Consider the following 57671-nt stretch of genomic DNA (forward strand, 5'->3'; position numbering starts at 1 on the left):
GCGGACGGTCAGCGACACCCGACTCGCGCAAAACCTGCCGGGCAAAGCGCAACTCGGCGATGGCGTCCTCGGCATAGGTACCCAAACCCACCCCGTTGCCAAAATCCTCGGTGGCGTAGGTATTGAAGTCGCAGTAGCCACACCGTACCGAGCAAAAGGGCACGTGTACGTAGAGAGAAAAATCGCGCTCAACGCCGTGGACGGCAGAATCAGCGGGGATTCTGCCGTCCAAAGGGGCCGGAGCGCCCAGGGGCTGGGCTGGCATTACTTCTTGCCCTTGTCCTTACCTTCTTCACCGGAAGACAGGGCTGCGATGAAGGCTTCCTGGGGAACCTCAACACGGCCCACCATCTTCATACGCTTCTTACCTTCCTTCTGCTTCTCCAGCAGCTTACGCTTACGCGAAATATCGCCACCGTAGCACTTAGAGAGAACGTCCTTACGCATAGCGCGAATATTCTCACGGGCAATAATGCGAGAGCCAATAGCAGCCTGAATCGGCACCTCGAACTGCTGACGAGGAATCAGTTCACGCAGCTTGCCGGTCATCATCACGCCGTAAGAGTAGGCCTTATCGCGGTGGGTAATAGCTGAGAAAGCGTCAACCTTCTCACCCTGCAGCAGAATATCGACCTTGACCAGATCGGCTTCTTCCTCACCGTCAAACTTCCAGTCCAGAGAAGCATAACCGCGGGTCTTGGACTTGAGCTGGTCGAAGAAGTCAAAGACAATTTCGGCCAGGGGCAGGCGGTAGCGCAGTTCCACGCGATCCTGGGAAAGGTAGTCCATGCCGCCCATGGTGCCGCGGCGGGACTGGCACAGCTCCATAATCGCGCCCACAAACTCGTTCGGGGCAATGATGGTGCAAGCTACCATCGGTTCGCGAATGGTAGCGACCTTACCCTCGGGGAACTCGGAGGGGTTAGTCACGCGCTGGGCGGTGCCGTCCTCAGCCACCACATCGTAGATAACGTTGGGGGCAGTAGAAATCAGGTCGAGGTTGAACTCGCGTTCCAGACGCTCACGCACAATTTCAAGGTGAAGCAGGCCCAGGAAGCCACAACGGAAACCAAAGCCTAGAGCCGCAGAGGTCTCAGGCTCGTAAATCAGGGCGGCGTCGTTGAGCTGCAGCTTATCGAGGGCGTCACGCAGGGCCGGGTAGTCAGAGCCGTCAATCGGGAAGAGACCAGAGAAAACCATGGGCTTGGGGTCTTCGTAGCCACCCAGCTCTTCTGCGGCAGGCTTGTGGGCACCGGTAACGGTATCACCCACGCGGGACAGGCGGACGTCCTTCACACCGGTAATCAGGTAGCCCACCTCGCCCACGCCCAGGCCGTCGGTCGGCTTGGGCTCGGGAGAAATCACACCGATTTCCAGCAGGTCGTGCTCGGCGCCGGTAGACATCATCTTAATCTTCTGGCGGGGTTCCAGTTTGCCGTCCACCACACGAACATAGGTGACCACACCGCGGTAGGAGTCGTAGACAGAGTCAAAAATCATGGCGCGAGCGGGGGCATCAGCCTGACCCTCGGGCGCGGGCAGTAGCTCAACAATGCGATCCAGCAGCTCGGGCACACCCTCACCGGTCTTACCCGAAACCCGCAGCACATCCTCAGGCTCAACACCAATCAGGTTAGCCAGTTCCTCGGCATACTTATCGGGCTGGGCAGCCGGAAGGTCAATCTTATTGAGCACCGGAATAATGGTCAGGTCATTTTCCATAGCCAGGTAGAGGTTAGCCAGAGTCTGAGCCTCAATACCCTGGGCGGCATCCACCAGCAGTAGCGCACCCTCACAGGCAGCTAGCGAACGAGAGACCTCATAGGTAAAGTCCACGTGACCGGGAGTGTCAATCATGTTCAGGGCATAGTTGACGCCGTCCACCTCCCAGGGCATACGAACAGCCTGGGACTTAATAGTGATACCGCGCTCACGCTCGATATCCATGCGGTCAAGGTACTGGGCCTTCATCTCGCGCGGAGTAACCACGCCGGTGGCCTGCAGCATGCGGTCAGCCAGGGTGGACTTACCGTGGTCAATATGCGCAATGATGCAGAAGTTACGGATAACGGAAGGGTCAGTGGCCGCCGGTTTGGGCGGGTTGGTCGCCAAGGGTGACACGTGGGTTGGGTCCTTTCACGACTCTCAGAAAGCTCATGGGAGCCTACCGGGTCTCTGACGGTAGAAATCAGTTAACCAGTTTCTCACATTTAGCCGGTGCGTGTCTGCTCGCGCGCCGATGAGCAGCGATTATTGTAGTGACCATGAAGATCAACATGCGAACCATCCAGCAGGCACTGAACATCGGCCAGCGCATCTACCGGGAATGGAACAAATACCAGAACCAGAAGAATAAGCAGCAGGGCACCGGTACCCGCCCCTCTGATGGCAGGAGCCAGGCAGGCACGCGCACCCGGCAGCATCCGGACGCCGGCAACGGCAATTTTGGTACTTTCGGCTCCGGCAGTAACCAGCAGGCCCCTGCCGGTCAGTCCACCGGAAGCTGGGAACAGGGCGGCTACCCCGGCGACTACTTCGGCTCGGTAGCCTTTGACTACTCCCCCGCTCTCGACGGCGACGCCGACCCCGGCGAGGTCGTCTGGGCCTGGGTCCCCTTCGAAGAGGACTACAGCCAGGGCAAGGACCGCCCTGTCCTGGTCATCGGACGTTCCGGTTCCTACCTTCTGGGACTGATGCTCACCAGCAAGGACCATTCCAACTCCCGCACCGCCGACCCCAACTACCTGGACATTGGTACAGGCGTATGGGACAAGGAAGGGCGCGACTCCGAAGTCAAACTCAACCGTGTCATCCAGCTCAACCCGAACGGTATCCGCCGTGAAGGAGCCATCATGGACCGGGCAACCTTCGACTTCATCGCCGAGGCCTACCGCCGTCGCTAAGAAACTTGCTCACAAGGGGTTACACAGGCTCGCGCTCGCTGCCGACCCTCTCGCTGGTTCGCTTCGCTCACAAGCGATTCACGCCAGCCCCGAAGCCAGCAGCTTCGCTGCGAGCCTGCTCCACCCAACCTGGCAGGGTCTAAGAAAAATTGTTGCTTATATCTCTGCCCTAAGCTGGGGCGGAGCTGATAAAGTTAACCCTTGTGTGTCCGATGGTCATCGGGCACTGCTGACTGGTTGCCATAGGCATCCCCACGCCGCTCAGTCGATGACCGGTCAGCGCAGCCCTCACCGACCAATTAGACAAAAACAGAAAGTTTTTAATCGTGGCTAACATCAAGTCCCAGAAGAAGCGCATCCTCACCAACGAGAAGGCTCGTCTGCGCAACAACGCAATCAAGTCAGATCTCAAGACCTCCATCCGTAAGGTCAACGAGGCAGTTGAAGCTCAGAACGTTGAAGCAGCAACTGAAGCTCTTCGTGTTGCGAACCGCAAGCTGGACAAGGCTGTTTCTAAGGGTGTTCTGCACAAGAAGAACGCAGCTAACAAGAAGTCCGGTCTGACCGTTCTCGTCAACAAGCTTTCCTAAGTTCTATATTCCGGCCCCTCTAGCCGGCGTCTAAGAGCGAAGTGACACAAGGCCCCGCTCCCTTTCCTGGGAGCGGGGCCTTGTGCTTTCTTGCCCTGTCGCTAGTGGTTGCGGGAGGCCTGGGAAATAGCCAGAACGGCTTTTTCTAGGGGGTAGAAAGAGTCAAGATTCTCGCCCTTGAGCTGGGCATCGGTATCGGCCAGCAGGGCCAGGACGCGGGCCAGGTCGGCAGGCGCATACCTGCGGGAATCCCGCTGGGCAGCTTCTACCTGCCAGGGAGCCATCTTAAGGTCACCCGCCAGCTGGTTGGAGTTACCGCGCACCCCGTGCACTTTGGCAATGTTACGCATGCGGGCAGCCAGAGCACCCAGGATAGGGATAGGGTCGCTCCCGGTATCGATTGCCTGGCGGAGCAGTTTAATGGCTTCCCTGCTGTTGCCCGCTACCGCAGCATCGCCCACCTTAAAGGCGGTGACCTCGGTGCGGCCGCCAAAGTAACGGTCGATGGTGTCTACAGTGATGGTACCCGGCTCATCTGCAATGAGCTGGCGGGCAGCCGAGGCTAGTTCTGAGATATCACTGGTTGCTGCCGTGAGGGCTGCCGCTGCGGGCGGGTCAATAGAGCGCTGGGCTGAGCGGAACTCGTAAATGACGAAGTCCAGCCGGTCGCGTTCATTTTTAAGGGCTTTACACTCAACCACCGGGTAGGACTTGTTGGCCTTGATGGTATCAATGAGCTTTTTGCCCCTGTTACCTCCTGCGTGGTGCAGTACCACCAGGGTGGAGTCGTGGGGTGCAGCGGCATAGGCAAGGGCGTCCTGCAGGAAGGCGTCGCTCATGGATGCGACCTGGGTGACCTCAATGATTTTGGGTTCGTCGAAAAGTGAGGGGCTGGCAAGGACGTCTAGCTGCCCGGCCCGGTAATCTTTGGCCGAAAGGCTGGTGAGTTCGTAGCTGCCGTGGGCCTCTTCAAAGAGCTGGCGGAGCCGCTGGGTGGCCCGGGAAGCAAAGTATTCTTCGGGGCCGTAGAGCAAAACGAGTGGAGCAAGCGGAACCGATCGCCAGCCGTTATCTGGCCCAGCTGAGCGGGTGCGGGGTGTGCGTGCCATGTATCCTCCTTGGGTGCCTTTCTATCTTGTCAGATAAAGCGCTTTTGTGCAGGTTTAGCCGGAGGCGGTCACCTCAATCCCCCGGTCACTGGTGGTCAGCGCCAGATGCCCCGAAAGGTCTGTGCGGGCAGCGGGGATAGAACGTTGGTTCAGGAAGCTGAGAATACTCTCATGCGGGTGCCCATAACTGTTGCCTGCTCCCACAGGGATGAGCGCTAGGGAGGGGCTGGCTGCGATGATCAGGTCGGTGCCGCTGCCCGCCGAGCCGTGGTGGGCTATTTTAAGGACGTCGGCAGGCACCTGCCCTGCCGATTCGGCAAGAAGCCGGTGGGCGGCGTCCGCTTCAAGATCCCCCGTGGTGAGCACGGTCAGCGGCCTCTGGCCGGTCTCCCTGGCAGGCAGAGACCAGTGGATGACGAGGGAGGAATTGTTGATCCAGCTAGAGGAGCCGGTCGCACCGGGAATTCGCTGGGCCTGCTCCGGGGGCCAGAGCACCCGGCCCAGGGGCTGACCGGCTGCCTCGTGCTGCCCTGCGGTAACGGACTCTGCTGGGAAGGCCGAGCCCGCAGAAAGCCGATAGGCAGCTGTTCCTTGCGTAACCGGGGTCTGCTCCCCCTGCCTGCTGTAATGGGGTGACGTCACCAACGTCGGCTGGGCGAAGTCACTTTGAACCCGTTGTAGCGCCCCATCATGGTCGCTATGGGCATGGGTTATGAGCACAGCTTCCAGCTGGTCTACCCCGGCCCAGTCGAGGCAGGACTTGAGGGCCGAGTAATCGTCGCCGGTATCAAGAAGGTAGGCCGATCGCTGGCCGGTACGGATGAGGTGGGCGTCCCCTTGGCCTACATCGCAGGTGAGCCACTGCCAGTTATCAGGGGCCCGGTGTGCAACCGGCCAACGGTCGTGCAGCAGGAAAACCGCTAGACCTATCACGAGCACTAGGAGGGCAAGATCTACGAGGCTTTTGTTTCTCCTGCGGTTCACGGCCTGCTCCCTAGCAGTCGAGGCAAGCGGGCCGGGGGCAGGGAGTTGAGAGACCTGTCCGCTGAGAGAACCAGCCAGCTGCTACCCACAACGATCAGCAGGGTCAACCCTAGAGTGAGCGGTGAAAGCGCAAGAGGTATCTGACTTGCAGGTAGCTTGTAGCACCAGGCAGCAACCGCTAGCAGCCCCTGGGTAAGAAAGCCACCGAGATTCATGAGGGCATCGAGCAGGGGTTGGGCTAGCCCCAGGGCGTAGCCGATGAGGGCAAGTAACCCCAGCACGGTAATGGACGCTACCAAAGGGGCTGCCAGAAGGTTAGCTAGGACCGTATAGGGGTAGATGGACTCAGAAAGTATCAGGATAACCGGCGCGCACCAGAGGCTAGCGGCACAGGGTAGGGCTACCAGATCAGCAAGCAGAAGGGGCAGCGCTCTACTGAGGAGACGCGAGATAGCCGGTGCCAGTATCAGGAGGGAAGCTGTAGCCACGACCGAGAGAATAAAGCCGTAGTGGGTGGCAAGGGGTGGTGCTGCCAGAAGAAGAGCCATTACGCAGGTTGAGAGGAAAGCCAGACGGTAGGCTCCGTGGCCAAGAATCAGACCTAGAGCTCCCAGCAGCCCCATTACCCAGGCTCTGAGTACAGAACCGTCAAGCCCTACCAGCACGACGTAGGCCGATGACGCGGCCACTCCGACTGCTATGAGGGCAGGGCGCCGGGGCCACAACGGGTAGAGCAGACGGTAGGCGACGACAAAAATCAGGGTAATGTTAGCCCCCGAAACAGCTGTCAGGTGTGTTAGACCGGCCACCCGCAAAGATGAAAGAGCCGGTGCAGGCAGCGAAGAATCATCGCCGTAGGCCATACCCAGGAGCAGGCCAGCCCGTTCGGCGCCCAGATGGTCCACTGCCCTATCGCGCAACCCGCTCTTAAGTTCGAAGAGAGGGGCTACAGAAGCCGGGTGCTCCAGCAGGCTCACAGCTCCCTGCAAACGGTAGTAGGTTCCGCTGACCTTCAACTCCCCCACCGCGCTGACAGTGCTCCCCGGAATAAAAAGTTTATCTGTATAGACGCTGAGCGGTACCCGCTGGCTCCAGGTCCTTGAAGCCTGCCTTATCTCCACGGTTTCTACCTGCAACCTATACCCACCCGTCGGAGCAGGCCGGGCCTCAGTTACTTCAGCCGTCACTCGTATTCCCTGCCCGTTCAGAGTCTGCATCAGCTCCCACTGTTGAGGGTAGCCCCGGGCCTGAAGGGCAACAGTCTGTAAGGCAGCGAGCAGGCAGGTTAGCGCCAGGGTATGCGACACAAACACCGGTACCTGGGTCAGTGGACCTTTCACCTTCGCAATACTTTTCCGAACTAAAATCTGGGCGCTGCACCAGGAGCCCAGAGCAAGACAAGCGAGCAGGGCCCCAGCCCAGAGCGCACACCGGGCCCCGGCAAGAATCCACAGAGCAGTAAAACACCAGAGCCCCACAGCAGGTACCACAAGACGGGCATCGGTCAGACGCGGTTGCACCCGCCGATGTTCGGCCCGTTCAGCCTGTGCCTGCTGCCAGCTCCGCCCAGCAGCCAGTACCCTTTTCATACCGTCACCAGCGGGCGGAGAGCTTCAAGAGTGGCTGGACCAATGCCCGAAACCTGGTCCAGCTCATCCACCGAGCTGAAACCCCCGTACTGCTCCCGCCAGCTAATAATCGATGCAGCCAGCACCGGGCCGACCTTCGGCAGGGTCTGAAGCTCTTCGGTGCTTGCCGTATTGATATTCACTAGCCCGGCAGCGTCCGTACCCCGCTCTGTACCGGGAAACGTGCCAGCCGACCCCTGAGCGGCCTCGACGCCACCCGCCGAACTAGGTGGTGCCTCGCCCTTCACCGGAATATAGACCTGGCTCCCGTCACTAGCAGGGGCTGCCAGATTAATCGCCGATGTATCAGCATCGTCCCTGAGCCCACCGGCAGCTGTGACCGCATCGTTCACCCGGCTACCAGAATCCAGCTCGTAGACTCCCGGAGTCTGCACCGCGCCGGCAACATGAACCACCACAGGCGCACCTCCCCCGTTGGTATTCGCTGAGATAGCGGCCGCCCCGGTGCTCAGCCCCTGACCAGCCTCATCACCTGGCACCGGGCTACCCCCATCAGCAGGTACCACAGCACCCCCAGAAGGAGCCACAGGAACCGCCGACACAGACGAGCCGCCACCAGAAAACACCACAGGCCACAGAGCAACAAGACCCAGGACAAGAGCAAGAATCACCAAAGCACCCGTAGGCACCCGCCATCGGGTCACCGAAGCCTGCGGACCAAGACCGGGAGCCTCCGAACCGGAAGACGCCAAAGCACGCTCAAGAAGCGCCCGATGGCGGGGACTCCGTGTGGCGCTCGCAGGAGCAGGGCCGTGGCGCCTGCTGCGCAAGAGATAATCGGTCTGACTCGGCTGACCTGTATCGACATCGGCAGGTTCAACCGAAACAGACGGTAGGGTATCAGCGGGGTACCTAGAGTTCTGAGACATGGCCCCAGGCTAAAATCTTCCGATCGTCTAGGCCAAGGCCGATGGCACCTGTGGATAAAGCCCCTCCCACCGACCTGCGGAAATTAGCCCCAGAAACCTCGCAGGTGGTGCAGGCGAGTCACAAGATGACGCGACCCAGGCCCCTATCCACAGGGGCTCTGCACCATCTTGAACATAACTCTAGAAAATAACGGCTGCCAGGGCCCCTAAGCCCGCATGGGCAGAGAGCACTGGGGGCAGGGGCGTCAGCACGGCCCCAGAGGCGATAGACCCCAGGGTCTGCTGAAACTCCCGCGCCTGCTCCTCATTACCGCTGTAATGGATGGCAACCACCTGCCCCTGGCGTCTGAGCAGGTTGGCTGCTTCCCTATCCTTCAGCGGTACATCCAGGGGTAATTCACCGGCTCGCTCGGCGCTGGCCTGTTCGGTCAAAGCTGCAAGCCGTTCAATCGCCTTAGCTGTAGTGCGGGGGCGCTCAACGTAGTGCAGTTTGCCATCAAGCACGGTAGCCACAGGCCGAATCTGAAACATCTGGCCCACCATAGCTAAAGCGGGGCTGACGCGTCCGCCCCGTTTAAGAGCGTCCAGGGTAGGGATAAAGAAAAAGAGCTCAGTAGAAGCACAGAGCTCCTCGGCTACAGCGGTGGCCTGCTCTAAGTCCTGCTCGCGGGCAAGGAGGCGGTGCAGACGGAGCACCGGCTCGCCCAGCCCCATCGCTAGATTGAGCGAGTCAACCACCACCACCGGTACATCGACCAGCTGCGCCGCTAAACGGGCCGAGTCGCAGGTACCCGACAGTTCCCCCGATAAATGAACCGAGATAATCGCAGAGTAGCCCTGGGCTGCTAGCTGCTCGTAGGCGTCCACCAGGGCACCCGGCGCAACGCCAGAGGTCAGCACCTGCTCCCCCTGGACATGGGCTAAAGCGATAGCGGCATCTATCTGATCGGCCGGTAGGTCATTCAAAGCGCGGTCGCCCACGGTGACCGGTAGCTCAACCAGGCTAAACCCGCCTTCGGCCTTGAGCTCTTCAAGGGTAGCGGCGGGCAGGGCAGCAGATGAATCGGTGACCAGGGCTATAGAACGCACCTCACTACTCTACCGCCTAGCCAAGCCCTTGGAGTGACTCAGTCCATAGCAATCACTCAAAAGATAGAAAAATCGGGTGCCCCTCTCTACGGAAGGAGCACCCGATCATCTCTATCTAGGTCTCACTAGATCACAATGTTGACCAGCTTGGGGGCACGCACAATAACCTTGCGCACCTCAGCGTCGCCCAGGGCTCGCTGAACGGCCTCTGACCCCAGAGCCAGGGCTTCAAGATCGGCCTCAGAAATATCCTTAGCGACCTCCAGGCGATCCTTGACCTTGCCCTTGACCTGCACGATTGCGGTGACGGTATCGTCTACCAGCTGGGCCGGGTCGACCTCGGGCCAGCCCGCAGTCAGTACCGGGGTATCGTGGCCGAGCAGATGCCAGGCGTCCTCTGCGGTGTAGGGGGCGTAGAGGGAGAGCAGGATGGCGATAGTCTCAGCAGCCTCGCGGACGGCCGGGTCGGCAGCACCTGCACCGGAGTCAATGACCTTGCGGGTAGCGTTGACCAGCTCCATGGTCTTGGCCACGGCAACGTTGAACTTGCCGTTCTCTACCAGGGCATCGACGTCGTGGACGGTGCGGTGCACCAGCTTGTGCAGGGCAGCGTCGCCGCTTGCGCCGTCCGCCCCCACCTCGCTGGTGACGTCCTGGGCAACGCGCCAGGCGCGGGCCAGGAACTTCTGCATACCTGCGGGGGAAACGTCAGCCCAGTCGACATCGTCCTCGGGCGGGGAGGCGAAGACCATGACGGTGCGGACGGCATCGACGCCGAACTTATCGAGCTGCTGGCCCAGGTCAACACCGTTACCCAGTGACTTGGACATAGCCTTACCCTGGTTGAGCACCTGGCCCTGGTTCATCAGGGCCTTGAAGGGCTCAGAGTGTTCAATCAGGCCCAGGTCGCGGATGACCTTGGTGAAGAAGCGGGCGTAGAGCAGGTGCAGAATCGCGTGCTCAACACCGCCGACGTACATGTCGACCTGGTTCCACTTCTTCATCTGCTCGGGGTCGAAGATAGCCTGGTCGTAATTCGGTGAGACGTAGCGCAGGAAGTACCAGGAGGAATCCACGAAGGTGTCCATGGTGTCTGAGTCGCGCTTGGCGTCCTTACCGCAGACGGGGCAGGGAACGGTGTTCCAGTCGGTGGCAGCTGCCAGGGGTGACTGGCCCTTGGGCGCCAGGTCTTCACCGGCCAGGTTATCGGGAAGCAGGACGGGCAGCTGCTCTTCCGGAACCAGCTGTTCGCCGTGCTCTTCACAGTGGATGACGGGGATGGGGCAGCCCCAGAAGCGCTGGCGGGAGAGCAGCCAGTCACGCAGGCGGAAGTTGACCTTGCCGGTGCCTACACCCTTCTCTTCAAGAATCTCAATGGCCTTTGAGATGCCGTCAGCCTTGTTCAGGCCATCCAGCGGGCCGGAGTTGATGTGCACACCATCGCCGGTGGTAGCGACGCCGGTTTCTGCCGGGTCGTCCTCACCGGTGTCGAGAACGGTGATGACGGGGATGTCGAACTTGCGGGCGAAGTCCAGGTCGCGCTGGTCATGGGCGGGAACCGCCATCAGTGCGCCGGTGCCGTAGTCGGCCAGGGCGTAGTCCGAGGCCCACAGGGGCAGCTTATCGCCGGTCAGGGGGTTGATGGCGTAACGGCCCAGGAAAACGCCGGTCTTCTCGCGGTCGGTGGACTGGCGGTCGATATCCGACAGAACCTTGATCTCTTCGCGGTAGGCTTCCAGGGCTTCCCGCTGGTCGTCGGTTACCAGGTCGAGGGCCAGGTCGGCGTCGGCTGCCACGATGAAGAAGGTTGCTCCGTAGAGGGTATCGGGGCGGGTGGTGAAGACGTCTACGGTGGTGGCGGGCTTGTTGCCGGCAGCCTCAACCTCAAAAGTAACCTCGGCACCCTCGGAACGGCCGATCCAGTTGCGCTGCATAGCCAGCACGCGGTCGGGCCAGTGGCCCTCCAGTTCCTTCATGTCGTCCAGCAGTTCCTGGGCGTAGTCGGTGATCTTGAAGTACCACTGGTTCAGAGACTTCTTGGTCACGGGGGTGTGGCAACGTTCGCACTCGCCGTTGACAACCTGCTCGTTGGCCAGCACGGTCTGGTCCTTGGGGCACCAGTTGACCTGGGAGTACTTACGGTAGGCCAGGCCCTTCTTGTAGAACTGCTGGAAGAGCCACTGGGTCCACTTGTAGTATTCGGGGTCAGAGGTGTGCAGGCGGCGGGACCAGTCGGTCATAATGCCGTAGCGCTTGAAAGAACCGGCCTGGGTCTCGATGTTCTTGTAGGTCCACTCTTTGGGGTGGGTGTTGTTCTTGATGGCTGCGTTTTCTGCGGGCAGGCCGAAGGAGTCCCAGCCGATGGGGTGCAGCACATCGTAGCCCTTTTGCTTCCAGAAGCGGGCGGTGACGTCGCCAATGGCGAAGGCTTCGGCGTGGCCCATGTGGAGGTCGCCGGAGGGGTAGGGGAACATATCCGCTACGTAGCGGGTTTCCTTGCCTTCTTCGTTGGTGGGTTCAAAAACCTTGGTTTCTTCCCAGTAGGGCTGCCACTTGGCTTCCATGGAGCGGAAGTCCCAGGTGGTTTCGTTCTGTTCGGTAGGTTCTACCTCAGCAGTCACCGTGTTTCCTGTCTGTCGAGTGGTGCTTGCGCTTTTTGGGCGCGCACGAGTCTGAGCTGTCAATAGTTTGCTTCCTAGTGTACCGCGCTTGGGCTTGCTTTGCCCGGTGGCAGTTTGCCCACTGAGAAGTGGGGGGTGAGGCGGTACAGTGGTGGGGGTAGAGAGAAGGAGTCACTATGTCTGCAAGCCCCCACTCGGCCGGTGTTTTTGAGCCGGTACCTCAGCAGGTTCCTGCCGGGACGCGCTACGAGGGCTGGGTTGGTGGCACCTACAGCCGCTGGTGGGTGTATGGAAACGCGGACGCCGCTCCCCTGGTTTTGGTGCACGGCTTTAGGGGCGATCACCACGGCCTTGAAATCATTGCCACCGGCCTGAAGGATTTTTGTGTTTATATCCCTGATCTGCCGGGCTTTGGTAAAACTGCCCCGATTGAGGGGGCTGAGCATGCGGTGAGCACCTATGCTGCCTGGTTGGTTGATTTCATTGAGACCGCTGTGGGCAGCCCTGTGCACCTGGTGGGTCACTCTTTCGGGTCGATCGTGAGCTCTTATACTGCCCTGGTACGCCCCCATCTGGTAGAGCGTTTGACCCTGATTAACCCCATCTGCCAGCCTGCCCTTGAGGGGGATCAAAAGGTGATGAGCCGCCTGGCTGAGCTCTATTACGGTGCGGGAGCTGCCCTACCTGCTTCCCTGGGCTTTGCCCTGCTGCGCTCCCGCCTGGTGACCAGGTTGAGCAGTGAGTTCATGATGAAAAATCACGACCCCGCCCTGCGCCGGTTCATCAACGGCCAGCACGATGCCTACTTCGGTGCCTTTGCCTCCCGCGAGGCGGTTCTACAGGCCTACCGGGCATCCATTAGTTCTACCGCAGCTGATTTCACCCCGGCCCTGCCGATGCCGGTCCAGCTCATTGTGGCGGAGAAAGACGACCTGGGTACTCTGGAACTTCAGCAGGCCATGGCCCGTAAACTCCAGCGGGGGCGGCTCGATATTATTCCCGAGGTCGGCCACCTGATTCACTACGAGACTCCCCTGCGGGCTGCTTCCCTGATTGCTGACTTTCATTCCCAAGACCTAGAGGAGGGTAAGTAGCATGAAACTCTTTATTGATGCCCGCTATACCCGCATCGGTTTTCACGACGGTATTAGCCGCTACACCGCGTCCTTACTCTTTGCCCTCAAGGAGCTAGCGGACGCCGGTGACCGGCGCCTGCCGGAAGACCTGGAGCTCACCATGGTCATTAGCGATCAGCGTCAGCTTGAGATGCTCCCCGACCTACCGTCCGTGCAGATCTGTGCGCCGACGTCCGCCCTGGAACCCACCGCCGCCCTGCAGCTCAACCGCTACTGCCCCGACGTGGTCTTCTCGCCCATGCAAACCATCGGGCTGGGTGGGCTGGGCAGGCAGTTCAAGCTGATCCTGACCCTGCACGATTTGATTTACTACTCCCACCCCACGCCGCCGGGCTTCCTCCCCCTGCCGGTTCAGCTGGGTTGGCGGGTCTTCCACACCACCTACGCGCCGCAGCGCTACCTGCTGAACCGGGCGGACGCCGTCGCTACGGTATCGCAGACCACGGCGGCTTTGATGCGGGAACACGAGCTGACCACCAACCCCATTACGGTGATACCCAATGCCCCCCAGGCTAAGGATTTTGTGACCCAGGAGCAGGCGCTCGAGCTGGCCCCGGCCCGCACCAAAGACTTGATCTACATGGGCTCTTTCATGCCCTACAAAAACGTTGAAACCCTGCTGCAGGCCATGAAGTTCCTGCCGGACTACCGCCTGCACCTACTCTCCAAGGCAGCCCCGGCGCGCCTGGAAGAACTTGCCCCTCTCGCGGGAGAAAACGTGGTGTTCCACGGGGGAACCAGCGATGAAGACTACCGCCAGCTGCTCCGCACCGCCGCCGCCCTGCTCACCGCCTCGCGGGAAGAAGGCTACGGGTTGCCTGTGGTGGAGGCCCAGTCGGCGGGTTGCCCCGTGGTGCTGTCGGATATCCCGATTTTCCGGGAGATAGCACCCTCAGCCCTCTTTGCGGAGACCAGCTCCCCCTTTGCCTTTGCGCAGGCGGTACGAGACCTAGAAGACCGGCAAGTCCAGCAGACCAGCATTGTGAACGGTCTTGCGGATGCCGCCCGCTACACCTGGGAACAGAGCGCCCTCACCCTGCTGGAACTGGCCTCTTCCCTGCATCGGCAGTAGAAACCTAACCGCCCCGGGCGCTTGCCCCCGCTGCCCCAGGCACCGGGCAGACCTAGAGAATATCGAGCCCGTCGCAGCGTATCTGCACGGGCTCGCTCTTTTTCAGGGCAGCTAGCGAGGCCTTGATAGAGCGCAGGTGGTGGGTGAGTTTGGCTCCCACCGTGTAGGGGAAGAAGATAATGGCACGGTAGAGGTCGCTGTCGGCTTCCCCCTCGTAGTAGCCGGTCGAATCGGCCAGGGGCATGGGGCCGTTGACGCGGGCCTCATCGGGCAGGGTAATAGCCTCCAAAAAGACCTGCACGGCACGCTCACTACCGGTAATGGCGGCGGTGCGGACGGCCGGGGGTAGGCCAATTTCGGCACGCTCGTCCATTTCCCAGAGGGCAAAGCCCATGGGGTCCCAGCGCACCAGGGCTTCGAGAGCTGCCGAGGGACTGGCCGTGGTGACGACGCGGCCGCCCACGGCAAAGGAGCGCACCAGGGCTGCTGCGTTCAACCAGCGCCGAAGGGCGGTTTCAGGGGCGCGCAGGGAGTCGAACTGGAGCATCCGGTCGGCATCGAGCAGCAGGGCAGCTGCATAACCGCCCTCAGCTACCGGTTCGCCGCCGGGGGTGGCGATGACCAGGGCCGGTTCTGGGCCGATGCTGGTTTTGATGTTCTCGCCGCTGGAGGTAATCACCGGGACGCCGGGGAAAGCACGGCCGAGTTCTTCAGCTGTACGAAGGGCTCCCGCGATGCCGGTGCGCCAGCGGTTGAAGCCGCAGTCTAGGCAGTGCCAGTGGTGGGCGAGATGGCCGCACCAGCCGCATTGGGGGGCACTTCCACCAGCTGGCTGGGTGAGAGGTCCGCGGCAGTTATCGCAACGGGCGGGCATACGGCAACGCTGGCAGGACAGGGCCGGAATGTAGCCAGCGCGGGCCACTTGAATAAGGACGGGCCCGGTGGCTAGGGCATCCTTAGCTACGGCAAAAGCCTGATGGGGAATACGAGCGATAGCGGCCAAGGGGTCGCGGGCTAGCTGGTAGTCGTCGCCGGTGGGCATGACCCGGGGGGTGAATGACCTGACCAGGGCTCGATCTGCCCCTAGGAAGGTGGCCCAGCGGGTACGCACCAGCCGGGCAGCCTCGCTGGAGACAGAGTAGCCCATAAAAAGGGCTGCCGTCTTTTCGAGGGTGGCCCGCAGCAGAAGAACGTCCCGGGCCTGGCAATAGGGTGCCCTTTGTTCCACCAGGGAAGAATCCCCGTCGTCCCAGCAGGCTACCAGCCCCAGGTTAGCTACGGGGGCATAGGCAGCCGACCGGGTGCCGATAACAATCTGCACCTGACCGCTCTGGGCTTTGAGGTAGTTGCGGTAGCGCGGTGTGGGCTTGTCGTTGGCGGTCAATCGCACGAAGGTGTCCGCCTCCACCAGCTCTTCCAGGGCAGCGGTGAGCCGATCTAGGCTCTTGTGGTCGGGTACGATTGCCAGGGCTCCCCTACCCGTTGAGGCGGTTGCCACCAGTGCGGACGCCAGGAGCTGCTCCCAGCTGCGTTCCGGGTGGGAGGGCAACACAGCCATCACCGCTCGGGCCTGGTGCCCAGCGAGTAGGTCCTCGCAAAATTCTGTCCCCTGGGCGTAGTCGGCAAAACCGGTGAGATCGGGGCAGACGGGTACAGACTGCTCAGCAGGCTCTTCTATCTCTAGGAAGTCCTTTTCAACGCTGGCAACCCGCGGGGGTACTGCCAGACGGAGAACATCGGGCACTAGCCCGGCGTAGCGCTCGGCCAAAGCATCGGCTAGCTCAAAGACCTCAGGAGTGACGACCGGCAGGGGCGAAATTACCTTATGTAAGGGTACAAGCCGGGCGGGGGCGTCCGAATGCTCTACGCGCTCCCGTAACCAGCCAGTAACCTCCCGTCCCCCGAATTTGACCCTCACCCGCACCCCGGGCTGAGCCTCTTCATCGAGAGCTGCTGGCACCCGGTAGTCGAAGAGGCGGTCTAGGTGGGGCACATGGGTGTCGATGTGCACCCGGGCAATCGGTAATTGCACCGCGGCGTCCTCGGCTGCTGTAGAGCCGACCAGGTGCGCATCGGGTATGTCGAATCCCTGCAACAAATCTGGTTGCAGGGATTCGGGGGTGGGTGCCGTTGTCATACAGACATTTTAGCTTAGAGGCCTACAGCCGCCTTGAGTTCGCTCACACGGTTGGTGCGTTCCCAGGTGAACTCGCGGTCTTCACGTCCGAAGTGGCCGTTAGCTGCGGTCTTGGCGTAGATAGGACGGCGGAGCTCCAGGTCACGGATAATGGCCAGCGGGCGCAGGTCAAAGACCTCACGGATAGCCTGTTCAATCTTGTAGATCTCAACCTTTTCGGTGCCAAAGGTCTCAACGTAGATACCCACGGGAGCAGCCTGGCCGATAGCGTAGGCAACCTGGACCTCTGCCCGGTCGGCAAGGCCGGCAGCAACGATGTTCTTGGCAACCCAGCGCATGGCGTAGGCAGCGGAGCGGTCTACCTTTGAAGGGTCCTTGCCCGAGAAGGCACCACCACCGTGGCGGGCCATACCGCCGTAGGTATCCACAATAATCTTGCGTCCGGTCAGGCCAGCGTCACCTACAGGGCCACCCTGTACGAAGCGACCTGCGGGGTTGATGATGAACTTAGCCTTGGACGAGTCGAAGTCGAAGCTGGCTAGAACAGGTTCAATTACGTACTGCTTGATATCGGCAGCAAGCTGGTCCAGGTCGTAATCAGCGGTGTGCTGGGTTGAGACTACCACGGTATCGATCATGACGGGCTTGAAGTTCTCGTCGTAGCCCAGGGTTACCTGGGTCTTGCCGTCGGGGCGAAGGTTAGGCAGGGTGCCGTCCTTACGCACCTTAGTCAGCTGTTCAGCCAGGCGGTGAGCAACATAGATGGGAGCGGGCATCAGCACATCGGTCTCGTTGGTGGCGTAACCGAACATGATGCCCTGGTCGCCAGCGCCCTGGCGGTCCAGGTCGTCGCTTGCGGTACCCTGGCGGGCCTCGAGGGAGTTGTAGACACCCGAATTGATGTCGGGTGACTGCTCGCCAATCGAAACCGAAACGCCACAGAATTCGCCGTCGAAGCCGTGGGTTGAGGAGTTATAGCCGATGTTCAAGATGGTCTTGCGAACAATGCTGGGAATATCAACATAACCGTTAGTGGTTACCTCGCCAGCTACGTGGACCTGACCGGTGGTTACCAGGGTCTCAACTGCCACGTTAGAGAGGGGATCTACGGTCAGCAGGGCATCCAGAATAGAGTCCGAGATCTGGTCACAAATCTTGTCGGGGTGGCCCTCGGTGACGGACTCACTGGTGAATAAACGAAGATGGGTATTTTCTGTCACGGTTTTTACTGTACTTCTCTCGGCCCATCAGGGCTACTTGATGAATGATTGTTGAATTCTTGCGCTATATGACGAAGCATTGCACGGGAGACGTCAAGCTTGCTACCCTGCAGGCTTACCTCACGCCCGCCTTTAGCCGAAAGCAGGGTGATGGCGTTATCTTCTGCGCCAAAGCCCTGGGTTTCGCTGACGGTGTTCACAGCCAGGTAATCGCAACCCTTGCGGGCCAGTTTCGCTCGGCCATACTCGATCGGGCTGGTGGTGGCATCCCCGGTTTCAGCAGCAAAACCGACGATGGTGTGGGGGGCCTGCTGGGGGTTGCTCTGGCGGTAGAGCACAGCTTCTTTGAGGACGTCGGGGTTACGCACCAGCCTAATCACGGGGTCTTGGCCGGGGTCGTCCGTCTTTTTAATCTTGGTACCAACATAGTCAGCCGGCCTAAAGTCGGCTACCGCTGCCGTCATCATCAGGACGTCGGTGTCAGCCAGGTGTGCAAAGACAGCCTCACGCAGTTGAAGGGCACTCGATACCCGGGTAACCCTGTCTAGATGACCCGGTATCTCAACCTCAACGTGGGCTGCAACGAGGTGAACCTTAGCGCCGAGTTCACTGGCTGCGGTAGCCAGTGCAATACCCTGCTTTCCCGAAGAGCGGTTGCCCAAGAACCGCACCGGGTCAAGCGCTTCGCGGGTACCACCAGCCGTAATGAGCAGGCGCTGACCAGCCAGGGGCAGGTCACTGCCCCCTGTCGACTGCCCCTCACCTGCGGCGTCCTGATTCCACCCCAAAAGCGTTAAAGCCTGGGCATAGATATCTTCAGGTTCAGGCAGACGACCGACACCGGAGTCTGGGCCGGTCAGCCGACCCACGGCAGGCTCGATGATGTGATAGCCGTAGGATTTCAGGGTCGCTACGTTGGCCTGGGTAGCCGGGTGCTCCCACATCTGAGTGTGCATAGCCGGTGCAAGAATTACCGGGGCATGCGTAGTGAGCACTGTTGCAGTCAGTAGGTCATTTGCCCGCCCTGCTGCTAAACGGGCCATGAGGTCAGCCGTTGCCGGGACAACAATAACAGCATCAGCCTCTTCAGCTTGGCGTACGTGGTTGACCTCGGGAACCCGCTCAAAAACATCCACCGATACGGGGTTGCCGCTCAGAGCTTCGAGGGTGGGCCGACCTACAAATTTGAGGGCAGCTTCGGTGGGCACGGCTATAACCTCGTGCCCGGCTTTACCAAAAAGACGAAGGAGCATTGCCGCCTTATAGGCAGCAATGCCCCCTCCAATGCCAATAACAACTCGCATGAGCTACTGCAGATTAGGCCTGATCTGCGTCTTCAGCGTCAACGTACTCAACGAAGGGTTCGTCGATGTAGAAATCGCCACCGGCCAGGAAGGCGCTGGGCTCTTCGTCGTGCAGCAGGGTGCCGTTTTCATCGAACTGGCCATCGGTAATATGGCGGGCCTCAATCAGGCCTTCATTGATTTCACGCATAGCCACAGAGAGCGACTTCTCGTTGGGCTCAGAATCTACCAGGGGGCCAACGTGATCGTACAGGTTCTCATGAAGCTGTGAGTAGTAGGCGTTAATCTGGCGAGCACGGCGAGCACCAAAAATCACCAGACCGTACTTCGACTCAGCTTTTTGGATCAGAGCGTCTGCGCTGGGATTGATGATACCTTCATCGTTGTGTGCGTTTGCCACGTAAGACTCCATCTTAACTATGCTTGCTCACCACCGGCGCTACCGGTGGCATAAAACTCTACCTATACTATCGGTCAACCGATTTTTTGTCACGCAAAAGGGCGACGGTGCAGGGGTGATATTCCCCTAAACCGCCGCCCTAGCAGGCGCAGAGGCTATGAGCGGTCTGCACCCATGAGGCGCACGATTTCCTCAGCCGCTTCTGCCACGGTTTCGTTGATGACGGTGTAATCAAACTCGGGCTCAGCAGCCAGCTCAATCTTGGCTGTATCGAGGCGGGCTTCCTGCTCCTGGGGAGATTCGGTGCCGCGGCCAATGAGACGGGAGACTAACTCATCCCAGCTGGGAGGAGCCAAGAAAATCAGTTGCGCTTCGGGCATAGCGTTACGAACCTGACGTGCGCCCTGCAGGTCAATTTCAAGCAGGACGTGCTTACCGGCGTCCAGCTGCTTCTGAACCATGGATCGAATCGTGCCGTACTTGTAGGAGTTATGCACGGTGGCCCATTCCAGCATCTGGCGGTTCTCTACCATCGACTCAAACTCTTCGTCTGAGACAAAGTAGTAGTGCACGCCGTCCTCTTCGCCCGGACGGGGATCGCGGGTGGTGGCGGAGACAGAGAACCACACCTCGGGGTAGTGCTCACGAATGTAAGCAGACACGGTTCCCTTGCCAACGGCGGTTGGGCCAGCTAGCACGGTCAGTTTAGGTGCGGCGTTCTGTTCAGCCATGGTTTCCCTTATCGGTCGAGAAGATTGATGAGTGCCTTACGCTGGTGGATACCAAGACCACGCAGACGGCGGGACGCAGCAATGTTCAGTTCGTTCAAAATATTCTCGGTCCGTACCTCACCCACACCCGGCAGGGAGGTGAGCAGGTCGGTTACCTTCAGTCTAGCGACTGCTTCGTCAGTTTCGGCGCGCTTGAGAACTTCTGCGATAGTAATCTGCTTGTTCTTAACGGCGTCCTTGATTTCGGCGCGGGTGACCCGGGCCTTCTTGGCCTTGTTGCGGGCTGCTGCTCGCTGTTCTTCGGTGAGAGGCTGGAGTGGCATATTCTAATCCTTCTGTGCGAGATGCCGTGTGAGGCAAAAGGGGTGGGGTGTGCTGGAATAAACAGGCAACCGAGCAGCTTTGCTCATTCTTGGGGGTTGTTGCTTATCTATTTGCGAACCAACAATTACAAAATAGCATGTCAGAAACGGTTATGGAAGATAGTTACCCGTCGGTAACCTTGTTTTAAACAAAAATGGTGGGAATTTGTTTCAAACTCCCACCATTTTTGTTGGTCTAGACTCTACCGGGCGTTTAGAAGCTCGTCACGAGCCTTTTCAGCTGCCTGACGTAGCCCTTGAGTCGACGGCCCCGCCGCCAGCACGCCTCGACTCGAGTTCACCAGCACCTGGTTCTCAATACCGGCAAAAACGGTATAGAGGTCGTGCGCTGTAGCTCCCTGAGCACCGAAACCCGGTGCCAGAATAGGGCCGTTGAAGGCTGAGAGGTCAATCTCTAGCTTCTTCAAGGCACCTGCTACGGTTGCTCCTACCACCAGACCGCAGGGGCCCATCGCCTCCCACTGGCGCTGACCGTTCTCAGCACGAGCTGCCTCGATAATGAGGGATGCCACCGAGGAGCTTCCACCCACATGCTGAACTGTCTGCCCCTCGGGGTTAGACGTGAGTGCCAGAACGAAGGTACCCCGGTTATTGCGGTCAGCGAGGTCTAGAGCAGGGCGCAGAGACTCAAAACCCAGGTAGGGGCTGAGCGTCACCGAATCGGTTCCCAGGGGGGAAGCCTCCCCTAGCCAGGCGTCCGCATAGGCTGCCATGGTCGATCCGATATCACCACGTTTGGCATCCGCAACTACCAGCACACCGGCGTCCGCAGCATCGCGCTGAAGTTGCTCCAGAGCGGCAAGACCCGCAGAGCCGTGGCGCTCAAAGAGCGCCACCTGGGGCTTGTGGGCTGCGGCCACCGGGCCACAGGCCTCAAGCACGGCAGTAGCGAAAGTGCTCAAGGACGCCGCCGTATCGGGGAGCCCCCAGGCCTCAAGGAGGGAGGGGTGGGGGTCTATGCCCACGCAGAGGGGCCCCTTCTCCCCCATGGCTGCAGCCAGGCGATCACCAAAACCGTATGACATTAGGCCTCCCGCGCTTTCAGGGCTGCCTCGATGGACGCGCCGTGCTCCTGCAGGCTCATCACATCCCAGCTGTATTCGCGCAGGGCGTTAATACCCTGAACTGCGGCACCAAATTCAGAGACAGTGGTCATCACGGGGCAGCCTACCGAGGTGGCCGCAGCGCGGATCTCGTAGCCATCACCGCGGGCCTGACCGCCAGAGGGGGTGTTGAAGATCAGGTCAATATCGCCATCGCGCACCATATCGACGATGGAACGCTCCCCGTCCTTGGTCTCTGCGATCTTGGGGACGACCAGGGACTCAACACCGTTGCGGCGCAGAACTTCAGCGGTACCGCCGGTGGAGACGATATCGAAGCCCAGCTGTTGCAGCATCTTGACGTAGATGATGGAGTTGCGCTTATCACGGTTGGCAACCGAAACGAAGACCTTACCCTCGGTCGGCAGCTTAGAACCGGCAGACGCCTCAGCCTTAGCGAAGGCGGTATCGAAGTGGCGGTCCAGGCCCATGACCTCACCGGTAGAGCGCATTTCGGGGCCGAGCAGGGAGTCAACCACGATGCCCTCGGGAGTGCGGAAACGGCTAAAGGGCAGCACAGCTTCCTTGACTGCGATAGCGGTTTCGGCGGGCAGGGAGGCGCCGTCCATATTTGCGGGCAGGTAGCCTTCGGCCTTGAGGTCGGCAATGGTCTTGCCAGTACCGATGAGGGCTGCGGCCTTCGCCATCTGCACACCGGTCGCCTTTGAAACAAAGGGCACGGTGCGAGAAGCGCGGGGGTTAGCCTCGATGACGTAGAGAATCTCAGAAGCTACAGCGAACTGAATGTTGATCAGACCGCGCACGCCCACGCCGGCGGCGATCTTGTAGGTTGCCTCCTTGACCTGCTCGATGACGTCCGGGCCCAGGGTGATGGGGGGCAGGGTGCAGGCGGAGTCGCCCGAGTGAATACCGGCCTCTTCGATGTGCTCCATGACGCCGCCCAGGTAAAGCTCTTCACCGTCAAAGAGGGCGTCGACGTCGATTTCGACGGCGTCCTCAAGGAACTTATCGATCAGAGCGGGCTGGGAGGGGGAAACCTCGGTGGCGTTCTCTAGGTAGCGGGCCAGCTGGGCCTCTGAGTAGACAATTTCCATGCCGCGGCCACCCAGTACGTAGGAGGGGCGCACCAGCACGGGGTAGCCGATTTCGTCCGCAATCTTCTTGGCATTCTCGAAGGTGTAGGCTGTGCCGTTCTTGGGGGAAAGCAAACCAGATTCTTCGAGCACACGGGAGAATTCGCCGCGGTCCTCGGCCAGGTCGATAGCCTCGGGTGAGGTACCCAGAATCGGGATACCGGCTGCCTTAAGTTCCTGAGCAAGCTTGAGCGGGGTCTGGCCGCCGAGCTGAACGAAGACGCCCAGCAGGCCACCGGTACGGCGCTCGGCCTCAACAATTTCAAGCACATCTTCTAGGGTCAGGGGCTCAAAATAGAGGCGAGTTGAGATGTCGTAGTCGGTAGATACGGTCTCGGGGTTGCAGTTGACCATCACGGTCTCGTAGCCAGCTTCACGCAGCACCATGGAGGCGTGAACACAGGAGTAGTCAAATTCAATACCCTGGCCAATTCGGTTGGGGCCGGAACCCAGAATCATAATGGAGGGCTTCTCGTGGTGGGCTACCTCGTCCTCCTGGTCGTAGGAGGAGTAGTGGTAGGGGGTGAAGGCCTCAAACTCGGCGGCGCAGGTATCAACGGTCTTGAAGACGGGGCGGATGTTCAGGGCGTGGCGGATACCGCGCACTACTGCCTCGTTCATGCCCAGAATCTCACCAATCTGGGCATCGGAGAAACCGTGACGCTTGGCCAGGCGCAGAGTCCGCTCGTCCAGGGTCTTGGAGGCAGCGATTTCTGCGGCTACCTCGTTGAGCAGCACCAGCTGGTCCAGGAACCAGGGGTCGATGGCGGTTGCCTCGTACATCTCTTCAACTGTGGCACCGGCCAGCAGGGCCCGCTGGACCTGGAAAATACGGTCTGTGGTAGCGGTCTTGGTCTGCTCAATCAGGGCAGCCAGTTCGTCCGCACCGAGTTCGGGGTTGTCGAAGCGGAAGGTCGAGCCCTTTTGCTCCATGGAGCGCATGGCCTTCTGCAGGGCTTCGGTGAAGTTGCGGCCCAGGGCCATGGCCTCGCCCACTGACTTCATGGTGGTGGTCAGGGTGGGGTCTGCTGCTGGGAACTTCTCAAAGGCAAAGCGGGGCACCTTGACCACGACGTAGTCGAGGGTGGGTTCAAAGGAGGCCGGGGTCTTCTGGGTGATGTCGTTGGGGATCTCGTCCAGGGTGTAGCCCAGGGAGAGCTTGGTGGCGATCTTGGCAATCGGGAAGCCGGTTGCCTTAGACGCCAGAGCGGACGAGCGGGAGACACGGGGGTTCATCTCAATGACGATGACGCGGCCAGTCGCGGGATCAATAGCAAACTGGATGTTGCAGCCACCGGTATCGACGCCAACTTCGCGAATCACGTTGATAGCGATATCACGGAGCTTCTGGTACTCACGGTCGGTCAGAGTCAGAGCGGGAGCCACGGTGATGGAGTCGCCGGTGTGCACGCCTACGGGGTCGAAGTTTTCGATGGAGCAGACGACAACCACGTTGTCGTTCTTATCTCGCATCATTTCCAGTTCGTATTCCTTCCAGCCCAGGATGGATTCTTCGAGAAGAACCTCGCTGGTGGGGCTGTACTGGATACCGGCACCTGCGATGCGGTGCAGGTCTTCTTCGTTATAGGCCATACCTGAACCTAGACCACCCATAGTGAAGGAGGGGCGGACCACCATGGGGTAGCCCAGTTCCTTGGCAGCTTCGAGGGCTTCGTCCATGGTGTGGACGATAACGGAGCGGGCAGACTCGCCGCCCGCACGTTCGACAACGCCCTTGAAGGCCTCACGGTCTTCGCCCAGGTTGATGGCTTCGATGTTGGCACCGATGAGCTCAACACCGTACTTATCGAGAATGCCCTGCTCATCGAGGGCGATAGCTGCGTTGAGGGCGGTCTGGCCGCCGAGGGTGGGGAGGATCGCGTCGGGCTTTTCCTTGGCGATAATCTTTTCGATGACCTCGGGGGTAATCGGTTCGATGTAGGTGGCGTCGGCGAACTCGGGGTCGGTCATGATAGTGGCCGGGTTGGAGTTGACCAGAATGACGCGCACGCCTTCTTCCTTGAGCACGCGCAGGGCCTGGGTGCCCGAGTAGTCGAATTCGGCGGCCTGACCGATCACAATCGGGCCAGAACCGATGACGAGAATTGAGTTGAGATCGTTACGCTTCGGCATGGTTCGGTGTCCTTAGTTCTTCTTCTCGAGCATGAGGTCGATGAAACGGTCAAAGAGGTAGGCAGCGTCATGGGGACCTGCTGCTGCTTCGGGGTGGTACTGCACCGAGAAGGCGGGGATGTCGAGGCAGCGCAGGCCCTCGACTACCTGGTCGTTGAGTCCTACGTGGGAAACTTCGACGCGACCGAATTCAGCGTTGGGTGCGGTGACGGCTCCATCCAGGGGGGCGTCCACGGCAAAGCCGTGGTTCTGGGCGGTGATTTCTACCTTGCCGGTGGTGCGGTCCATGACGGGCTGGTTGATGCCGCGGTGGCCGAAGGGCAACTTGTAGGTACCAAAGCCCAGGGCCCGCCCCAAGAGCTGGTTGCCGAAGCAGATACCGAAGAAGGGGGTGCCGGTACGCAGCACGGACTGGAGGAGCTGAACCTGGTCGTCCGCAGTTGCGGGGTCGCCGGGCCCGTTGGAGAAGAAGACGCCATCGGGGTTCAGGGCAGTGATGTCCTCTAAGGTAGCGGTTGCGGGCAGCACGTGCACGCGGACGCCGCGCTCGGCAAAACGCTTGGGAGTCATGGCCTTGATGCCCAGGTCAAGGGCAACCAGGGTTGCCTTAACGTCCCCGTCCCAGCCGAGGTCAGCGGGTTCTACGGTGTAGGCCTCGTCAATGGAGACAGAGTCAGCCAGTTTCTGGCCCTTCATCTCGGCTGCTGCCTGTACCTGGGCAACCAGGTCTGCCAGGGGAAGCTCGGCGTCAGCACCGGTGAAGATACCGGCGCGCATGGAACCGGCGCTGCGTAGGTGGCGGGTCAGAGCACGGGTGTCGATGCCCTGAATACCCACGATGCCCTGCTCTACCAGCTCTTCATCGAGAGAGCGCTCTGAGCGCCAGTTGGAGGGGCGTCGGGCTGCGTCGCGAACGGCATAGCCTGCAACCCAGATTTTACGGGATTCGGCGTCCTCGGTGTTAACGCCGGTGTTGCCGATATGGGGCGCGGTCTGAACCACGATCTGCCCCGCGTAGGAGGGGTCGGTCAGGGTTTCCTGGTAGCCGGTCATGCCGGTTGAGAAGACCGCTTCGCCAAGGGTCTTGCCGGTGGCGCCGTAGCTTTCGCCGCGGTAGAAGGTACCGTCTTCAAGGACGAGTACTGCTGCACGTGGGGTGGGTGCTGGGTGGGACATTCACACACTTCCTGTTGGTTGGTGTAGGCACCTGCAATCAGCAGGTGGAAACTTAGGGGCGGGCCAGAGTGTCGTGGCCGACGGTAGCCTGGGGCGCGATAGCTGCAACGGCATCCAGGATTGATTTTTTGTCAGCTGCATAGCGGGTGCGGAAGCCGGTATCGACGGGGTTGCCGTTGAGTGACCAGGAGAGGACGGCCAGGCCGTCCTTCTCGACGAACTTACCGTTCATACCGGCTTCGGTGCGCACACCGATAATGTCGCTGGCGGGAATCCAGATATCTTGGGAGCCGTTGCGCATGATGATGACAGCGTCTTCGTACACGAAGAAGACACCGGTTGATTTCACGCCCAGGGTGTTGGTGGCGATACGGTCGAGCCAGTCCCCCATGACGGTGGTGGCAACATAGGTGCCGGGTACCGCAAGTAGGGATTCGGCGTCGTCGTAGCGCTCAGGCACATCGAGCAGGGTGCCGGTGTGAACCTGACGCTGCTTCCTACTCTTCCAGCCCTGCCACATAGCCCAGAAGATGAGGGCGGCAACAAGAGCCAGGATCAGGGTGGGAATTAGCTTGTCAGACACGGGCACTCTCCTAGCGGGTTACTTAGCGGACGGGGTGTTTAGTGCACCGTCGAGAACGGTGGGGTGACCGCCGAAGAAGGTGGCTACGACCGCGCCGGGAACTTCCAGGCCCCGGTAGGGGTTGTTCTTACCCTTGGTTGCCTGAGCGGCAGGGTCAATGACGCGGGTGGCTGCGGGGTCAACCAAGACCAGGTGGGCGGGCTCCCCCGCTTCGAGCGGACGGCCCTGGTCGGCTGCCAGACCGATTTCGGCGGGCTTGGTGCTCATGATGCGGGCAACGTCGGCCCAGGTGATGTAGCCGGTATCAACCAGGGTCTTCTGGATGATGGACAGTGCCTGCTCAAGGCCGGTCATACCGTTAGCAGCGCAGGCCCACTCGCAGTCCTTGGATTCGGCGGGGTGGGGTGCGTGGTCGGTGCCGATGATGTCGATGATGCCGTCGGCAACTGCCTGACGCAGGGCCAGCACGTCCTCTTCGGTGCGCAGGGGCGGGTTGACCTTGTAAACGGGGTCGTAGGTGCGCACCAGCTCATCGGTCAGCAGCAGGTGGTGGGGGGTGACCTCGGCGGTTACCTTGATGCCGCGTTCCTTAGCCCAGCGCACGATTTCAACGGAGCCCTTGGTTGAGAGGTGGCAGATGTGCAGGCGGGAACCAACATGTTCAGCCAGCAGCACGTCACGGGCGATGATGGATTCTTCAGCAACAGCGGGCCAGCCAGCCAAACCCAGTTCTGCTGACACCTTGCCCTCATTCATCTGGGCGCCTTCGGTCAGGCGGGGTTCCTGGGCGTGCTGGGCGATAACGCCGTTGAAGGTCTTGACGTATTCCAGGGCTCGACGCATCAGGGCCGGGTCCCAGACGCACATGCCGTCGTCTGAGAAGACGCGCACCTGGGCGCGGGATTCAGCCATCGCTCCGATATCTGAGAGGCGCTCCCCTGCCAGGCCCACGGTTACAGCACCGATAGGCTGAACCTTGACCCAGCCGGAGTTCTTACCCAGCTCATAGACCTGCTCCACCACACCGGCAGTATCGGCAACGGGGTTGGAGTTAGCCATGGCAAAGACGGCGGTGTAACCGCCCAGGGCTGCAGCACGGGTGCCGGTTTCGACGGTTTCGGCGTCCTCCTGGCCGGGTTCACGCAGGTGGGTGTGCAGGTCGACCAGGCCGGGCAGGGCGATAAGCCCCTGGGCCTCGACGACCTGGGCGTCGGCGTCCGCAAGGTTCTCGCCAACTTCAGCGATGAGGCCGTCCTTGATCAAAATATCGGCGGTTTTCTCACCTAGCAGTGAGGCGCCCTTGATGAGGTAAACAGATTCAGTCATTGTTTCTCTTTCGTCCAGGGCTTAGGAGCCGGGGTAGAAGTCGTTGGCGGAGCCACCGGTCATGAGCAGGTAGAGCACCGCCATGCGTACAGACACACCATTGGTGACCTGGCGCAGCACCCAGGAGCGGGGTGAGTCTGCTGCTTCGGCGCAGATTTCGAGGCCGCGGTTCATGGGGCCGGGGTGCAGGATAGCGGTTTCGTGGGCGGACGCGTCGAGGCGGGCAAAGCGCTCGGGGGTAAGCCCCCACAGGCGGGAGTATTCCTCGGATGAGGGGAAGAAGGCCGCGTTCATGCGTTCTTTCTGGATACGCAGCATCATCACCGCGTCAACTCCCGACTCGATGGCGTCGTCGAGGTTGTAGTAAATCTCTGCCGGCCAGTTTTCGATATCTACCGGGAGCAGGGTGGGTGGGGCAACGAACTTGACGGTTGCTCCCAGGGTGTGGAGCAGCCAGAGGTTGGAGCGGGCCACGCGGGAGTGCAGGATATCGCCCACAATCGCCACCCGCAGACCCTCTAGGGTGAGGCCACGGGTTGTGACGCCCTCAACCTGGGCCTTGAACTGGCGCAGGGTCATGGCGTCCAGCAGGGCCTGGGTGGGGTGGGCGTGGGTGCCGTCACCGGCGTTGAGCACGGGCACGTCAATCCAGCCAGCTTCAGCCAGACGCTGGGGGGCACCCGATGCGCTGTGGCGAATTACCACGGCGTCGGCGTTGATTGCTGCCAGGGTCTGGGCGGTGTCTTTGAGCGACTCTCCCTTAGAGACGGAAGAACCCTTGGCTGAGAAGTTGATGATGTCGGCAGACAGGCGCTTTTCGGCAGCTTCGAAGGACAGGCGGGTGCGGGTCGAGTCTTCAAAGAAGAGGTTGACCACGGTGCGCCCCTGGAGCACGGGGAGTTTCTTTACCTCGCGCTGGCCGACCTCACCCATGTAGTCGGCGGTATCGAGAATGTTGAGGGCATCGTCAAGGGAGAGATCCTTGGTATCGAGCAGGTGACGCATGGCTACTCCCCTCCTTCCTGGGCTGAGGTAGCGGAGTGGGCGGGCTGAGAAATAATCACCTTGTCGTCCTCACCGTCGATGGATGAGAGCAGCACCTTAACCGATTCATGGGTGCTGGTGGGCAGGTTCTTTCCCACGTGATCTGCGCGGATGGGGAGCTGGCGGTGGCCGCGGTCAACCAGCACAGCGAGGCGGACGGCGTCGGGGCGGCCGTAGTCCTTGAGGGCATCGAGGGCGGCGCGGATGGTGCGCCCTGAAAAAAGTACATCGTCAACGAGGACGACGGTGCGCCCCTCAATCCCCGCTGCGGGCAAGCGGGTGGGCTCAGGCGTCCGCCCCGGTTTTGAAAGCAGGTCATCACGGTACATGGTGATGTCGAGCTGCCCCAGAGAAAAAGCGGGATTGAAGCCGGAATCGGTCTGGGCGATTTTATCGGCCAGACGCTGGGCTAGGGGGAAACCTCGGCGCGGAATACCCAGGAGAACCAGGTTCTCGCTGCCTTTGTTGGCTTCAAGAATTTCGTGGGCGATGCGAGTAAGAGCTCGCTCAATGTCGGCTGACTCCAGGATGACCCGGTGGGCTCCTGCAGATACGTCGGTGGGTATACCTGTGGTATCGGTCATGTGCCGGCCTCCTTCCCCGCCTCACAGGACGGACTTAAAGGTTGCTGTCACACCTCAATGTATCACGTCCACCCCTCACCGCGGCTGAATTTGAGACAGTTTTCAGTAGGTACCATCTAAATCAGAAAAACCCACCAACGAGGTGGGTTTTTCTGATTTAGATGGTACCTATGGGCCTAGGCCAGCAGGGTGGGCTTCACCTGGCGCAGGCGGTCGAGCAGGCCATTCACAAACTTGGGTGAATCGTCGGTCGACAGCAGGCGAACCAGGCCGGTAGCCTCTGAGATAGCTACGGCATCGGGAATCTCATCGTTAAAGAGGAGCTCCCAAGCGCCGAGCCGCAGAGCCACGCGGTCCACGCTGGGCATGCGGTCCATGGTCCAGTCCTGGGCGTAGGTTTCGATGTACTCGCGAATCTCTTCGTCGTGGTCGCGTACGCCACGAACAATCTGCTCGGAGTAGAGCGAAATCTGCGCTGAGGTGTAGGTGCGGCGGCGAATCAGGACGTCAATGACGTCATCGCCGCGCTGATCGGCCTCAAACAGGACTTCGAGGGCGCGAAGTCTAGCTTTGGTTCTTGAATTCACGGTATTTAGTCGTTGACGCGGCCGAGGTAGTCGCCGGTGCGGGTGTCGACCTTGACCTTAGTGCCGGTTTCAAGGAAGAGGGGCACCTGAATCTCGGCGCCGGTCTCGACGGTTGCGGGCTTGGTGCCGCCGGTGGAGCGGTCACCCTGCAGGCCGGGCTCGGTGTAGGTGATTTCGAGGACGACTGAGGCGGGGAGCTCGATGTAGAGGGGTGAACCTTCGTGCATAGCGATGGTTGCGGTCTGGTTTTCGAGCATGTACTTGGCGGCGTCGCCAACGGTGACCTCTGATACGTTGATCTGGTCGTAGGTCTTCAGGTCCATGAAGACGTAGTCGGTGCCGTCCTGGTAGAGGTACTGGTAGTCGGAGCGGTCGACGGTTGCGGTCTCAACCTTAGCGCCGGCGTTGAAGGTCTTATCAACTACCTTGCCTGAGGTGACGTTACGCAGCTTGGTACGGACGAAAGCGCCGCCCTTACCGGGCTTGACGTGCTGGAATTCGATGACGGACCAGAGGTTGCCGTCAATCTTGAGAACGACACCGTTCTTGATATCTGCGGTAGTAGCCAACAGACTCTCCTCTAAACTGAAATTTTCAATAAGCGTTGCGGGGTAAACCGTAGACCAGTCTACCGGCTCCCCCGCCGCTTTGCGCTATTAGTTAGCGAGTTTCACACCTAGCTGGCAATTTCCTGGTAGGTCATAAACAGGATCGAGTCGTCGGGTACCTCGTAAATGCGGGGCTTGCCCAGGCTTTCCAGAACGACGAAGCGCAGCATGTTGCCGCGGGCCTTCTTGTCGCGGCGCATGGTTTCAAGCAGCTTGGGCCAGCGGTCTGCCGGGTAGGTGGTAGGCAGATCGAGGGCGGTGCAGATGGCACGGGTTCGCTCGACGGTGGCCTCGTCAAGGTAGCCAGCGGCGAGGGACAGTTCTGCGGCGAAGACCATGCCTACTGCTACAGCAGCACCGTGGCGCCACTGGTAGCGTTCTGCGTGTTCGATGGCGTGGCCCAGGGTGTGCCCGTAGTTCAGGAATTCACGGCGGCCCGACTCTTTCAGGTCTTCAGACACCACCTCAGCCTTAACCCGAATGGAGCGCTCGATGAGCTCCCGCACTACCTCAGACTGGGAGTCACGAATCTTTCCGGGGTTCGCTTCGATCAGGTCGAGAATCACCGGGTCTGCGATGAAGCCGCACTTAATCACTTCGGCCATACCGGTGAGCAGCTCGTGCTGCGGCAGGGTGCGCAGCACACCCAGTTCGCAGAGGACGGCTGCGGGCGGGTGGAAGGCCCCCACCAGGTTCTTGCCCTCTGCGGTGTTGATGCCGGTCTTGCCGCCGACTGCGGCGTCCACCATGCCTAGTAGGGTGGTGGGAATGTGGATGACACGGACGCCCCGCAACCAGGTTGCTGCCACAAAGCCGGCGAGGTCGGTGACGGCGCCGCCGCCAACGGAAATAATTGCGTCGGTGCGGGTGAAGTCATTCTGCCCCAGTACCTGCCAGCAGAAGGCTGCAACCTGAATGTGCTTGCCCTCTTCGGCGTCCGGAATTTCAGCCGAGTAGGCCTCAAACCCTGCCGTGCGCATCTGCTCCATCACCAGCTCACCGGTGGAGCGCAGGGCGCGGGGGTGAATCACCAGGATGCGCTGGGTTCGGTTGCCCAGGATCTCGGGGATGGTGCCGAGCAGGTTGTGGCCTACGTAAACGTCGTAGTTTTCTGAAGGCTGGGTGCCGGTGACGGGTATGACGGTGGTGGCCTGGTCGCTCACGCTTGACCCTTTCGGTTCTTGATGATGAAGTTCTGAATTTCGGCTGCCATGTCGGCAATTCCCCTGCCGCCACAGGCATCCAAGGTGTAGCTGGCGAGCTCTTCATAGCGGTCCCGGCGGGCCTCGAAAATTTCGGTCCACTTTTGTACCGGGTTGGGCTGGAGCAGGGGCCGGGTTTTGCTGTTCTGAATGCGCGGGGCTACGGTTTCAGCATCAACCTTGATGTAGATAACTGTCTCGTCTTTGAGCACCCGTGCCACCTCGGGGGTCATGGGAGCTCCCCCGCCAAGAGAAAAGATGGTGTTGCGCCGGGCTGGTGAGGTTAGCACTTCACGGATCACCTCAGCTTCGATGCGGCGGAACTCAGCTTCACCGTAGTCGGCGAAGATTTGTGACACCTCACCGTACTTTTCGACGATGAGGTGGTCAGAGTCGAGGAACTCGTAGCCGTAGAAGCGTGCGAGGTGGGTGCCTATATAGGACTTACCCGCAGCCATGGGGCCGATGATCACGACCGGGCGGGATTTTTCGATATAGGTTTCTTGCACCTCGCGCACCTGGTTGGGTGCGAGCACCTCGGTCATGTCGATCGCGTGGTCACGTGATCGGGGGGTCATGGTTAGGCGTCCCACCCTGCTACGTTGGATTCCCAGGCCAGGGATTCGGGGATGGCTGCCAGGTAGGAGTCCATGTTGCGGTGGGTTTCGGTGATGGAATCGCCGCCGAACTTCTCGAGGGCTGCTTCTGCCAGAACCAGGGCGACCATGGCCTCTGCGACGACGCCGGCTGCGGGCACAGCACAGACGTCTGAGCGCTGGTGGTGGGCGCGGGCAACTTCACCGGTAGAGGTGTCGATGGTGGCCAGGGCTTTGGGCACGGTGGCGATGGGCTTCATGGCGGCGCGTACGCGTAGCAGGTCACCGATGGTCATGCCACCTTCGATACCACCTGCGCGGTTTGAGACGCGCTGGACGCCGTGCTCACCGGGTACGATTTCGTCGTGGGCGCGGGTGCCGGGGCGCTTTGCGGTTTCAAAGCCGTCGCCTACTTCTACGCCCTTGATGGCCTGAATGCCCATGAGGGCTGCGGCCAGGCGGGCGTCGAGGCGGCGGTCCCAGTGCACGTAGGAGCCGAGTCCCGGGGGCAGGCCGTAAGCGAGAACTTCTACCACGCCGCCCAGGGTCTCGCCGTCCTTGTGGGCCTTATCGACGGTAGCGACCATGGCTTCGGAGGTTGCGGCGTCGAAGCAGCGCAGGGGGTCGGCGTCGAGGGCAGCAACATCGCGAGGGGTAGGACGCGGGGCGTCGGCGGGGGCTGCTACCTCAGCGATAGCGGTGGTGTGGCTGACCAGTTCTACGCCGAGAGCCTTAAGAATCTGGGCCGCAACGACGCCCAGGGCTACGCGGGTTGCGGTTTCGCGGGCGCTGGCGCGTTCAAGGACGGGGCGGGACTCGTCAAATCCGTACTTCTGCATACCAGCGAAGTCTGCGTGGCCGGGACGGGGGCGGGTGAGGGCCGCGTTGCGGGCGCGCCCCTCAATCAGGGCGGGGTCAACGGGGTCTGATGACATCACATCAACCCACTTGGGCCATTCGGTGTTAGCGATTTCAATAGCTACAGGGCCGCCCTGGGTTTTACCGTGACGGACACCGCCGAGGATGCGCACGCGGTCCTCTTCGAACTTCATACGGGCACCACGGCCGTAGCCGAGGCGGCGGCGGGCTAGAGCATCGTGCACCATCTCGCTGGTAAGTTCGACACCTGCCGGTACGCCTTCAATAATTCCTACCAGGGCTTCGCCGTGGGATTCACCGGCTGTGAGCCAACGTAGCATCTCTAACCTTCTTTACGTTTGCCTGTGGGTCTTGTGTTCTAAGATTTCCAAAAATAGCGGTCGATAGCAAACCGCTACTTCACGATTCGGTACGAGTAGTCTCAGCGTGTGAGCCAGGCTGATTCGTTCACCGATTCGGGTTCAAAGTCTGTAACCGGTAGCCCTACCGCCTGACGCATGGCGGTGAGCACTTCGTCCTGCCGGGGTAAGGGGTGGCTCCTGTCGTGGCCGGTAAAGAGCTTGACCTGGTCTACTGCCTGGTACATCAGCATCTCAAGTCCGCTGGTCACGGCCCCTCCTCGGGCCTCCCACTCCCCCGCTAGAACCGAGGGCCAGGGGTCATAAGAGACATCGAGCAGGTAGCCCGCAGATTCACCCCGTTCTGCGGTAGCCAGCAGCCCATCGGCTGCTCCAGCAGGCAGGGTACAGATTGTCACATCAAACTCTGCGTAGCTTTGAGCAAAGCTGTCGATGGGAGAAAAATCAAGGTTCAGGCCCAACCGGGTGGCGGCGTCCGCAACCCCCTGAGCCCGGCCAGCATCTCGCACAAAAACGCGGACGCCCTCCGCCCCCATCGCGCTCAGGGCAGCGAGGGCGGCGGTTGCGGTACCACCGCCACCGATGATGGCAGCCCGCTGGGGGTTCCCGACCAAGCCCGCCTGGCGCAGAGCATTGACGATGCCAGACACATCGGTGTTATCGCCCCAGGAGGCCAACCGGCCATCAACATCGTGCCGCCAGTAGACGGTGTTAACCACACCGACCGCTTGGGCAAACGGGGTCAGGTAATCCAGGTGCTCTTTGACCGCTGATTTGAGCGGCATGGTGACAGAAAAGCCGCGGGTGCCATGCTCGGGGGTATGGAGGGCAAATACGTCGGCCAGCTGGTCCTCGCGAGTATCTAGCCGGTCGTAGCCCATCTCAAGCCCCATAGCCCGGTAGGCGGCCAGATGCAGCAGGGGTGATTTACTGTGCTTAATGGGGTGCCCCAAGACAAAAGCCTTGGGGCACTCGGTAATCTGCTTACTCATTAGGAGCAGACACCCTCGTGAGCTTTACAGAATTCATCGTATACTTCAACATTCTTCAGGTGCTCTTCGTAGGTCTTAGCGAAGAGAGTCTCACCGGTGAAGAGATCAACGGTGACCCAGAAGTAGTAGTCGTTCTTCTCAGGGTTGGCAGCTGCCTTAATAGCCGCTAGACCGGGTGAACCGATAGGACCTTCGGGCAGGCCCTTGTAGTAGAAAGTGTTGTACTTGTTACTGGCGTCCTGCTTCTGTTCATTAGAGATATGGTAGCTCTGAATGCCCAGACCGTAGGCTACGGTTGCGTCTGACTGTAGGTAGCCGCTGGTTTCGCCATCTGGGTTATTCAGGCGGTTCTCGATAGCACCGGCAATTGGGTAGTAGTCAGCCTCGCGACCTTCGAACTCCAGGATTGAGGCAACGGTAATCACGTGGAAGATTCGGTCATCGCCAGAAACACCGGCCTCTTCTAGAGCGTTGAAGGTGTTATCAACCATCATTTGCAGGATTTCTTCAGCACCGGCGTCCTTGGGGAAGCGGTATTCGCCCGGGAAGAGGAAGCCCTCAATCGTGGGGAACTGTGAAGGAATACCGAAGCGGGTGGGGTCGGTTGATAATGCCTTGAACTCTTGGGCGCTAATACCGGTGCCCGTAGCAAGAGCTTCAAAGGTCTTATCCATACGCCAGGTACGGGCAACCGCCACGTAGTTGGTGTTGGCTTCGTCAAAACGCAGGAGCTCACCCAGAGCAGCAGCGCTGCTCATTTCTTCTTGCATTGTGTACTCACCGGGTTGGAAGAACTGGTCCTGGCCTTTATCTGAGTACTCCTGCAAGAAACGGTCGGCGTTAGCAATAATGCCCTGCTCTTCCAGAGAGTTAGCAATACCTATAGCCGATGCACCCTCGGGGATTGTGAAGGTAACTTCGGTGCCGTTCCCTTCACCGGCAAAGTCTTTTCGCTCGAACCAGCCAAACTTGGGGGCAAGAATGGAGACAACCAGAACGAGTGCAACAGCAAAAACTAGAGCAGCTGAGATAACAAAGTTGCGGGAGCGACGGCGGGTGCGGTCTCGATCGTCCTTAGTGTATTCTTCTTCAACGGCGGTGAAGAACCCACCGTTAGCTCCGTCTTCGGTTGAGCCCAGCAGGCCGTCCAGGTCGGTCTGCTGGTTCTTGGTGCGGCGGCGCGGCGGGCGGCTAGAACTCGAGTTCTCAGACATTCGGGTTCTCCGTTTCGTCGTTGGAGGTGCTGGAATCAAGCTCACCGTGAGGGGCAGTGAGCTCAAGGCGGTAGCCGGCCAGGTGCTGGCCGGCTTTGAGGGTGTCGACAGCATGCTGCAGGATATTGACGGCAGCTACCTGATCGACCATGTTTTTAAAGTCTCTGCTCGACACACCTGCCTCGTGCAGGGACCGGTGGGCGCTCACGGTAGTGAGTCGCTCATCGACCAGCCACACGGGCACGGAAGCATCGTCAGCGGCTAGTTCCTGCACCAGGGCCTCGGCATACTCGCGGGCCATGAGGGTTGAGGGGCTCTCTCCCCCGCGCATGGTCTTCGGTAGCCCCACAAATACTTCGGTCACTTCGTTAACTTCAATGAGTTTACGAAGGACCCGCCGGTCAGAGTTCTTTTTCAAATCGCGGCGTAGGGTTTTGAGGGGAGTTGCGAGTATGCCGTCGGGGTCGCACAGGGCTAGGCCGACGCGGGCATTACCCACGTCGACTCCCATGCGGCGGCCTCTGGTGAAGGTCACTGGGTTAGGCCCCCAGCTCTGAAATGGTGGATCGGATAGCGGTGAAAGCTTCGTCGATCTTGGTGGCGTCCTGGCCACCGCCCTGGGCGACGTCGTCCTTACCGCCACCGCCACCGCCGAGCACACCGGCAGCGACGCGGACGAGGGCCCCCGCTTTGATACCAGCATCGCGGGCAGCCTGGTTGGTGGCAACCAGAATAACGGGACGACCATTGTTCACACCTGCTACGGCTACGGTAGCGGCCTCTTCACCCAGGCGAGAGCGCAGGTCAAGGGCCAGTTCGCGCACGCCGTTGGCGTCCAGTTCCCCTGCGTTGTGCAGAAGGGTGCGGACGGAACCTACCATCTGGGCAGTTTCGGTCAGCTTACCGGCCTCAGCCTGCAGCTTTTCCTTGCGAAGCTTTGCCAGTTCCTTCTCGGCTTCCTTGAGCTTGGTCAGGGTCTGGTTAATCTTCTCGGGCAGTTCGGTGGAGGACTGCACCTTCATCAAACCGGTCAGCTGATTGACCAGGGTGCGCTCGGCAGCCAGGTGGTTGAAGGAGTCCAGACCGACAAGAGCTTCGACGCGACGGTTACCTGAACCGACAGACTGCTCGGTGAGCAAGGTTAGGGAGCCGATCTGAGCGGTTGAACCAACGTGGGTACCGCCGCAGAGTTCGCGGGAGAAGTCGCCGCCCATCTCAACCACACGTACGGTGTCGCCGTACTTTTCGCCGAAGAGGCTCATTGCGCCGAGCTTCTTAGCTTCCTCCAGGGGCATCTCGCGGGTAATGGTCTGGAAGTTGTCACGGATAGCGGTGTTAGCTACCTCTTCGACTTCCTGCTTAGCAGCGTCAGAGAGACCCTCACTCCAGGCGAAGTCGAAACGCAGGTAGCCTTCCTTGTTGAAGGAACCGCGCTGGGTTGCTTCGTTACCGAGCACCTGGTGCAGGGCTGCGTGGATGATGTGGGTGCCCGAGTGAGCCTTTTCGCCGTCCTGGCGGCGCTGTACATCAACCTGGGCAATAACGGGGGTGCCTGCAGCAACCTCGCCCTCGCGCACAACTGCGCGGTGTACAGAGAGACCCTTGACGGGCTGCTGCACATCTGAAACGTCAATGGTGAAACCGTTACCGGTGATCACGCCGGTATCAGCTGCCTGGCCACCTGCTTCTGCGTAGAAGGGGGTTTCGTCGAGTACGATTTCAACCTTCTGACCTGCGGACGCCGCGGGTACAGAAACACCGTCGACCAGGATGGCGCGCAGGGTGGTTTCGGTCCGCAGTTCGTTGTAACCGGTGAAAATAGAGCCGCGTTCATCAGCCAGCTCACGGAAGACAGAGAGGTCGGCCATGCCGCCCTTCTTGGCCTTAGCGTCGGCCTGGGCACGGTGGCGCTGCTCTTCCATGAGGGCACGGAACTGGGCTTCGTCGACCTTCACACCGGCTTCTTCAGCCATCTCGAGGGTCAGGTCGATGGGGAAACCGTAGGTATCGTGCAGGGCAAAGGCATCTGTGCCTGAGACTTCTCCCTTACCGGCAGCCTTGGCGGATGCAACTGCCTCTTCCAGGCGGGTGGTGCCAGACTCGATTGTCTTGAGGAAGGCCTTCTCTTCGGCGTAGGCGATACGGGAGATGCGCTCGAAGTCTTCGGCTACGTAGGGGTAGGCGCCGGCCATGGCGTCCTTGGAGGCGGGGAAAAGGACGGGCAGGCAGGGCTCGGTCACGCCCAGCAGGCGCATAGCGCGGATAGCGCGGCGCATGAGACGGCGCAGGATGTAGCCGCGGCCCTCATTTGAGGGGGTGACGCCGTCAGCAATGAGCATGAGGGAGGAGCGGATGTGGTCGGCAACCACGCGCATACGGACGTCGTCCTCGTAGCCCTCGTCATTAGCGTTTTCAGAGCCATGGTACTTCTTACCGGAGAGCTTAGCTGCGGCATCGAGGACGGGGCGCACCTGGTCGGTCTCGTAGAAGTTCTCAACACCTTGCAGGAGCATGGCCAGACGTTCTACGCCCAGGCCGGTATCGATGTTCTTCTTTGGCAGGTCGCCAAGAATCTCAAAGCTGTCCTTGCCGGTACCCTCACCACGCTGGTACTGCATGAAGACCAGGTTCCAGATTTCGATGTAGCGGTCGTCGTCGGCTGCGGGGCCGCCTTCCTTACCGTACTCGGGGCCACGATCATAGAAGATTTCAGAGTCGGGGCCTGCGGGGCCGGGCTGGCCGGTGGACCAGTAGTTCTCAGCCATTCCCATCTTCTGGATACGCTCGGCGGGGAACTTTACGTCATTGACCCAGATGTCGTAGGCTTCGTCGTCGCCCTCGTAAACGGTGACCCACAGGCGCTCGGGGTCCAGGCCGTAGCCGCCGTCTTCGATGGATGAGGTGAGCAGCTCGTAGGCCCAGGGGATAACTTCCTTTTTGAAGTAGTCGCCGAAGGAGAAGTTACCGGCCATCTGGAAGAAGGTGCCGTGGCGGGCGGTCTTGCCAACCTCGTCGATATCCAGGGTGCGGATGCACTTCTGCACGCTCACTGCGCGGGAGAACTTGGGGGTCTCACGGCCCAGGAAGTAAGGGATGAAGGGGACCATACCCGCGATGGTGAACATGGCGCCGGGCTCGTGTGATACGAGTGAAGCTGAGGGTACTACGGTGTGCCCGCGCTTTTCGAAGAATTCGATCCAGCGCTTTGAGATTTCCTGTGAGAGCATCGAGGCTTTCTTCCTTCGGTTGATAGTAAATCTTGGGGTGGTTCGCTTATGCGAAAAAGTCTTTGCCGAGATCGGCATCGCGCTCTAGGCGCCGTCTAATGTCAGCTTCTCGCTCTGCCAGGCTACCGGCCGGTGGCAGGGCTTCAGATTCAATGACCTGGTCGCTTGCAAGCTGGTGATGCTCACTCCCCTGCTGCCAGGTATCGAGGGAGCCGGGGCGAGCGTCCTTGGTCTGGGCGTCGAAGCGGTCTTTAAGCTCTGCTTCTTTTTCGTCCATGCCGGCTTTGACCGTTGCCGCGAAGCTCATCGCTTTGAGGGCGGCACCTTTAAAGGGGGCGCCGTATTTAGAGTCAAAGAATTGAGCCATGGTGCTACCTTGTGCGGTGATCTTTTGCAGGGGGCGGTTCGTTGAAACCTCTAAATCAGTGGACGCCGGTGCTGCGCTAGTGGATCGAGTGGCTAGATAGCCTGCGGCAGCTCCACCTGCGATAAGGAGTAGATTTTTAAGCAGTCCCATTTAGTGACCTTCGGGTGAGGTGCCGGTGTAGCCCTGGCTTTCGGTTCGGGGTGCTGCCTGGTGTGAACCTGCTGGCGTACCGCCGTCCCCCTTTACAGCCTTGCGGATGCCGTGGGAGAAGGCTGCCACCTTGATCAGGGGCTGACCTACTGTGGAAGTAACCAGAGAAGAGAGGGCAGATACGTTAGCTGAGGCGTCCGAAACGTTGCTGGTGATGCTATCGACTTTTTCAATCTGGGCGTTAGTGCTGGCCACAGTCTTGGTGACTTCGCCGATCAGCGGGGTGGTCTCATTATTGAGGGACCGAATGGTTGCGGTAAGTTCGTCGAAGACCTTGCCGAGTTTGATGATGGGTAGGGCTAGCAGGGCTACCAAGATGGCGAATACGCCTGCGGCAATGAGGCCCGCGATATCTGCTCCGCTCACGGCTTTCCTGCTTTCTGCCGAGTCACCCGGCTGTTAAAGGACACGATTTGATAACAATCTTACTTTACACGGCATTAAGGAGCCAGCCCGCTCCCCTGCTCCCGTGTGGGTGCAGGTGGGCGGGCTGGTTAAGCTTGGCGTGATTAGGCCAGGCGTGAGTAGTATTCAACCACGAGCTGCTCTTCGCAGGTCACGGGGATTTCTTCACGCTTGGGTGCGCGCTCGAGCTTTGCATGGAGCTTCTCGATCTCTACGTTCAGGTAGGCAGGGGTGTCGGGCAGAACGTCCTGGTGTGCACCGGTGGCTGCAACCTGGAAGGGTGCCATCTTCTCTGACTTGGGGTGAACGTGGATGAGCTGGCCGGGCTTGACGCGGAAGGAGGGGCGGTCAACGCGGATGCCGTCTACCATGATGTGGCGGTGGACGACGAGCTGACGTGCCTGTGCGATGGTGCGAGCGAAACCTGAGCGCAGGACGAGAGCGTCGAGGCGGGTTTCGAGGATCTCGACCAGGTTCTTACCGGTCTGACCTTCGATGCGCTTAGCTTCGAGGTAGGCGCGGCGCATCTGAGCTTCACGAATGTTGTACTGTGCGCGCAGACGCTGCTTCTCGCGCAGCTGTACGGCGTAGTTTGAGTCAGCCTTCTTGCGGCTGCGGCCGTGCTGGCCAGGGCCGTAAGGACGACGCTCGAGGTACTTTTCTGCCTTGGGGGTCAGTGCGATGCCGAGGGCACGTGACTGACGCACGGCACGGCGGGTACGGTTGTGGTTTGCCACAGTTCGTATTCCTTTTCTTTAGCGGTTGGCACGGCTCGTAACGCATATACGGTGGTGTGCTGAGCGGTTCCCACGGGTGTGGGTGTGCCATTGTTCTGGTGGTCTGGCCTCCGGTGGGCCGCCCACGGTTTGGGCGGTGGAGAGTAGAGAGCAGCCGCACTCTCGGTACTACGAGCTACCCGGTGATCAGTTTCTACCCCGACTCCGGGGCGGACGCTGCGTTTTGGGTAGTCTGCCAGCTACTTCCCTAGTGTAGCCACTCAGGGTAGGTTAGGGAGGAGGAAGTGACTATGATATTAAACATAGCGTCTCCTGTATGCTCAACAAGCTTTTTCTGGGTTTACAAACATAAGAAGTCGGCTCCAGGGGAGAAAAATCTCCTAGAGCCGACTTACTCTCATATAGGTGGAACCTTTAATTTCTTAGATGCCGTGGCCGTAGTTATCGTAGACGCTGGTATTGTTGGCAGTGTTGGTGTCTACAGCATTTTTAGGGATGTAGTCGGTGGTAACCACAATCTTGTTACGCTTGGAGTGGTTAAAGTAGTGCCCATGAGCCCAGTCAAGACGAATCTGCTTGCCGGGGCCCAGCTCATCGCGGAGGGTCACCATAAAGGTGTGGGAGTTAACACGAGCAATCTTGATTTTGGTTGACATCGAGGTAGTGAGGGTTAAAGAGGTGTTCCGGACGGGGCAGGTTACCTGAGGCGGAGCCTGCATTCCCTAGATAGAGCTGGCCGATGGTGGCTAGGCCGGGAACCGGAGCGAAAGAACTTACGTTGGTGTAGACATCAACAGAGGTAGGTGTGGTAGCTGCCTCCGCAGGAGTCAGGGCTGCACCGCCCAGGGCTAGAGCGCCTACAGCGGTTGCAGTCAGGGTCTTTTCCATCATAGGTACATCATCCGATCTCTAAAGATACGGAAGCGTGAGAAATATGCCGAGGGGGCCAACTATTAAATCTTAACCAATCAGCGGCATACCTAAGATTTTAGCAAGCTAAAGACTGACTATGCATTCGTTTTTACCCCCCCCTTTTATGGGGGCAAAAACTCTCTATTTGCGCCTTATCAGCCCCACACGGGACTCTCAGAGGACATACCAGAGCGGGGGGAGGGATATGTAAACCCTCCCCCGCTTATCCCTTTCCCTATGAGTCTAACTATAGACACAAAGAGTTGGATTTATATCCTTTAATCTTACCAGATACCATCTGCATACATGAGCTGGTAGCCAAGCTGGGTGTTCTGGCCACGAGGGAGTCCAACCAGCTGGTTATTGAAGAAAGTAATAGCGTTGCTGGTAGAGCCGTTGAAGCCGGTACCAGCGTTACCTGCAGGGGTAGTACGCTGGAAAGCACCAATCTCATTGGAATAAACATAATCGCTACCGGGGTAGGTAACGGCTTTAGTATCACCACTGGTGTCATGGGACCAGCCAGAGAACTGGATAGTAGCACCTGCGAAACGCTGGTTACTATTGTTCCAGATAACTGCACGCTTAGTGTATGCCTCTAGCAGGCAGGCCTCATCAACCGAGGACCCGATGGAAGCGCGAACCTCATCGAAGCTAGGGGGCAAGAAGCCAACGGGGCGAATGCCGATAGCAGTATAAATTGCACCGGACCCAAGACGGGTGGCATCACGCCAGTGGGAGTTAATGAAGTCAACAGCAGAACCCTTAGTGGCGGCAGTGTTGGGCTTGACGGAGAATAGCCACTTAAGGTGATTACCTTCAACAACACCAGTCTCTTCACCAAATTCACCGGCACCCAGGTTCTTGTAGCGGCCATCGGCAGAGTAGACGTTAATGAAGGAAGAGGCGTGGGAAACGTCGCGCTGATTAGGAGCGTTGGGGTTGTCCACGTTGATAGCTGCGGGTGAAGCATCAGCTACACCGGTGCGAGTGTTCCACTTGGCGTTGGCGGGCCATTCAGCAGGCATCCGGGCACTGCGGATGGTGCCGCCACCAAAGAGCTTGTTGATAGCGGGAGAAGTGGCAACGTTACGCTGAGCGAACTCGAAGCCAAAAGGTAAACCAGAGACGTTCAGAGACCCGCCGTTGGTGACCTGCATACGCAGGTTAGAGGTGTGCAAAGCACCGTTGGTACCAGCGTTGTTTGTGAACCAGAAACGGAAGGTGGTGTTCCGCAGGCTAGGCAAAGAAGCCAAACGTGCCTGGAAGACAGCATCGACCTGAATATCAATATCGTCAGGGCAGCTCATTGAAGCTGCATACGCAGGAATAGCAGCAGTTGCCACAACGGCAGGTGCCGCCCAAGTGGCACCCTTAGCCAGGGTGCGGCGAGAAACATTGTGAGTCATGTATGTTTTCCTCATATAGGGGGATGAAAAAGACGTGTTACCACTGCAGCAGCCTAGTGCGAACCGCCGTTCGCAATGGAAACTAAATCAATTATAGGAAAGAAAAATAGAAGATACAGCCCTTTGACGCAGCTGAGATATGAAATTGCGTGAGAAGAAACCACTTTTATATGACTATTTTTACCAGATAGGTCAACACATTCACAGCTATTGTTGCTATATGAGCTTGTCAGAGCGGAGCTTACCCCCAGTTTTCACAACCCTTTACAATTCTTGGGATTGATAATCTTCTCCCACAAATCCCACATTATGTGTGGCAATTCACTGTGATATTCGGTAAGTTCAAGTAATTTTTCACCACTTGACCCACTCATGTCTACCAATAACCATCAGGCTTTCTCAATAATTCCACCCTTTTCAGTCTTTCTCCCAGCTCCTTTTCCGCTCCGAAGACCGTAGGGGCGTAGTAGACCTTCCCTGCGAGGGCATCGGGGGTATACTGTTGGCGGGCTACTCCGTTCTTTTGGTCGTGGGGGTAGATATAGCCCCTGCCGTGCCCCAGCGCAACGGCCCCCGGGTAATGACCATCGCGCAGGTGCAGGGGCACCGGCCCTGCCAAGCCGGCGCGGACGTCCGCCAAGGCTCCGTCGATTGCCCGATAGACAGCATTGGATTTAGGGGCAGATGCCAGGTGAATGGTTGCCTGGGCCAAATTCAGCCGAGCCTCGGGCATCCCCACCAGCTGAACAGCCTGGGCAGCGTTCACCGCTGCGGTCAGGGCTGTAGGGTCGGCCATCCCGATATCCTCACTGGCATGAACGATGAGTCGCCGGGCAATGAAGCGGGGGTCCTCCCCCGCCTCGATCATGCGAGCTAGATAGTGTAGGGCGGCATCAACATCTGAGCCCCGAATCGACTTAATAAAGGCACTGGTGACGTCGTAGTGCTGATCCCCCTGCTTGTCGTAGCGCACAACCGACCTGTTCACAGCTAAAGCTGCGTGCTCAGCCGTCACCGGCAATGGCTGGTTCACCGAATACTCAACCCCGGCGTCCTCAGCCTCACCAAAGGCCACAGCGGCAGCAGCTTCTAAAGAGGTCAGAGCCTTGCGGGCGTCCCCATTGGCCATTTTGACCAGGTGCGTAGCAGCATCGTCTTCTAGAGAAATCACACCGGCAAAACCCCGGGCGTCGGCAACCGCCCGTTGGAGCAGTTCAGCGATGTCAGTGTCGGTCAAACCCTGCAGGGTCAGCAGAATAGAACGCGACAGCAGGGGTGCAATCACCGAAAACGAGGGATTCTCGGTGGTTGCCGCCACCAGCACCACCCAGCGATTCTCGACACCCGGCAAGAGGGCGTCCTGCTGGGCTTTAGTGAAACGGTGAATCTCATCAAGAAAAAGTACGGTAGTAAGTCCGCGAAAATCGCGGTCCTCAAGGGCCTGCTCCATCACGGCGCGGACGTCCTTCACCCCTGCCGTAATGGCAGAGAGCTCAACGAACTTGCGCCCGGCTCCCCCGGCAATCACGTTGGCCAGCGTAGTCTTGCCTGTACCGGGTGGGCCCCACAAAATCACCGAACTGGGCCCCGCAGGTCCGCCCCCTTCACCCGCCAGTACCCGCAGGGGTGAGCCTGGGCCCAGCAGGTGCTTCTGCCCTACCACCTCATCGAGAGTGCGGGGGCGCATACGCACGGCCAGCGGTGCCCGCTCCCGCCGACGCGTCACCTGCTCGCTATCGGTATCTGGCTGAGAATCGTCAAAAAAGAAGAGGGAGGGTTCCACGGTCAACTTACCTTAGAGGGAATCGGTATCGAGAATCAGGGTCACAGGGCCGTCGTTCGTTAGACTGACCTGCATATTGGCTCCAAAGAGGCCGGTTTCAACCGTCAGACCCAAGTCACGCAAGGCCTGCACATAGGCCTCAAAGAGGGGTTCGCTGACCGGGCCGGGAGCAGCTGCCGACCAGGACGGACGCCGCCCCCTCTTCGCGTCCCCGTAGAGGGTAAACTGGCTGACCGCCAGCACCGGGGCACCCTCATCGAGCACAGACCGCTCCCCTTCTAAAAGCCGCAGGTGAGCGGTTTTATCTGCCAATTTGGCAACCTGGGCGGGGCCGTCCGTATGCGTAATACCCACCAGAACCAGCAGGCCGGGCTGGTCGATAGCTCCTACCTGTTCGCCGTCAACGGTAACGGAAGCTGAGGTTACCCGTTGAAGAACTGCGCGCATGGGTGCTCCTTTGTCTGGAGGGTGGCTGACGGTTCTAGCCTATCAACTGCCCTAGAAAAGACTATTTAAATCAGAAATACCCACCTAGTTCGTGGGTATTTCTGGTTTAAATGGTACCTACCGGGTGAAGGTCAGACTCATCGGATGAGGCACCCCTCCACTACCTGCAGGTTACTTTGCCTGTTCTTTCCGGCGAAGATTCTTAAAGTATGAACGAGGCTTTGCTAAATTAGCCTCAATCTCTGCAATAATTTTCAGTTGTTCTGCCACTTCTTGCTGTCGGCGGCTTTGAGACACATGTTGGACCTTACGGCCAACCCTATCAGTCGACTTTGGTGAATGGGTAACTACTATCGAAGTCATCAGGTGTACCCCTTTCTCAGTTAACTCAATTATCGTCGGTTGCGGCTGAATCTCCAAGACTTTCTAGATGATACTTGTCTGGTTTCCTGTTCGAGCTCTTCCTTATAGGTCTTAACTATAGACTGAGCCAGCCTACTATCAGCAGGGTCCAGTTCAGGATCACGGGAAAGCTCTTCAAGCAGCTTTAGGGCGTAGACCTGCTCTACATGGCTTGTACTCGAAAGGTGCTCAACCGTCCACTGCATCCTATCTTTGAAGTTTGACCTATTTGCTTCCTTGCGCCGATTCTCATTAGTCCTATAAGCAATCCATGCCGCAGTACCTGCAACAAAGACCGCGGCTACTCCACCCAAGTTCCGTAGTGAATCCCCTAAAACCGAGAACTCATACTCAGAAATAGAGAAATCCGGAACCAGACTCCACGCTAGAAACCAGCAAACCATCCCACATACACACAATGCGCAGATTATTGCAACCACTTTTCTGCTCATACTTCCATGGTAAGAGGAAGGTAAGCATTTTTCACTCCCGGCTAGAAAAGACCAGAAAAACCAGAAATACCCACCTAGTTCGTGGGTATTTCTGGTTTAAATGGTACCTACCGGGAAGGGTTGGTTACTTCTCGCCGTCCTTCTTAGGCTTGAAGTCCACACCTGCTTCCTTCCGCTGCTGCGCGGTAATCGGTGCAGGGGCTGCGGTCAGCGGGTCGTAGCCGCCACCGGTCTTGGGGAAGGCGATGACGTCGCGGATAGAGTCGGTGCCACCGATCAGCTGTAGCACGCGGTCCCAGCCAAAGGCGATACCGCCCATGGGGGGTGCACCGAAGCTGAAAGCCTCCAGCAGGAAGCCGAACTTCTCCTGGGCCTCTTCCTCAGTAATACCCATGACCTTGAAGACGCGCTCCTGCACGTCACGCTGGTGGATACGGATTGAACCGCCACCGATTTCGTTACCGTTGCAGACGATATCGTAGGCGTAGGCCAGAGCCTCGCCGGGGTTCTCGTCGAAGGAGTCCAGGTACTCGGGCTTGGGTGAGGTGAAGGCGTGGTGTACTGCGGTCCAGGCTGAGTGGCCCAGGGCGACGTCGCCGGACGCGGTTGCGTCAGCAGCGGACTCGAACATGGGGGCGTCCACGACCCAAACGAAGGACCAGTCGCCGTCCTTAATAAGGCCGGTGCGGTGGCCGATTTCCACGCGGGCTGCACCCAGCAGGGCACGGGAAGCCTTGGCTTCACCGGCTGCGAAGAAGATGCAGTCACCGGGCTTGGCGCCGGTAGCAACAGCCAGACCCTCGCGCTCAGCCTCGGTGATGTTCTTGGCAACGGGGCCGGTCAGCTCACCATCCTCCTGAATCAGCACGTAGGCCAGACCCTTAGCACCGCGCTGCTTGGCCCATTCCTGCCAGGCGTCCAGGGTACGGCGGGCCTGGGAGGCACCGCCGGGCATGACAACAGCACCGACGTAGGGGGCCTTGAAGACGCGGAAGGTGGTGTCCTTGAAGTAGTCGGTCAGCGCGGTGAGCTCCAGGCCGAAGCGCAGGTCGGGCTTGTCCGAACCGTACTTTTCCATGGCGTCCTTGTAGGTAATACGCTCGATGGGGCGGGGAACCTTCACGTCAATCAGGTTCCAGACGGCCTCAACGATACGCTCGCCCAGGTCGATGATGTCTTCCTGGTCTACGAAAGAGGCTTCGATGTCAAGCTGGGTGAACTCGGGCTGACGGTCAGCGCGGAAGTCCTCGTCACGGTAGCAGCGGGCAATCTGGTAGTACTTCTCGATACCGCCCACCTGCAGCAGCTGCTTGAAGAGCTGGGGTGACTGGGGCAGGGCGTACCAGGAGCCGGGGGCCAGACGGGCGGGCACCAGGAAGTCGCGGGCACCTTCGGGGGTGGAGCGAGTCAGGGTGGGGGTCTCAACCTCGGTGAAGTTCTGGCCGTGCAGAACCTCGCGGGCGGCTCGGTTGGCCTCTGAGCGCAGGCGCATGAGACGAGAGGGCTCGGGGCGACGCAGGTCCAGGTAGCGGTACTTGAGGCGGGCTTCTTCGCCTACTTCAACGTGCTCATCGATCTGGAAGGGCAGAGGCGCTGAGGTGTTGAGCACCTCGGTCTGCTTGACCATGACCTCGATGTCACCGGTGGTGAGGTTGGGGTTTTCGTTGCCTTCGGGGCGGCGGGTTACTTCGCCCACGACCTTGAGGACGTACTCGTTGCGTAAGTGCTCGAAGTCGGCTTCGTTGTGGAAGACAACCTGGGTGACGCCTTCGCGGTCACGCAGGTCAACGAAGGCCACGCCACCGTGGTCGCGACGGCGGGCTACCCAGCCAGAGAGGGTAACGGTTTCTCCGATGTTCTCGGCGGTTAGCTCGCCGAGGGTGTGAGTGCGTAGCACTGAGTTCCTTTCGATGGGGCACGGTACCGGGTGGCACTGTCTAAAGTTCAGTTTGCTCCCGATTTTACCGTGTTGTGGTGCGCCTGGCACCGGTTGGACGGGTGTGAATTAGGCGGTAGGGAGCACGCGCACGTGCAGGTCGTCGGCGGGCGGGGCCCAGATGCCGGGGTCAGCAGCTACCTGCTCGCCGGTGCGGATGTCTTTCACCTCGTGGGTGAGTTCGCCGTTCTCCCCCGCTGAGATAAACCAGACGAAGGGGATGCCCCGCTTCTCGGCGTACTTAATCTGCTTACCGAACTTGGCGGCGGTGGCTGAGACCTCGCAGGCGATACCGCGGGCGCGCAGAGCGTCGGCGACGTCCTGGGCACCTGACCACATATCGTCGTTGGTGAGGGCGATGAGGACGGCGGTGGGCACCTTGCGGGTTGCTTCGGCAAAGCCCTGGGACAGGATGCGGGCCACCAGGCGGGTCACACCGATGGACAGGCCCACACCGGGGTAGGTCTTCTTGCCGTTTGAGGCCAGGGACTCGTAGCGGCCACCGGAGCAGATAGAGCCCAGCTGTTCGTGGCCTACCAGCACGGTTTCGTAGACGGTGCCGGTGTAGTAGTCCAGACCGCGGGCGATAGAAAGGTCAGCTACTACCTTGCCGGGGGCGCGCTTAGCTGCCTCACCGATTACCTCGGTCAGTTCAGCTAGGCCCTCTTCGAGCAGGTCGTGGGTGACGCCCAGAGCGCGCACCTGATCAGCAAAAGAGGTATCTTCAGCGCGGATGCTGGCAAGCTTCAGGGCGGCAGCGGCCTGCTCGTCGGTAGCGCCGACCTCGTCCTTAAGAAGCTGGGCGACGGCGTCCGCACCGATCTTTTCAAGCTTATCGATATTGCGCAGCACCCCGGCGGTGTCGGTCAGGCCCAGACCCAGGTAGAAGCCCTCGGAGAGCTTGCGGTTGTTGACGCGCAGCTTGAAGTCGGGAATCGGCAGCTTAGAGAGCGCATCGACGATGACCAGGGCCAGTTCCACGTCGTAGCGGAAGGGCAGGACACCGTCACCAACGACGTCCACGTCGGCCTGGGTGAACTCGCGGGCGCGACCCTCCTGGGGGCGCTCACCGCGCCAGACCTTCTGAATCTGGTAGCGCATAAAGGGGAAGGAAAGGTAACCGGCGTTCTCTACCACGTAGCGGGCAAAGGGAACGGTCAGGTCAAAGTGCAGGGCCAGCTTTTCCTTCTTGCCGCCCCGGGCTTCGTCCGCATCATCAAGCAGGCGGGAGACCGCGTAGACCTCTTTATCAATATCGCCCTTGCGCAGAAGCTGCTCAATGGTCTCTACCGAACGGGTCTCAATCGACGAAAAACCGTGAAGCTCAAAGGTCTCTCGCAAAGTATCGAGAACAAAATTCTCTACCAGGCGTTCCTCGGGCAGGTGCTCCGGAAAACCAGAAAGCGATTGTTTGCGAGCCATGTGCTCCCCTTTTATCGGTTGAAAACGGTCGAAGTAGGTAACGTGCCCCCGGGAAACAAGCGGTCTCACAGCAGAGCACAGTCCCTTTAATACTAGACCGAAGGCGCACCTGCCGGGTAATTGCACCCGCTTTCGCCCTAAACACGCTATGCTGGTAACTGCGCCACCTGCGCCCGATAGATTATTGCCGCCTCTTCGCGAATCGGCAACCAGCCCTATCGATACGGCCCGGTCTGGTGCACTTTTCATTACTTAAACGGGGGTTCGCCCCCCACTACTGATGCGAAAAGAGTTATAGCGGTGACTACCCAATCCGACGACACCACCCTCAACGTAGACCTCGACAAGGCCCGTAAGTTCGGCCGCGTGGACGAGGACGGCCACGTTTTCGTTATCGTTGACGGTGAAGAATACGCCGTAGGCCAGGTACCCGGCGCATCTGCCGACGAAGCCCTCGCCTACTTCGCCCGTAAGTTTGAGAACTTTGAAGCCCAGGTTGCCCTGCTCGAAGAGCGCGTAGAGCGCAAGGCCAAGGCCGCTGACCTGCAGAAGGCAGCTGCCCACCTGGGCCAGCAGGTTGCTGTGCGCAACATGGTGGGCGACTACGCCGCCCTGCAAGAACGCCTGGTTGCCCTGGTTGGCAAAATCAATGAGCGTGAGGAAGCAGAGAAGACCGAGAGCGCCGAAGCTCGCCAGGCAGCCCTTGAAGCCCGTGAAGCTATCGTTTCTGAGGCTGAGGCTATCGTGGCTAAGGACGACTCCGCTATTCACTGGAAGAACTCCCACGCCCGCATGAACGAGCTCTTCGAAGAGTGGAAGAAGACCCAGAAGGAACACCACCTGGCCAAGAGCATCGAGGACGAGCTGTGGAAGCGTTTCCGCGCTGCCCGCACCAGCTTTGACCGCCGCCGCCGTGCCCACTTCTCCCAGCTCGATGAGGCTAATGCCAAGGCTAAGCGCGTGAAGGAAGCCCTCATCGCTGAGGCTGAGGCTCTGCAGAACTCCACCGACTGGGCAGCAACCGCCGCTAAGTACCGCGATCTGATGGACCAGTGGAAGGCAGCCCCCCGCGGCACCCGCAAGGAAGATGACGCCCTCTGGGCCCGCTTCCGTGCAGCCCAGGACGTCTTCTTCGACGCCCGCACCGCGGTGAACGCTGAACTGGATAAGGAATTCGAGGCTAACCTACAGGCTAAGGAAGCCCTGCTGGAAGAGGCCCGCGGCATCCTGCCCGTTACCGATATCGCTGCGGCTAAGAAGGCCCTTGAGGGTATTCTGGACCGCTGGGAAGCTATCGGACGCGTACCCCGCAACTCGGTGCGCCGCGTTGAGCAGGAACTGCGTAAGGTTCAGGACGAAATCCACCGCGCCGAGAACGCCAAGTGGCAGAAGACCGACCCCGCTAAGCAGGCTCGCGCTAACTCCATGCTGACCCAGCTGGAGGACGCCATCGCCGGTCTTGAAGCCGACCTGGCTAAGGCTGAAGCCAGCGGCAACGCCCAGAAGATCAAGAAGGCCCAGGAAGCCCTGGACGCCCGCAAGCAGTGGCTTGAGACCCTCAAGGCTTCTTCTGCTGAGTTTGGCGCCTAACCCCCAGACTTGTCTGTGACGTCTTTGTGACGCAGAATCCCCCGTCTACCGGCCGGTAGACGGGGGATTTTTGTGGATAAGTAATTTTAGGCGGGAAAGTTATCCACAGCCTGACAACTTTTTATCGTGCACCTGCATCTGATGTGCTAAAACGTAGGCATGGAACATCTCAACTCACTCGGCGCTCTCTCAGAGCTCCCCTTCCCCCTAGCCCCGGGAAGGCCCAGCCCCCACAACTCCCTGCAGGTTATCGCCCACGACAGCAGTTCTTTTCAGCCCGCCCGGGCAGAGCACAAACAGGCCGATCCGCGGGAGCTACCGGCGCTCGTCCGCCTGTATAGCCAGCAGACCACGGGGCTCCCCGCAGCTCAGTGGCGGGCCTTCCTCAAGGAGCGCGGGTTGGTGCACTTTCATCACGGCATCTACCGGGAGCCGGAGGACGAGCCCACCCCACTTATGCGGGCAGCCAGCCTGGGTTTACTTACCCCGGCAGGCTACCACCATCGGATTCGCTATAGCCGAACCACCGCAGCCTGGGTGTTGGGCTACCTGCCCGAGTTACCCGAAGGGCGACTGCATGTAGACTACGACCGCGATAACCGGTGTAATCTCCCCCGCTCCTACCGGGCAGACTTTGCCACCCATCAGGCCCAGCTTCGCCCCTACGACACCATGACGATCGGGCCGATTCGTCTGACCACGCCACTGAAAACCGCCCTAGATATCATTACCCACTCGGTCGATGAGGGCGACCTGGCTATCGTCAAAGCAATCCTGCTCGATAGCCAGAACAGCGTTACTCCTGAGCTTCTGCTCCAGAGTGCCCGGGAGCAGATGAGCCTTAAAGCTACAGCCCTGCTCAGAGCCCAGCACTTGGCTCACCAGCTTGAGGCGGCAGAGATAGCCGGGGTCTAGCCCTGCTGGTTCATGAGCGGACGCGAGCCGGTCAGGCGGTAGGCATTATAGATGCCGGGGACGTTGCGAATCTGGTTCAGTAGGTGCTCCATCATGAAGCGGTCAGAGAGCTCTACGGTGTAGCGGTTGACCACAAACCGTTCGTCGCTGGTGTGCACCTTGGCGTCCACGATGTTGCAGCCGGCCTCAGAAATAACCCGGATGGTGTCTGAGAGCAGGGCCTTACGGTCGATGCCCTCCACCTGGATTGAAACCCGGTAGACGGAGTTACCGTGCGATGCCCACTCCACCGCGGTCTGGCGGGGGTCGTCAGCCTGGCTCAGTACGTTGGGGCAGTCGGTACGGTGCACCGAGATGCCCTGCAAGCGGGTGACGATACCAACGATATCGTCGGGCGGTACAGGGGTGCAGCAGCGGGCAATCTTGGTCAGAATACCCTCGGCCCCGGGTACCACCACACCGTTGTCATCGCCCACCGAGCGGCGGTTAGATACCAGGGAGGCGTCGAAACTATCGAGTTCAACAGTCTGGTCGACCTCGTCCTCACCGTAGTAGAGGTTGACCAGGGAGGTAATGACGGCCTGGGTCTCTACCTCGTTCTCGCCCACAGCGTGGTAGAGGGTGGCCACATCGTGCTTGTGCAGGTCCTGGGCTACCTGCAGCATGAGCTCGGGGGTCATCATCTTGGTCAGGGGAAGCTCGTGCTGACGCATAGCCTTGACCACGCGCTCCTTGCCCCGGTTCATGGCCTCGATGCGGCGGCCCTTGGCGTAGTGCTGGCGAATCTTGGTGCGCGCCTTGCTGGTGCGCACGAACTTGAGCCAGTCCTCACTCGGGGCGTGGTTCTCATCCTTGGTTGTCTGAATCTCAACCGTTGAGGCGGTTTCGAGCTCGGTGTGCAGGGGCACCAGCTTGCCGTTGACCTTAGCCCCAATGGTGCGGTCCCCCACCTCGGTGTGGATAGCGTAGGCAAAGTCAACCGGGGTTGAGCCCACCGGCAGGCTAATGGGCTTACCCTGCGGAGTCAGCACCACAATCTCATCGGTCTCAAGCCGCTCAGACAGCTGCTGGTAGAACTGCTCAGACTCGGGGTTGGAGTTCGAAATCTCAGAAATTGACTGCAAAATGCCGATGTTGAAGGCAGCGGTCTGGGTGCTAGGTTCCTTGGGTGAAAGGTCTACCTTTTCACCGCGGGAGGCAGCCTTGTACCGCCAGTGGGCAGCCACACCGTACTCAGCCTCTTCGTGCATCTTGTAGGTGCGGATCTGGATTTCCAGGGGCAGGCCGCCGGGCCCGTGCACCGTCATGTGCAGTGACTGGTAGTGGTTGTGCTTGGGCTGCTTGATGTAGTCCTTGAAGCGCCCAGGAACCGCCATCCACAGGGACATCACATGCCCCAGGGCGGTGTAGCAATCGTTCTCGTCCTCGACCATAATGCGCACGGCCAGAATATCGTTGATGTCGTCGAAGCTCTTACCCTTGGTCTTCATCTTCTGATGAATGGAGTAGTAGTGCTTGGGGCGGCCCGTTACAGTGGCCTCAATACCTACCTGGGCCAGGCGATCCTCAATCGTCACGCGGGCCTCGGCCAGGTACTTTTCGAGCTTAGGGGTACGCTCGCCCACCATCCGCACAATCTCGGCGTAGATATCGGGGCTCATAGCGGCAAAGGAGAGGTCTTCCAGCTCCCACTTGATGGTGTTCAAACCCAGGCGGTGAGCCAGCGGGGCATAAATCTGCAGGGTCTCTTCGGCCTTACGTGCCGCAGAGGCACCGGAGACGAACCGCCAGGTACGGGCATTGTGTAGGCGGTCAGCCAGCTTGATGAGCAGCACGCGCACATCTTGCGACATCGAGATAACCAGCTTGCGAATTGTCTCGATGGGGGCGTTATCGCCGTAGCTGACCTTATCAAGCTTGGTGACGCCATCAACCAGGTAGGCCACCTCAGAGCCGAAATCAGCGGTGAGCTGCTCCTGGGTGTACTCGGTATCTTCGACCGTATCGTGCAGCAGACCAGCGACCAGCACGGGGCCGGTAGCACCTATCTCAGCCAGAATGGTCGTCACGGCTACCGGGTGGGTGATGTAGGGGTCCCCGCTCTTGCGCTTCTGCCCCCGGTGGTAGTGGTTCGCGACCTGGAAGGCCCGCTGCAGCACCTCAAGGTCTTCGTCGGGGTGGTACTTCTTGACGGTGCGAATCACCGGTGCCAGTACCGGGGAAAAACGGGGGGCGGGGCCCTCTTGCTGCTCACGCCCAAATACCAGGCGGGTTGGCACACGCCCCGAAGCAGACATGACCCGGTGCGACCCGCGAACCGGCCGCTTACCCTCTGCGCGAGAATCCTTCTGGCTGCTCTCTTCTGACCGGCTCATGCCCAATTCCCCCTCAAACTGAAATATTCGTGTGGGACTATCTTAGATTAATTCCACACTGTGTGTAACAAAAACGGGAGCGGACAGTCATCCGCTCCCGTTTCTAGGGTAAAACGCCTAGCTCTTGGCCCTACTTGCTATCGAGGTTAACCGAATGCACGGTAACCATCACCGGGGCAGCCGGCTGCGCGACGGCGTCCTCACGCTCTTCGGCCTCTTCTACCTGCCCCTGACGGGCACGGCGGACGAGCTCGGTATGCTCACGCACACCCTTCTCACCCAAGCGCAGGGCAGCGTAGGCAGGAGCCGCCACAAAGAGGGTGCCCAGGGTACCGATGATGATACCGACGAAGAGGGCCAGGGAGAGGTCCTTGAGGGTTCCCGCCCCCAGGAGCAGGGCACCGATGAAGAGAATCGAGCCCACCGGCAAAATACCCACAATCGAGGTGTTGATAGAGCGCACCAGGGTCTGGTTCACTGCCAGGTTCACCTGCTCAGCGAAAGTGGTGTCGCGGCGCTTCTCAAGCCCCTCGGTATTCTCACGAATCTTATCGAAAACCACCACCGTGTCGTAGAGAGAGTAGCTCAACACCGTCAGGAAGCCGATAATCGCACTGGGAGTAATCTCAAAACCGATGAGAGCGTATAGCCCCACGGTGGTCACGATGGTAAAGATCAGGCCAGCAATTGCCGAGACCGACATCTTCCAGGTACGGAAGTACAGAGCCATACCGATCATCACCAGCAGAATAAACCAGACCAGACCCACCAGAGCCTGCTGGGTCACCCCAGCGCCCCAGGTGGGGCCCACGAAGGACGAGGTCACCTGGTCAGCGCTCACACCATAGGCCGACTGCAGGGCCTGGCCCACAGCCAGAGTCTCATCGTCGGTCAGCTCACTCATCTGAGCGCGTACGGTACCCGCAGCGATATTAGTGACGCGCACGTCGGTAGCCTCGGGGGCGGCGTCCGCAATCGCCTGCTGGCCAATAGAAATATCGGTATCAGCCACCTGCGACACGGTGAACTCAGAACCACCGCGGAACTCAATACCCAGATTGAAGCCACCGCGCACCACCGGCACCAGGGCCGCCAGCACAACCAGAGCCAGGGCAATCGTCAGCCACAGTCGCCGCTTAGGCACAAACCCAAACGACCGCTGACCAGAATGCAGTTCATTACCGAACTGAGCGAGTTTATTAGCCACGGCGGGCCTCCTCGGTAGTGGTGGAATCTGCGGCAGGCAGGGGCTCCGCATCAGCACTCCCCTGCTCCGCTTCGGCTTCAGCCGCCTCAGCGGCAAGGCGCTCGCGGCGCTTACGCTCAGCCAGGGAGAGAGAACCTTCGGCTTCCTCAGGGGTGCGGACGCGCCCCGCACCCCGGTAGAGCGGGGTGGAGCCGAGGGCTACCGGGTCCATGCCCGAGAAGCGGCCGCCGTTACGGAAGTAGTCCTTGCGGCCCAGCAGAACCATAAGCGGGTGGATGAAGAGGAAGGTGATAATCAGGTCTGAAATAGCGGTGAGACCCAGGGTGAAGGCAAAGCCGCGCACGTTACCAACCGAGGCGAAGTAAAGCACTACAGCGGCCAGCAGGTTCACGGCCTTGGAGGCCATGATGGTGCGCTTGGCCCGCAGCCAGCCGTGGTCGATAGCGGCAGGGATGGTGCGGCCGGCACGAATCTCATCGCGAATACGTTCAAAGTAAACGATAAAGGAGTCTGCCATCAGACCGATTGACACAATCAGACCGGCCACGCCCGCCAGAGACAGGCGGTAGTTCATCAAGTGGCCCAGCAGCACAATCACCCCGTAGGAGAGCAGACCAGCCACAATAATCGAGGTGATATTGACCAGGCCCACCAGACGGTACTGGAAGAGGGAGTAGACAAACACCAGTAGCAGACCGATTAGACCGGCAATCAGACCCATCTTTAGCTGGTCAGCACCCAGGGTTGCAGAAATCTGCTGTTCTGACTGAATGGTGAAGCTAATGGGCAGGGCACCGTACTTGAGCTGCTCAGCCAGGTTTGCGGCGTCCTGCTCGGTGAAGTTACCGGTGATCTGGGGCTGGCCGTTGGTAATGACCGCCTGGGTGACGGGGGAAGAAAGTACCTGGCCATCCAGCATGATGGCGAAACGGGCGCGGGGGTCGGACGCGTTGGCACCGCGAATTGCGTTCAGGCGGGTAGTGACGTCCTTGAAGGTCTGGGTAGCGGCCTCATTGAAGACAATGTTAACGCCCCACTGGCCGGTGGCGAAGCCGGTTGAGCTAGCCACCTGGGAGTAGGAGGCAGTGTCAATGTCGGTACCCTCAATTTCGATGGGGCCAAGGATGTATTTCTCACTGCCATCGGAAGCACAGGCCACAATAGCGGCGTTGGGATCCTGGTTGGAGGTATCCACGTTAGCGGGGACGGTGCAGTCCAGCTGCTCGTACTGGCGCCAGAGGTCGCCGGTAACCCAGTTATAGTCGGACCCGTCGGTGGGTTCAGCCGTCGGTGAGGGTAGGGCGTCCTCGGCAGCGGCAGCGTCCGCCGCAACCGCCTGCGGGGTGCCAGCGTTGATGACCGCGCGGAAGCTCATTTGCGCCGAGGTCTGAATCAGGTCACGGGTTTCTGAGCTCAAGGTACCGGGCACAGAAACAACGACGTTCTGGCCCGACTGGGTGGTCACTTCAGCTTCTGCCACGCCCGCGCCGTCGACGCGCTGGCGGATAATTTCAACAGCCTGGTCGAGCTGCTCAGCGGTAATGGCCTCGCCCGAGGAGTCGTTGACCTCGGGCGACAGGATGAGCTGGGTACCGCCAGAGAGGTCTAGGGCCAGCTTGGGCAGCCAGCTGCCCCCGGAAAAGGTGGTGCCGAAGATTCCTCCGGCGAGTAAGAGCAGCACCAGGGCCATCGAGGCAAGTGCCCCTCTGGCTTTGGTGACGTTGGATGGTTGAGCCATCTGTGCCCCTTCAGGTGAGTGGGTTCGTGAAACGTGAAAAAGCGCGCCACCTCTGAATCTAGAGGTAGCGCACCCTAAGCTGTGGTTTAGTTTTTGGGATCGTCTGCGACTTCACCCTGGATAACAGGACGCTCGGCGTCGGCTACCGGCGCGGCAGCGGTGTCTTCCTCGATGCTGGTGACGGTCATGAGATGAACCTTAGCCACGGTGCCCGGAGCGATTTCCAGGTGGGCGGTGTTGGCTTCCTTGTCGATGGAGACAACAGAGCCGTAGAGACCAAAGTTAGTCATGACCTGGGTGCCGGGCACCATGGCGTCCTGACGTTCCTTAATCTGCTGCTGGGCTTTCTTGGCGCGGCGGGCCGGTAGCACGATGAGCACCAGCATCATGATGCCCAGAAGTAGGAGCATAAACAGGGGTGAGCCTGACTGCACGAGAATCCCTCTTAACGTAGTTGGTG

51 protein-coding genes (1 of these 51 running past the window's edge) are annotated in these 57671 nt (G+C 59.8%); 6 read left to right on the forward strand and 45 right to left on the reverse strand.

Annotation, left to right across the window (positions count from 1 at the left end):
• Together hemW and lepA are read right to left on the reverse strand one after the other, a co-directional pair.
• A protein-coding gene (gene hemW / locus L6762_RS04050; RefSeq protein WP_237185700.1) for a radical SAM family heme chaperone HemW crosses the window boundary here: on the reverse strand, nt 1-265 show its 5' end (the start). 986 nt of this gene lie to the left of the window's left edge; only the first 265 of its 1251 coding nucleotides appear in the window; it begins with the start codon at nt 263-265; its stop codon lies off the left edge, out of view.
• Nucleotides 265-2121, reverse strand: a complete 1857-nt coding sequence (gene lepA, locus L6762_RS04055; RefSeq protein ID WP_237185701.1) for a translation elongation factor 4 — start codon at nt 2119-2121, stop codon at nt 265-267. Before lepA ends, hemW begins: the two co-directional genes overlap by 1 nt.
• 143 nt (nt 2122-2264) lie before the next feature.
• Here lepA and L6762_RS04060 point away from each other — a divergent pair, with 143 nt between their 5' ends.
• Both L6762_RS04060 and rpsT read left to right on the forward strand, forming a co-directional pair.
• Entirely contained in the window at nt 2265-2903 is a 639-nt protein-coding gene (locus L6762_RS04060) for a type II toxin-antitoxin system PemK/MazF family toxin (protein WP_237185702.1), read from the forward strand.
• A gap of 326 nt (nt 2904-3229) precedes the next feature.
• A complete protein-coding gene (gene rpsT, locus L6762_RS04065) occupies nt 3230-3493 on the forward strand; it encodes a 30S ribosomal protein S20 (protein WP_185172890.1) in 264 nt (87 codons plus the stop codon).
• Between the two features lie 101 nt (nt 3494-3594).
• On the opposite strand, the gene holA is transcribed toward rpsT, so the two are convergent.
• From holA to leuS, 6 genes are all read right to left on the reverse strand, one after another.
• Complete coding sequence (gene holA / locus L6762_RS04070; RefSeq protein ID WP_237185703.1) at nt 3595-4602, reverse strand: DNA polymerase III subunit delta; 1008 nt, start codon at nt 4600-4602, stop codon at nt 3595-3597.
• Between the two features lie 54 nt (nt 4603-4656).
• Nucleotides 4657-5586 (reverse strand): ComEC/Rec2 family competence protein, encoded by a 930-nt coding sequence (locus L6762_RS04075; RefSeq protein ID WP_237185704.1) that lies wholly within the window; start codon nt 5584-5586, stop codon nt 4657-4659.
• Nucleotides 5583-6926 carry a ComEC/Rec2 family competence protein gene (locus tag L6762_RS04080; protein ID WP_237185705.1) on the reverse strand — a complete coding sequence of 448 codons (1344 nt, stop codon included), beginning with the start codon at nt 6924-6926 and terminating at the stop codon, nt 5583-5585. The genes L6762_RS04075 and L6762_RS04080 overlap by 4 nt, the downstream gene beginning before the upstream one ends.
• Nucleotides 6927-7171: 245 nt before the next feature.
• Nucleotides 7172-7714: a helix-hairpin-helix domain-containing protein gene (locus L6762_RS04085; RefSeq protein ID WP_237185706.1), complete on the reverse strand. Its 543-nt coding sequence runs from the start codon at nt 7712-7714 to the stop codon at nt 7172-7174.
• A gap of 570 nt (nt 7715-8284) precedes the next feature.
• Entirely contained in the window at nt 8285-9193 is a 909-nt protein-coding gene (locus L6762_RS04090) for a DegV family protein (protein ID WP_237185707.1), read from the reverse strand.
• 125 nt (nt 9194-9318) lie between these two features.
• Nucleotides 9319-11757: a leucine--tRNA ligase gene (leuS, locus tag L6762_RS04095; RefSeq protein WP_237185766.1), complete on the reverse strand. Its 2439-nt coding sequence runs from the start codon at nt 11755-11757 to the stop codon at nt 9319-9321.
• Between the two features lie 233 nt (nt 11758-11990).
• Between leuS and L6762_RS04100 the strand changes: the two genes are divergently transcribed.
• Nucleotides 11991-12908, forward strand: coding sequence for an alpha/beta fold hydrolase (locus L6762_RS04100; RefSeq protein WP_237185708.1), 918 nt, complete (start codon nt 11991-11993; stop codon nt 12906-12908).
• 1 nt (nt 12909) lies between these two features.
• The gene (locus L6762_RS04105; protein WP_237185709.1) at nt 12910-14022 is read left to right on the forward strand and encodes a glycosyltransferase family 4 protein; all 1113 of its coding nucleotides are present in this window, start codon (nt 12910-12912) and stop codon (nt 14020-14022) included.
• Between the two features lie 52 nt (nt 14023-14074).
• Here L6762_RS04105 and L6762_RS04110 read toward each other — a convergent pair whose 3' ends face one another.
• The 33 genes from L6762_RS04110 to hisS form a co-directional block, all read right to left on the reverse strand.
• Nucleotides 14075-16159 carry a primosomal protein N' gene (locus L6762_RS04110; RefSeq protein ID WP_237185710.1) on the reverse strand — a complete coding sequence of 695 codons (2085 nt, stop codon included), beginning with the start codon at nt 16157-16159 and terminating at the stop codon, nt 14075-14077.
• Nucleotides 16160-16173: 14 nt separating this feature from the next.
• Complete coding sequence (gene metK, locus L6762_RS04115) at nt 16174-17379, reverse strand: methionine adenosyltransferase (RefSeq protein ID WP_237185711.1); 1206 nt, start codon at nt 17377-17379, stop codon at nt 16174-16176.
• A 5-nt stretch (nt 17380-17384) separates the two neighbouring features.
• Complete coding sequence (coaBC, locus tag L6762_RS04120; protein WP_237185712.1) at nt 17385-18683, reverse strand: bifunctional phosphopantothenoylcysteine decarboxylase/phosphopantothenate--cysteine ligase CoaBC; 1299 nt, start codon at nt 18681-18683, stop codon at nt 17385-17387.
• Between the two features lie 13 nt (nt 18684-18696).
• Entirely contained in the window at nt 18697-19083 is a 387-nt protein-coding gene (rpoZ, locus tag L6762_RS04125) for a DNA-directed RNA polymerase subunit omega (RefSeq protein ID WP_423817080.1), read from the reverse strand.
• A gap of 155 nt (nt 19084-19238) precedes the next feature.
• Entirely contained in the window at nt 19239-19814 is a 576-nt protein-coding gene (gmk, locus tag L6762_RS04130; RefSeq protein ID WP_237185714.1) for a guanylate kinase, read from the reverse strand.
• Between the two features lie 8 nt (nt 19815-19822).
• Complete coding sequence (gene mihF / locus L6762_RS04135; protein ID WP_237185715.1) at nt 19823-20137, reverse strand: integration host factor, actinobacterial type; 315 nt, start codon at nt 20135-20137, stop codon at nt 19823-19825.
• 242 nt (nt 20138-20379) lie between these two features.
• Nucleotides 20380-21222 carry an orotidine-5'-phosphate decarboxylase gene (gene pyrF, locus L6762_RS04140; protein ID WP_237185716.1) on the reverse strand — a complete coding sequence of 281 codons (843 nt, stop codon included), beginning with the start codon at nt 21220-21222 and terminating at the stop codon, nt 20380-20382.
• A complete protein-coding gene (gene carB / locus L6762_RS04145; protein WP_237185717.1) occupies nt 21222-24527 on the reverse strand; it encodes a carbamoyl-phosphate synthase large subunit in 3306 nt (1101 codons plus the stop codon). Before carB ends, pyrF begins: the two co-directional genes overlap by 1 nt.
• Nucleotides 24528-24539: 12 nt before the next feature.
• Complete coding sequence (gene carA / locus L6762_RS04150; RefSeq protein ID WP_237185718.1) at nt 24540-25703, reverse strand: glutamine-hydrolyzing carbamoyl-phosphate synthase small subunit; 1164 nt, start codon at nt 25701-25703, stop codon at nt 24540-24542.
• 52 nt (nt 25704-25755) lie between these two features.
• Nucleotides 25756-26286 carry a hypothetical protein gene (locus L6762_RS04155; RefSeq protein WP_237185719.1) on the reverse strand — a complete coding sequence of 177 codons (531 nt, stop codon included), beginning with the start codon at nt 26284-26286 and terminating at the stop codon, nt 25756-25758.
• Between the two features lie 18 nt (nt 26287-26304).
• Nucleotides 26305-27612, reverse strand: a complete 1308-nt coding sequence (locus tag L6762_RS04160) for a dihydroorotase (RefSeq protein WP_237185720.1) — start codon at nt 27610-27612, stop codon at nt 26305-26307.
• 21 nt (nt 27613-27633) lie between these two features.
• Nucleotides 27634-28617 carry an aspartate carbamoyltransferase catalytic subunit gene (locus L6762_RS04165; protein ID WP_237185721.1) on the reverse strand — a complete coding sequence of 328 codons (984 nt, stop codon included), beginning with the start codon at nt 28615-28617 and terminating at the stop codon, nt 27634-27636.
• A gap of 2 nt (nt 28618-28619) precedes the next feature.
• Complete coding sequence (gene pyrR, locus L6762_RS04170) at nt 28620-29240, reverse strand: bifunctional pyr operon transcriptional regulator/uracil phosphoribosyltransferase PyrR (protein ID WP_237185722.1); 621 nt, start codon at nt 29238-29240, stop codon at nt 28620-28622.
• Nucleotides 29241-29416: 176 nt separating this feature from the next.
• Entirely contained in the window at nt 29417-29827 is a 411-nt protein-coding gene (nusB, locus tag L6762_RS04175) for a transcription antitermination factor NusB (protein ID WP_135012288.1), read from the reverse strand.
• Nucleotides 29828-29832: 5 nt separating this feature from the next.
• Nucleotides 29833-30396: an elongation factor P gene (efp, locus tag L6762_RS04180; RefSeq protein ID WP_237185723.1), complete on the reverse strand. Its 564-nt coding sequence runs from the start codon at nt 30394-30396 to the stop codon at nt 29833-29835.
• A 107-nt stretch (nt 30397-30503) separates the two neighbouring features.
• Entirely contained in the window at nt 30504-31598 is a 1095-nt protein-coding gene (gene aroB / locus L6762_RS04185; protein ID WP_237185724.1) for a 3-dehydroquinate synthase, read from the reverse strand.
• Nucleotides 31595-32215, reverse strand: coding sequence for a shikimate kinase (locus L6762_RS04190; protein ID WP_237185725.1), 621 nt, complete (start codon nt 32213-32215; stop codon nt 31595-31597). Before L6762_RS04190 ends, aroB begins: the two co-directional genes overlap by 4 nt.
• 2 nt (nt 32216-32217) lie before the next feature.
• Nucleotides 32218-33432 (reverse strand): chorismate synthase, encoded by a 1215-nt coding sequence (aroC, locus tag L6762_RS04195; protein WP_237185726.1) that lies wholly within the window; start codon nt 33430-33432, stop codon nt 32218-32220.
• Between the two features lie 101 nt (nt 33433-33533).
• A complete protein-coding gene (locus L6762_RS04200; protein WP_237185727.1) occupies nt 33534-34463 on the reverse strand; it encodes a shikimate dehydrogenase in 930 nt (309 codons plus the stop codon).
• Nucleotides 34463-35677, reverse strand: a complete 1215-nt coding sequence (gene mltG / locus L6762_RS04205) for an endolytic transglycosylase MltG (RefSeq protein ID WP_237185728.1) — start codon at nt 35675-35677, stop codon at nt 34463-34465. Before mltG ends, L6762_RS04200 begins: the two co-directional genes overlap by 1 nt.
• Nucleotides 35670-36188, reverse strand: a complete 519-nt coding sequence (gene ruvX, locus L6762_RS04210) for a Holliday junction resolvase RuvX (protein WP_237185767.1) — start codon at nt 36186-36188, stop codon at nt 35670-35672. Before ruvX ends, mltG begins: the two co-directional genes overlap by 8 nt.
• Before the next feature lie 28 nt (nt 36189-36216).
• The gene (gene alaS / locus L6762_RS04215) at nt 36217-38904 is read right to left on the reverse strand and encodes an alanine--tRNA ligase (protein WP_237185729.1); all 2688 of its coding nucleotides are present in this window, start codon (nt 38902-38904) and stop codon (nt 36217-36219) included.
• A gap of 46 nt (nt 38905-38950) precedes the next feature.
• Nucleotides 38951-39421, reverse strand: a complete 471-nt coding sequence (locus L6762_RS04220) for a peptide chain release factor 4 (protein ID WP_237185730.1) — start codon at nt 39419-39421, stop codon at nt 38951-38953.
• Nucleotides 39422-39847 (reverse strand): DUF948 domain-containing protein, encoded by a 426-nt coding sequence (locus L6762_RS04225; RefSeq protein WP_237185731.1) that lies wholly within the window; start codon nt 39845-39847, stop codon nt 39422-39424.
• 143 nt (nt 39848-39990) lie between these two features.
• Complete coding sequence (gene rpsD, locus L6762_RS04230) at nt 39991-40623, reverse strand: 30S ribosomal protein S4 (protein ID WP_237185732.1); 633 nt, start codon at nt 40621-40623, stop codon at nt 39991-39993.
• 422 nt (nt 40624-41045) lie between these two features.
• Nucleotides 41046-41279 carry a hypothetical protein gene (locus tag L6762_RS04235; RefSeq protein ID WP_237185733.1) on the reverse strand — a complete coding sequence of 78 codons (234 nt, stop codon included), beginning with the start codon at nt 41277-41279 and terminating at the stop codon, nt 41046-41048.
• Nucleotides 41248-41514, reverse strand: coding sequence for a hypothetical protein (locus tag L6762_RS04240; RefSeq protein WP_237185734.1), 267 nt, complete (start codon nt 41512-41514; stop codon nt 41248-41250). Before L6762_RS04240 ends, L6762_RS04235 begins: the two co-directional genes overlap by 32 nt.
• A 305-nt stretch (nt 41515-41819) precedes the next feature.
• Nucleotides 41820-42944: a hypothetical protein gene (locus L6762_RS04245; RefSeq protein ID WP_237185735.1), complete on the reverse strand. Its 1125-nt coding sequence runs from the start codon at nt 42942-42944 to the stop codon at nt 41820-41822.
• Between the two features lie 376 nt (nt 42945-43320).
• Nucleotides 43321-44670, reverse strand: coding sequence for a replication-associated recombination protein A (locus L6762_RS04250; RefSeq protein WP_237185768.1), 1350 nt, complete (start codon nt 44668-44670; stop codon nt 43321-43323).
• A 69-nt stretch (nt 44671-44739) separates the two neighbouring features.
• Nucleotides 44740-45174 (reverse strand): D-aminoacyl-tRNA deacylase, encoded by a 435-nt coding sequence (gene dtd, locus L6762_RS04255; RefSeq protein ID WP_237185736.1) that lies wholly within the window; start codon nt 45172-45174, stop codon nt 44740-44742.
• Between the two features lie 392 nt (nt 45175-45566).
• Nucleotides 45567-46028 (reverse strand): hypothetical protein, encoded by a 462-nt coding sequence (locus L6762_RS04260; RefSeq protein WP_237185737.1) that lies wholly within the window; start codon nt 46026-46028, stop codon nt 45567-45569.
• A 124-nt stretch (nt 46029-46152) separates the two neighbouring features.
• A complete protein-coding gene (aspS, locus tag L6762_RS04265; protein WP_237185738.1) occupies nt 46153-47925 on the reverse strand; it encodes an aspartate--tRNA ligase in 1773 nt (590 codons plus the stop codon).
• Between the two features lie 108 nt (nt 47926-48033).
• Complete coding sequence (hisS, locus tag L6762_RS04270; protein WP_237185739.1) at nt 48034-49386, reverse strand: histidine--tRNA ligase; 1353 nt, start codon at nt 49384-49386, stop codon at nt 48034-48036.
• A gap of 300 nt (nt 49387-49686) precedes the next feature.
• Here hisS and L6762_RS04275 point away from each other — a divergent pair, with 300 nt between their 5' ends.
• The gene (locus L6762_RS04275) at nt 49687-50976 is read left to right on the forward strand and encodes a DUF349 domain-containing protein (protein WP_237185740.1); all 1290 of its coding nucleotides are present in this window, start codon (nt 49687-49689) and stop codon (nt 50974-50976) included.
• A 159-nt stretch (nt 50977-51135) separates the two neighbouring features.
• Nucleotides 51136-51891 carry a type IV toxin-antitoxin system AbiEi family antitoxin gene (locus L6762_RS04280; protein WP_237185741.1) on the forward strand — a complete coding sequence of 252 codons (756 nt, stop codon included), beginning with the start codon at nt 51136-51138 and terminating at the stop codon, nt 51889-51891.
• On the opposite strand, the gene L6762_RS04285 is transcribed toward L6762_RS04280, so the two are convergent.
• The 4 genes from L6762_RS04285 to L6762_RS04300 all read right to left on the reverse strand — a co-directional run bounded on the left by L6762_RS04285 (nt 51888) and on the right by L6762_RS04300 (nt 57645).
• On the reverse strand, nt 51888-54266 hold the full coding sequence (locus L6762_RS04285; RefSeq protein WP_237185742.1) for a RelA/SpoT family protein: 2379 nt from the start codon (nt 54264-54266) through the stop codon (nt 51888-51890). The two genes, L6762_RS04280 and L6762_RS04285, sit on opposite strands and share 4 nt — an antisense overlap.
• 130 nt (nt 54267-54396) lie before the next feature.
• Nucleotides 54397-55473, reverse strand: coding sequence for a protein translocase subunit SecF (gene secF, locus L6762_RS04290; protein ID WP_237185743.1), 1077 nt, complete (start codon nt 55471-55473; stop codon nt 54397-54399).
• Entirely contained in the window at nt 55466-57211 is a 1746-nt protein-coding gene (gene secD / locus L6762_RS04295; RefSeq protein WP_237185744.1) for a protein translocase subunit SecD, read from the reverse strand. Before secD ends, secF begins: the two co-directional genes overlap by 8 nt.
• A gap of 86 nt (nt 57212-57297) precedes the next feature.
• Nucleotides 57298-57645, reverse strand: coding sequence for a preprotein translocase subunit YajC (locus L6762_RS04300; protein ID WP_237185745.1), 348 nt, complete (start codon nt 57643-57645; stop codon nt 57298-57300).
• Nucleotides 57646-57671: the final 26 nt, after the last annotated feature.

Origin of the sequence: Rothia nasimurium (assembly GCF_928381705.1) — a bacterium.
GTDB lineage: Bacteria > Actinomycetota > Actinomycetes > Actinomycetales > Micrococcaceae > Rothia > Rothia nasimurium_G.

Excerpts from the sequence above, each read along its gene's own strand:
- L6762_RS04060 (WP_237185702.1), top strand. The coding sequence starts at position 2,265 with ATGAAGATCAACATGCGAACCATCCAGCAGGCACTGAACATCGGCCAG.
- holA (WP_237185703.1), bottom strand. The coding sequence starts at position 4,602 with ATGGCACGCACACCCCGCACCCGCTCAGCTGGGCCAGATAACGGCTGG.
- leuS (WP_237185766.1), bottom strand. The coding sequence starts at position 11,757 with ATGGAAGCCAAGTGGCAGCCCTACTGGGAAGAAACCAAGGTTTTTGAA.
- L6762_RS04100 (WP_237185708.1), top strand. The coding sequence starts at position 11,991 with ATGTCTGCAAGCCCCCACTCGGCCGGTGTTTTTGAGCCGGTACCTCAG.
- L6762_RS04105 (WP_237185709.1), top strand. The coding sequence starts at position 12,910 with ATGAAACTCTTTATTGATGCCCGCTATACCCGCATCGGTTTTCACGAC.
- L6762_RS04110 (WP_237185710.1), bottom strand. The coding sequence starts at position 16,159 with ATGACAACGGCACCCACCCCCGAATCCCTGCAACCAGATTTGTTGCAG.
- coaBC (WP_237185712.1), bottom strand. The coding sequence starts at position 18,683 with ATGCGAGTTGTTATTGGCATTGGAGGGGGCATTGCTGCCTATAAGGCG.
- gmk (WP_237185714.1), bottom strand. The coding sequence starts at position 19,814 with ATGGCTGAACAGAACGCCGCACCTAAACTGACCGTGCTAGCTGGCCCA.
- mihF (WP_237185715.1), bottom strand. The coding sequence starts at position 20,137 with ATGCCACTCCAGCCTCTCACCGAAGAACAGCGAGCAGCAGCCCGCAAC.
- pyrF (WP_237185716.1), bottom strand. The coding sequence starts at position 21,222 with ATGTCATACGGTTTTGGTGATCGCCTGGCTGCAGCCATGGGGGAGAAG.
- carB (WP_237185717.1), bottom strand. The coding sequence starts at position 24,527 with ATGCCGAAGCGTAACGATCTCAACTCAATTCTCGTCATCGGTTCTGGC.
- carA (WP_237185718.1), bottom strand. The coding sequence starts at position 25,703 with ATGTCCCACCCAGCACCCACCCCACGTGCAGCAGTACTCGTCCTTGAA.
- L6762_RS04160 (WP_237185720.1), bottom strand. The coding sequence starts at position 27,612 with ATGACTGAATCTGTTTACCTCATCAAGGGCGCCTCACTGCTAGGTGAG.
- L6762_RS04165 (WP_237185721.1), bottom strand. The coding sequence starts at position 28,617 with ATGCGTCACCTGCTCGATACCAAGGATCTCTCCCTTGACGATGCCCTC.
- pyrR (WP_237185722.1), bottom strand. The coding sequence starts at position 29,240 with ATGACCGATACCACAGGTATACCCACCGACGTATCTGCAGGAGCCCAC.
- L6762_RS04190 (WP_237185725.1), bottom strand. The coding sequence starts at position 32,215 with ATGACCCCCCGATCACGTGACCACGCGATCGACATGACCGAGGTGCTC.
- aroC (WP_237185726.1), bottom strand. The coding sequence starts at position 33,432 with ATGCTACGTTGGCTCACAGCCGGTGAATCCCACGGCGAAGCCCTGGTA.
- L6762_RS04200 (WP_237185727.1), bottom strand. The coding sequence starts at position 34,463 with ATGAGTAAGCAGATTACCGAGTGCCCCAAGGCTTTTGTCTTGGGGCAC.
- mltG (WP_237185728.1), bottom strand. The coding sequence starts at position 35,677 with ATGTCTGAGAACTCGAGTTCTAGCCGCCCGCCGCGCCGCCGCACCAAG.
- ruvX (WP_237185767.1), bottom strand. The coding sequence starts at position 36,188 with ATGGGAGTCGACGTGGGTAATGCCCGCGTCGGCCTAGCCCTGTGCGAC.
- alaS (WP_237185729.1), bottom strand. The coding sequence starts at position 38,904 with ATGCTCTCACAGGAAATCTCAAAGCGCTGGATCGAATTCTTCGAAAAG.
- L6762_RS04220 (WP_237185730.1), bottom strand. The coding sequence starts at position 39,421 with ATGGGACTGCTTAAAAATCTACTCCTTATCGCAGGTGGAGCTGCCGCA.
- L6762_RS04235 (WP_237185733.1), bottom strand. The coding sequence starts at position 41,279 with ATGTCAACCAAAATCAAGATTGCTCGTGTTAACTCCCACACCTTTATG.
- L6762_RS04240 (WP_237185734.1), bottom strand. The coding sequence starts at position 41,514 with ATGATGGAAAAGACCCTGACTGCAACCGCTGTAGGCGCTCTAGCCCTG.
- L6762_RS04245 (WP_237185735.1), bottom strand. The coding sequence starts at position 42,944 with ATGACTCACAATGTTTCTCGCCGCACCCTGGCTAAGGGTGCCACTTGG.
- dtd (WP_237185736.1), bottom strand. The coding sequence starts at position 45,174 with ATGCGCGCAGTTCTTCAACGGGTAACCTCAGCTTCCGTTACCGTTGAC.
- L6762_RS04260 (WP_237185737.1), bottom strand. The coding sequence starts at position 46,028 with ATGAGCAGAAAAGTGGTTGCAATAATCTGCGCATTGTGTGTATGTGGG.
- hisS (WP_237185739.1), bottom strand. The coding sequence starts at position 49,386 with ATGGCTCGCAAACAATCGCTTTCTGGTTTTCCGGAGCACCTGCCCGAG.
- L6762_RS04280 (WP_237185741.1), top strand. The coding sequence starts at position 51,136 with ATGGAACATCTCAACTCACTCGGCGCTCTCTCAGAGCTCCCCTTCCCC.
- L6762_RS04285 (WP_237185742.1), bottom strand. The coding sequence starts at position 54,266 with ATGAGCCGGTCAGAAGAGAGCAGCCAGAAGGATTCTCGCGCAGAGGGT.
- secD (WP_237185744.1), bottom strand. The coding sequence starts at position 57,211 with ATGGCTCAACCATCCAACGTCACCAAAGCCAGAGGGGCACTTGCCTCG.